Origin of the sequence: Pseudomonas sp. CFBP 8770 (assembly GCF_014841705.1) — a bacterium.
Taxonomy (GTDB): Bacteria; Pseudomonadota; Gammaproteobacteria; order Pseudomonadales; family Pseudomonadaceae; genus Aquipseudomonas.
In genome coordinates, this window is sequence record NZ_JACYUL010000011.1 from 56,310 (window position 1) to 113,980 (window position 57,671).

At 63.6% G+C, this 57,671-nt stretch carries 50 protein-coding genes and 1 riboswitch (1 of these 51 only partly in view); of the genes, 20 read left to right on the top strand and 30 right to left on the bottom strand.

Annotated features, from left to right (window positions below):
• Positions 1-1,209, bottom strand: partial view of a 3-oxo-tetronate kinase gene (gene otnK / locus IFT98_RS20230; RefSeq protein ID WP_192047067.1) — the 5' portion only. Its footprint begins 81 nt before the window's first position; the window shows 1,209 of its 1,290 coding nt (coding positions 1-1,209); it begins with the start codon at positions 1,207-1,209; its stop codon lies off the left edge, out of view.
• A 241-nt stretch (positions 1,210-1,450) separates the two neighbouring features.
• On the opposite strand from otnK, the gene IFT98_RS20235 reads away from it, so the two are divergent.
• The 5 genes from IFT98_RS20235 (at position 1,451) to IFT98_RS20255 (ending at position 7,128) form a co-directional block, all read left to right on the top strand.
• Entirely contained in the window at positions 1,451-2,824 is a 1,374-nt protein-coding gene (locus IFT98_RS20235) for a homoserine dehydrogenase (protein ID WP_192047068.1), read from the top strand.
• Between the two features lie 74 nt (positions 2,825-2,898).
• The gene (locus IFT98_RS20240; RefSeq protein ID WP_185793349.1) at positions 2,899-4,248 is read left to right on the top strand and encodes a GntT/GntP/DsdX family permease; all 1,350 of its coding nucleotides are present in this window, start codon (positions 2,899-2,901) and stop codon (positions 4,246-4,248) included.
• A gap of 41 nt (positions 4,249-4,289) precedes the next feature.
• The gene (locus IFT98_RS20245) at positions 4,290-5,099 is read left to right on the top strand and encodes a DeoR/GlpR family DNA-binding transcription regulator (RefSeq protein ID WP_192047069.1); all 810 of its coding nucleotides are present in this window, start codon (positions 4,290-4,292) and stop codon (positions 5,097-5,099) included.
• 74 nt (positions 5,100-5,173) lie between these two features.
• The gene (locus tag IFT98_RS20250; protein ID WP_192047070.1) at positions 5,174-5,605 is read left to right on the top strand and encodes a DUF1810 domain-containing protein; all 432 of its coding nucleotides are present in this window, start codon (positions 5,174-5,176) and stop codon (positions 5,603-5,605) included.
• 341 nt (positions 5,606-5,946) lie between these two features.
• On the top strand, positions 5,947-7,128 hold the full coding sequence (locus IFT98_RS20255) for an MFS transporter (RefSeq protein WP_192047071.1): 1,182 nt from the start codon (positions 5,947-5,949) through the stop codon (positions 7,126-7,128).
• Here IFT98_RS20255 and IFT98_RS20260 read toward each other — a convergent pair.
• Complete coding sequence (locus tag IFT98_RS20260) at positions 7,122-8,159, bottom strand: alpha/beta hydrolase family protein (RefSeq protein ID WP_192047072.1); 1,038 nt, start codon at positions 8,157-8,159, stop codon at positions 7,122-7,124. The two genes, IFT98_RS20255 and IFT98_RS20260, sit on opposite strands and share 7 nt — an antisense overlap.
• 231 nt (positions 8,160-8,390) lie before the next feature.
• Between IFT98_RS20260 and IFT98_RS20265 the strand changes: the two genes are divergently transcribed.
• Entirely contained in the window at positions 8,391-9,164 is a 774-nt protein-coding gene (locus tag IFT98_RS20265) for an OBAP family protein (RefSeq protein ID WP_192047073.1), read from the top strand.
• A gap of 24 nt (positions 9,165-9,188) precedes the next feature.
• Here the strand turns inward: IFT98_RS20265 and IFT98_RS20270 are convergent, their stop codons facing one another.
• Together IFT98_RS20270 and IFT98_RS20275 are read right to left on the bottom strand one after the other, a co-directional pair.
• Positions 9,189-9,566 (bottom strand): DUF1294 domain-containing protein, encoded by a 378-nt coding sequence (locus IFT98_RS20270; RefSeq protein ID WP_342214193.1) that lies wholly within the window; start codon positions 9,564-9,566, stop codon positions 9,189-9,191.
• A 52-nt stretch (positions 9,567-9,618) separates the two neighbouring features.
• Positions 9,619-10,449 carry an undecaprenyl-diphosphate phosphatase gene (locus IFT98_RS20275; protein ID WP_122478277.1) on the bottom strand — a complete coding sequence of 277 codons (831 nt, stop codon included), beginning with the start codon at positions 10,447-10,449 and terminating at the stop codon, positions 9,619-9,621.
• A gap of 242 nt (positions 10,450-10,691) precedes the next feature.
• On the opposite strand from IFT98_RS20275, the gene pnuC reads away from it, so the two are divergent.
• Both pnuC and IFT98_RS20285 read left to right on the top strand, forming a co-directional pair.
• Positions 10,692-11,255 carry a nicotinamide riboside transporter PnuC gene (pnuC, locus tag IFT98_RS20280; RefSeq protein ID WP_192047074.1) on the top strand — a complete coding sequence of 188 codons (564 nt, stop codon included), beginning with the start codon at positions 10,692-10,694 and terminating at the stop codon, positions 11,253-11,255.
• On the top strand, positions 11,252-11,779 hold the full coding sequence (locus IFT98_RS20285; RefSeq protein WP_192047075.1) for an AAA family ATPase: 528 nt from the start codon (positions 11,252-11,254) through the stop codon (positions 11,777-11,779). Before pnuC ends, IFT98_RS20285 begins: the two co-directional genes overlap by 4 nt.
• Before the next feature lie 7 nt (positions 11,780-11,786).
• On the opposite strand, the gene IFT98_RS20290 is transcribed toward IFT98_RS20285, so the two are convergent.
• The gene (locus IFT98_RS20290; RefSeq protein WP_192047076.1) at positions 11,787-12,716 is read right to left on the bottom strand and encodes a sigma 54-interacting transcriptional regulator; all 930 of its coding nucleotides are present in this window, start codon (positions 12,714-12,716) and stop codon (positions 11,787-11,789) included.
• Positions 12,717-12,928: 212 nt separating this feature from the next.
• Between IFT98_RS20290 and IFT98_RS20295 the strand changes: the two genes are divergently transcribed.
• The gene (locus IFT98_RS20295; RefSeq protein ID WP_122797643.1) at positions 12,929-13,621 is read left to right on the top strand and encodes a DUF421 domain-containing protein; all 693 of its coding nucleotides are present in this window, start codon (positions 12,929-12,931) and stop codon (positions 13,619-13,621) included.
• Positions 13,622-13,623: 2 nt separating this feature from the next.
• Here the strand turns inward: IFT98_RS20295 and IFT98_RS20300 are convergent, their stop codons facing one another.
• From IFT98_RS20300 to IFT98_RS20340, 9 genes are all read right to left on the bottom strand, one after another.
• Positions 13,624-14,355 carry a VWA domain-containing protein gene (locus IFT98_RS20300; RefSeq protein WP_192047077.1) on the bottom strand — a complete coding sequence of 244 codons (732 nt, stop codon included), beginning with the start codon at positions 14,353-14,355 and terminating at the stop codon, positions 13,624-13,626.
• Positions 14,280-15,290 (bottom strand): ATP-binding protein, encoded by a 1,011-nt coding sequence (locus IFT98_RS20305; protein WP_192047541.1) that lies wholly within the window; start codon positions 15,288-15,290, stop codon positions 14,280-14,282. Before IFT98_RS20305 ends, IFT98_RS20300 begins: the two co-directional genes overlap by 76 nt.
• Before the next feature lie 13 nt (positions 15,291-15,303).
• Positions 15,304-19,056 carry a cobaltochelatase subunit CobN gene (gene cobN, locus IFT98_RS20310; RefSeq protein ID WP_192047078.1) on the bottom strand — a complete coding sequence of 1,251 codons (3,753 nt, stop codon included), beginning with the start codon at positions 19,054-19,056 and terminating at the stop codon, positions 15,304-15,306.
• 3 nt (positions 19,057-19,059) lie between these two features.
• The gene (gene cobW / locus IFT98_RS20315; RefSeq protein ID WP_122715810.1) at positions 19,060-20,124 is read right to left on the bottom strand and encodes a cobalamin biosynthesis protein CobW; all 1,065 of its coding nucleotides are present in this window, start codon (positions 20,122-20,124) and stop codon (positions 19,060-19,062) included.
• Between the two features lie 90 nt (positions 20,125-20,214).
• Positions 20,215-20,411, bottom strand: a riboswitch (cobalamin riboswitch).
• Positions 20,412-20,443: 32 nt separating this feature from the next.
• Positions 20,444-21,199 (bottom strand): ABC transporter ATP-binding protein, encoded by a 756-nt coding sequence (locus IFT98_RS20320; RefSeq protein WP_192047079.1) that lies wholly within the window; start codon positions 21,197-21,199, stop codon positions 20,444-20,446.
• Complete coding sequence (locus IFT98_RS20325; protein ID WP_192047080.1) at positions 21,196-22,236, bottom strand: FecCD family ABC transporter permease; 1,041 nt, start codon at positions 22,234-22,236, stop codon at positions 21,196-21,198. The genes IFT98_RS20320 and IFT98_RS20325 overlap by 4 nt, the downstream gene beginning before the upstream one ends.
• A complete protein-coding gene (locus IFT98_RS20330; RefSeq protein ID WP_192047081.1) occupies positions 22,233-23,261 on the bottom strand; it encodes an ABC transporter substrate-binding protein in 1,029 nt (342 codons plus the stop codon). Before IFT98_RS20330 ends, IFT98_RS20325 begins: the two co-directional genes overlap by 4 nt.
• Before the next feature lie 219 nt (positions 23,262-23,480).
• Positions 23,481-24,653, bottom strand: coding sequence for an HlyD family secretion protein (locus tag IFT98_RS20335; protein WP_192047082.1), 1,173 nt, complete (start codon positions 24,651-24,653; stop codon positions 23,481-23,483).
• Positions 24,650-26,311, bottom strand: a complete 1,662-nt coding sequence (locus IFT98_RS20340) for an MFS transporter (RefSeq protein ID WP_192047083.1) — start codon at positions 26,309-26,311, stop codon at positions 24,650-24,652. Before IFT98_RS20340 ends, IFT98_RS20335 begins: the two co-directional genes overlap by 4 nt.
• A 174-nt stretch (positions 26,312-26,485) precedes the next feature.
• Between IFT98_RS20340 and IFT98_RS20345 the strand changes: the two genes are divergently transcribed.
• The 3 genes from IFT98_RS20345 to IFT98_RS20355 all read left to right on the top strand — a co-directional run bounded on the left by IFT98_RS20345 (position 26,486) and on the right by IFT98_RS20355 (position 31,191).
• Positions 26,486-27,541: a tetratricopeptide repeat protein gene (locus IFT98_RS20345; protein WP_192047084.1), complete on the top strand. Its 1,056-nt coding sequence runs from the start codon at positions 26,486-26,488 to the stop codon at positions 27,539-27,541.
• 135 nt (positions 27,542-27,676) lie between these two features.
• Positions 27,677-29,161: an ATPase domain-containing protein gene (locus IFT98_RS20350; protein ID WP_192047085.1), complete on the top strand. Its 1,485-nt coding sequence runs from the start codon at positions 27,677-27,679 to the stop codon at positions 29,159-29,161.
• Between the two features lie 2 nt (positions 29,162-29,163).
• Positions 29,164-31,191, top strand: a complete 2,028-nt coding sequence (locus IFT98_RS20355; RefSeq protein ID WP_192047086.1) for a response regulator — start codon at positions 29,164-29,166, stop codon at positions 31,189-31,191.
• Position 31,192: 1 nt separating this feature from the next.
• Here IFT98_RS20355 and IFT98_RS20360 read toward each other — a convergent pair whose 3' ends face one another.
• From IFT98_RS20360 to IFT98_RS20380, 5 genes are all read right to left on the bottom strand, one after another.
• A complete protein-coding gene (locus IFT98_RS20360) occupies positions 31,193-33,862 on the bottom strand; it encodes a UvrD-helicase domain-containing protein (protein ID WP_244650792.1) in 2,670 nt (889 codons plus the stop codon).
• Positions 33,863-33,890: 28 nt separating this feature from the next.
• A complete protein-coding gene (gene pgm, locus IFT98_RS20365) occupies positions 33,891-35,531 on the bottom strand; it encodes a phosphoglucomutase (alpha-D-glucose-1,6-bisphosphate-dependent) (protein WP_192047087.1) in 1,641 nt (546 codons plus the stop codon).
• 148 nt (positions 35,532-35,679) lie between these two features.
• Positions 35,680-37,233 carry a galactarate dehydratase gene (gene garD, locus IFT98_RS20370; protein WP_192047088.1) on the bottom strand — a complete coding sequence of 518 codons (1,554 nt, stop codon included), beginning with the start codon at positions 37,231-37,233 and terminating at the stop codon, positions 35,680-35,682.
• 87 nt (positions 37,234-37,320) lie between these two features.
• Complete coding sequence (locus IFT98_RS20375) at positions 37,321-38,682, bottom strand: MFS transporter (protein WP_122478149.1); 1,362 nt, start codon at positions 38,680-38,682, stop codon at positions 37,321-37,323.
• 327 nt (positions 38,683-39,009) lie between these two features.
• Positions 39,010-39,750: a FadR/GntR family transcriptional regulator gene (locus IFT98_RS20380; protein ID WP_192047089.1), complete on the bottom strand. Its 741-nt coding sequence runs from the start codon at positions 39,748-39,750 to the stop codon at positions 39,010-39,012.
• Between the two features lie 214 nt (positions 39,751-39,964).
• Between IFT98_RS20380 and IFT98_RS20385 the strand changes: the two genes are divergently transcribed.
• From IFT98_RS20385 to IFT98_RS20415, 7 genes are all read left to right on the top strand, one after another.
• Positions 39,965-40,327, top strand: coding sequence for a YkgJ family cysteine cluster protein (locus IFT98_RS20385; RefSeq protein WP_192047090.1), 363 nt, complete (start codon positions 39,965-39,967; stop codon positions 40,325-40,327).
• A 136-nt stretch (positions 40,328-40,463) separates the two neighbouring features.
• The gene (locus IFT98_RS20390) at positions 40,464-41,315 is read left to right on the top strand and encodes an STAS domain-containing protein (RefSeq protein WP_122797657.1); all 852 of its coding nucleotides are present in this window, start codon (positions 40,464-40,466) and stop codon (positions 41,313-41,315) included.
• A gap of 4 nt (positions 41,316-41,319) precedes the next feature.
• Positions 41,320-41,682 carry an STAS domain-containing protein gene (locus IFT98_RS20395; protein ID WP_122478154.1) on the top strand — a complete coding sequence of 121 codons (363 nt, stop codon included), beginning with the start codon at positions 41,320-41,322 and terminating at the stop codon, positions 41,680-41,682.
• Positions 41,679-42,083 carry an anti-sigma regulatory factor gene (locus tag IFT98_RS20400; RefSeq protein ID WP_122715337.1) on the top strand — a complete coding sequence of 135 codons (405 nt, stop codon included), beginning with the start codon at positions 41,679-41,681 and terminating at the stop codon, positions 42,081-42,083. The genes IFT98_RS20395 and IFT98_RS20400 overlap by 4 nt, the downstream gene beginning before the upstream one ends.
• Entirely contained in the window at positions 42,074-43,090 is a 1,017-nt protein-coding gene (locus tag IFT98_RS20405) for an ATP-binding protein (protein ID WP_192047091.1), read from the top strand. The genes IFT98_RS20400 and IFT98_RS20405 overlap by 10 nt, the downstream gene beginning before the upstream one ends.
• Positions 43,083-43,958, top strand: coding sequence for a sensor histidine kinase (locus IFT98_RS20410; RefSeq protein ID WP_192047092.1), 876 nt, complete (start codon positions 43,083-43,085; stop codon positions 43,956-43,958). The genes IFT98_RS20405 and IFT98_RS20410 overlap by 8 nt, the downstream gene beginning before the upstream one ends.
• Complete coding sequence (locus tag IFT98_RS20415) at positions 43,948-45,927, top strand: response regulator (RefSeq protein ID WP_192047093.1); 1,980 nt, start codon at positions 43,948-43,950, stop codon at positions 45,925-45,927. Before IFT98_RS20410 ends, IFT98_RS20415 begins: the two co-directional genes overlap by 11 nt.
• Before the next feature lie 86 nt (positions 45,928-46,013).
• Here the strand turns inward: IFT98_RS20415 and IFT98_RS20420 are convergent, their stop codons facing one another.
• The 7 genes from IFT98_RS20420 to IFT98_RS20450 all read right to left on the bottom strand — a co-directional run bounded on the left by IFT98_RS20420 (position 46,014) and on the right by IFT98_RS20450 (position 51,528).
• Positions 46,014-46,472 (bottom strand): REP-associated tyrosine transposase, encoded by a 459-nt coding sequence (locus IFT98_RS20420; protein ID WP_192047094.1) that lies wholly within the window; start codon positions 46,470-46,472, stop codon positions 46,014-46,016.
• A gap of 85 nt (positions 46,473-46,557) precedes the next feature.
• Positions 46,558-47,403 (bottom strand): glycosyltransferase family 2 protein, encoded by an 846-nt coding sequence (locus IFT98_RS20425; RefSeq protein ID WP_197976530.1) that lies wholly within the window; start codon positions 47,401-47,403, stop codon positions 46,558-46,560.
• A 15-nt stretch (positions 47,404-47,418) separates the two neighbouring features.
• Complete coding sequence (locus tag IFT98_RS20430; protein ID WP_192047095.1) at positions 47,419-48,069, bottom strand: glycosyltransferase; 651 nt, start codon at positions 48,067-48,069, stop codon at positions 47,419-47,421.
• Between the two features lie 107 nt (positions 48,070-48,176).
• Positions 48,177-49,322 carry a PQQ-dependent sugar dehydrogenase gene (locus IFT98_RS20435; RefSeq protein WP_192047096.1) on the bottom strand — a complete coding sequence of 382 codons (1,146 nt, stop codon included), beginning with the start codon at positions 49,320-49,322 and terminating at the stop codon, positions 48,177-48,179.
• Positions 49,323-49,351: 29 nt separating this feature from the next.
• Positions 49,352-49,684 carry a hypothetical protein gene (locus IFT98_RS20440; RefSeq protein ID WP_446730802.1) on the bottom strand — a complete coding sequence of 111 codons (333 nt, stop codon included), beginning with the start codon at positions 49,682-49,684 and terminating at the stop codon, positions 49,352-49,354.
• A 128-nt stretch (positions 49,685-49,812) separates the two neighbouring features.
• Complete coding sequence (locus IFT98_RS20445) at positions 49,813-50,304, bottom strand: GFA family protein (protein ID WP_192047097.1); 492 nt, start codon at positions 50,302-50,304, stop codon at positions 49,813-49,815.
• 72 nt (positions 50,305-50,376) lie between these two features.
• Positions 50,377-51,528, bottom strand: coding sequence for an MFS transporter (locus tag IFT98_RS20450; protein WP_192047098.1), 1,152 nt, complete (start codon positions 51,526-51,528; stop codon positions 50,377-50,379).
• A 169-nt stretch (positions 51,529-51,697) separates the two neighbouring features.
• Between IFT98_RS20450 and IFT98_RS20455 the strand changes: the two genes are divergently transcribed.
• Positions 51,698-53,737, top strand: coding sequence for a mechanosensitive ion channel family protein (locus tag IFT98_RS20455; protein WP_446730803.1), 2,040 nt, complete (start codon positions 51,698-51,700; stop codon positions 53,735-53,737).
• Between the two features lie 91 nt (positions 53,738-53,828).
• Here IFT98_RS20455 and IFT98_RS20460 read toward each other — a convergent pair whose 3' ends face one another.
• Genes IFT98_RS20460 through IFT98_RS20475 form a run of 4 tightly spaced genes read right to left on the bottom strand, consistent with a single transcriptional unit; the run spans position 53,829 to position 57,528 of the window.
• Positions 53,829-54,830: an ABC transporter substrate-binding protein gene (locus tag IFT98_RS20460; RefSeq protein ID WP_122797667.1), complete on the bottom strand. Its 1,002-nt coding sequence runs from the start codon at positions 54,828-54,830 to the stop codon at positions 53,829-53,831.
• Positions 54,831-54,860: 30 nt separating this feature from the next.
• The gene (locus IFT98_RS20465; protein WP_192047099.1) at positions 54,861-55,727 is read right to left on the bottom strand and encodes an ABC transporter permease; all 867 of its coding nucleotides are present in this window, start codon (positions 55,725-55,727) and stop codon (positions 54,861-54,863) included.
• A gap of 24 nt (positions 55,728-55,751) precedes the next feature.
• Complete coding sequence (locus IFT98_RS20470) at positions 55,752-56,633, bottom strand: ABC transporter ATP-binding protein (protein WP_192047100.1); 882 nt, start codon at positions 56,631-56,633, stop codon at positions 55,752-55,754.
• Between the two features lie 13 nt (positions 56,634-56,646).
• Entirely contained in the window at positions 56,647-57,528 is an 882-nt protein-coding gene (locus tag IFT98_RS20475) for a TauD/TfdA dioxygenase family protein (RefSeq protein WP_192047101.1), read from the bottom strand.
• Positions 57,529-57,671: the final 143 nt, after the last annotated feature.

Here is a 57,671-nt window from a genome sequence, read left to right on the forward strand (position 1 = left end):
CGCAAGCGCATTGGAGCCGCCAAAGGCTACGGTAGCCGGCACGCCAGGATCAATCTGCCGGCCGATACGCAAGCCTTTGACGCGCAACGCCTGCACCACCGAACCGGAAGTTTCCCCGCCCGCGATGACGAAGCGGCGCCAGCCCTTGCCTTGCAGTTGTGTCGCGACCTCGCCCAGCGCCGCCTCGATCATGGCGCCTGCGTGTTCGGCACCCAGCTCCCGTTGCACGGCAGCCACTCGCTCGGGGCTGCTGGTGGCGTAGATCAGCACCGCTTGGTCACGGTCGGCGAACGCTACAGCCTGGGCTACGACCGGTTCGCCTCGTGCGATTGCAAGTGGGTCGATGCGAAACGCCGGGCGACCTGCTTCCAGCCAGGCAGCGACCTGCGCGTTGGTAGCCTTGGAGGTACTGCCTGCCAACACCACGGCACGGCCTTCGATGACCGGCATGGCGGATGCGTCGCCTGTGCGCAACAGGCCCTGGCGGCGGAAGTTCTCCGGCAGGCCCTGAGCGACGCCCGAGCCGCCGGTGATCAACGCCAGCCCGGCGCAGGCACGCCCCAGCGTCTGTAGATCGTCGTCACTCACGGCATCGGCAATGGCCACGCGCACGCCTTCGGCTCGCAGTTCGTCCATACGCATGGCCACCGCAGAGGCGCCCTGCCCGACCACGTCGTAGCGCAGCAGACCCACCGCACCGGTGGTTTGCTCATCCAGCACACGGACCAGGTTGGCATCTTTCATCGGTGTGAGCGGGTGATGCTGCATGCCGCATTCACTGAGCAGGCTGTCCTGAACGAACAGATGACCACGGAACAAGGTGCGGCCGGTCTCCGGGAACGCCGGACAGGCGATGGTGAAATCGCTGCCGAGGGCTTCCAGGAGTGCCTCGGTGACCGGACCAATGTTGCCCTCTGCGGTCGAATCGAACGTCGAGCAGTATTTGAAGAAGACCTGTTGGCAGCCACGCTCGCGCAGCCACGCCAGCGCCTGCAACGATTCGGCTACGGCGCTGGCCGCCGACGTGGTACGGGATTTTAGAGCAATGACGATGGCATCCGCCTCGGCGAATTCCGACAGATCACTGTCTGGAACGCCAATCGATTGCACCGTGCGCATGCCGCCGCGCACCAGGATGTTGGCGAGATCGGTAGCGCCGGTGAAGTCGTCTGCAATGCAGCCGAGCAGCGGGCGATGGACAGCGGTCATGAGTGGCATCTCCTGCACAGGTCACCGTGGCGGGCACGGCGCATGTTAATTATTGGTTCATCTGAGCGATTCAATGACCCAATACTACAAGCGAACGCAACATTAGTGTTAATCCATGTTAAATAAATTGACCTTAATGTGAAAACCGCACTATCGTGCTGTCACTCGGGAGCTACGAATCCATAACAAATATTGTTCATCCGGTGGTCGCTGCCGATTTTCCCTTCACCGAGGACGAACCATGAATTTCGAATTGCTGTTCGCTGCACAAGCCGACCAGGCCGTACGTTACGCCCTCACCGGCGCCAAGGGTGGTTTCTCGCGCACCTTGCTGGCCCAGACCCAGCTGATGCCCAACCTGGTCCCTGCCATTCTGTGCGACCTGGACGTGCCCGGCCTGCATGGGTTGTGCGTCGAACTAGGCTTTGCCGCAGAACAGCTATACATCTGCAAGGATGCCGCTGCGGTTGCCAGTGCACCGGCCGATGCCATTGTGCTGGTCGCCGACGTCGCCCTCCTGCAGGCAGCCCACTACGACATTCTGGTGGAAGCCACCGGCAACCCTGCAATTGGCTATCAGGTCGCCCGGCGCGCCATCGAGGACGGTCGTCACGTCGCCATGGTCAGCAAGGAAGTGGACTCGGTTGCGGGTATCGCCCTGTCCCGCCTTGCCGCACAACACGATGTGGTCTACACCACCGCCGACGGCGATCAGCCGGCCAACCTGATCGGCTGGGTCAGCTGGGCGCGTGTGCTCAAGCTGGACATCGTCGCGGCGGGCAAGTCCAGTGAATACGATCTGGTGTTCAACCCCGAGGACGGCAGCATCACCCAGCTTGATGCCACCATTTCCGCGCCAGCCATGGGCGAATTGCTGCGCCTGGGCGATGACATTCCAGCCACCCTTGCAGCGCGCCGCGCCGCCTTGAATGGCCTGAAGACGTCCGCCACCGCCGACTATTGCGAAATGTCGGTGGTGGCTACAAACACCGGCCTGGTGCCGGACGTGGAACTGCTGCACTACCCGATTGCTCGTACCAGCGAACTGGCCGACATCTACGCCTTGCGTGAAGACGGTGGTGTGCTGGGTCGCAGCGGCGTGATCGAGGTGTTCAACGTGCTGCGTCTACCCGACGAGGCGAGCTTTGCCGGGGGTGTGTTCGTGATCATCCGCACCCACGACAAACCGACCTGGGAATTGCTCGCGCAGAAAGGCCACGTGGTCAGCCGTAACGGACGCTACGCCTGCCTGTACCTGCCCTACCACTTCATGGGTGTGGAGACCCCGATCACCCTGCTCAACGCCGTGCTGCACAAACGTGCGTCGGGCACCGACAAACCGAGCCAGTCAACCATTCTGGCCGGGCGCGCCACGATTGATATCGCTGCAGGCACCGTGCTGAAAATGGGTGGCCACCACCACGACGTCACCGGTGTGCAGGCCGTGCTGATCGGGCGTTCGGATGTCCCCGACGATATCGCTCCGTTGTACCTGGCAGCCCACGCCACCGCCGCGCGGGACATCAAAGCTGGCGAGTTGCTGCTGATGAGTGACATCGGGCAGTACAACGATGAACTGCACCGCGCCTGGCAGACCGGCCTGCAATCGGCCTGATCGCACAGCGGCTTTCAGCCGATACCGGTGCCCGACACGGGCACCGACGTCCACTTCACAGGTTCCATAAAAACATGAATAGCGAACTGCTGATTTTCGCGATGGCCGCCGGCGCCATCGTGGTGTTGATCCTGCTCATCACCAAGCTCAAGCTCAACCCGTTCCTGGCCCTGACCCTCACCGCGATCGGCCTTGGCCTGCTCAGTGGTGCGGGCGCCGGCGAGACCATCGACAGCTTCGCCAAGGGCTTCGGCTCGGCGCTGGCCAAGACCGGCCCGGTGATCGGCCTGGGTACGCTGCTAGGCGGTATCCTGCTGGGCTCCGGCGGCGCCGACCGCATCGCCAACGCCTTCATCGGCCAGCGTCCGGTGCAGTACGCGCCCTGGGCGATCTGCGCCGCCGCGTTGCTGATCGGCATGCCGCACCTGTTCGACGTCAGCTTCATCATGCTGGCCCCGCTGGTTTATACGGTGGCAAAGCGCACCAATAGCCATCTGCTTTACATAGGTCTGCCCCTGGCCGCCGGCCTGTACGTGTCCCACGGCCTGCTGCCGCCGCACCCGGCCCCGACGCTGGCGGTCGCAGCGTTCCATGCCAATACCGGACTGACCATCTTTTATGGCCTACTGATCGCCGTGCCCACGGCGATCATCTGCGGCCCGATCTTTACCCGCCTGATCAGCCCCTGGTTCGGCCCGGCGCCCGACCTCAGCGCAGGCCCAGTGGGCGCGCGGGAAGTCAGCCCGGATCAAAACCAGGTGTCGCTGCTGTCATCGATCATCGCCGTGCTGCTGCCGCCCGGCCTGATGCTGGTCGGCACCCTGGGCTTGGCCTTCAGCGTCAAGGGCTCGATGGCCTACGGGGTATTCAACGCCCTGAACAACCCGATCCTGTCGTTGTTGATCGCGGTCATCTTTGCCTTCTTCGCCTTGGGCCTGCGCGCCGGGTTCAACCTGGGCCAGGTGCAGAAGATGGCCAGCCAAGGCCTGGCACCGCTGGGCGCGATCGTGATGATTCTGGGCGCTGGCGGTGGCTTCAAGGAAATGCTCACTACCATTCACCTGGATGCACTGATCACTCACCATGCTTCTGGCTGGGCGGTCAATCCGCTGATTTTAAGCTGGGGCATTGCGGCGTTACTGCGCATCTGCGTCGGTTCTGCGACAGTCGCCACCGTCGCTGCCACCGGGATCGTCGCGCCCCTGGCACTGGCCTATCCGGGCCTGTCACCGGAGCTGTTGGTACTGGCCACCGCCTCGGGTGCCGTGATGCTCTCCCACGTCAATGACTCGGGTTTCTGGCTGTTCAAGGAGTACTTCCAACTCAGTGTGGCTCAGACCTTCCGCACCTGGACCCTGATGTTGTGCCTGCAATCGGTGATCGGTTTGATCGGCGTTCTATTGATCGAGGCGGTGATTCGCTAAGATGGCCGCCTGACCATCTGCCTGCACGCCACGGAGCCTGAATGCCCACCGACGAGGACCTCGCCATCACTGGCGCCGCACCGATGATTCCGGACCAGCGCCGGGAACAGATCCTGCGCCAGTTGCGCAAGCACCAAGTACTCAGCGTGCACCAACTGACGGAAATGTTCGATTGCTCGCACATGACCGTGCGCCGCGATATCAGTGTGTTGGAGCAGGAAGGCCGCGCCTACTCGGTGCCCGGTGGCGTGCGCATTGCCAGCCAGTTGCACAGCGAACCCAGCCATCAGTCCAAGGCGGTCGCCGAGCAGCCGCAGAAACAGGCGATGGCAAGGCTCGCCGCAGGTTTGTTACACGATGACATGACGGTGTATCTGGATGCTGGCACCAGCACACTGGAGGTTGTTCCGCATATCGCGGCCCTCTCGGGCATGACCGTGGTGACCAACGACTTCGGCATCGTTCATGCTCTGGCCGAAGCGCTGCATGTGGACGTGATTCATACCGGCGGACTGCTCGACCATCCCAACCGCTCGTGCGTAGGTAGTTTGGCAGTGGCCACATTGCGCCAGCTGGCGACCGATATTGCATTCATGTCCACCAGTTCCTGGGACCTGCAACGGGGCATCACCACGCCTTCGGCGCTCAAGGTCGAGGTCAAGCAGGTGGCGATGCAGTCGGCGTCTCAGCGGGTGCTCATCACCAGCAGTTCCAAATACGGTACGTTCGGGATGTACAAGATCGCCGGGCTCGAGCAGTTCGATGTGGTCATCAGCGACAGCGAGTTGACCGACGTGGCCGCCGAGGCGATCCGCAAGCTGGGCGTGGAAGTACTGTTGGCCCAAGAGTGACGATACTGGTAGATGGAACTCCACTGCCTGATAGCGGCCACAACTGCACACAATTCCTGCGGGAAGTACCGGCCATGAACGACACCTTCGATCTGAACCGTTTCATCGACGCACAACGGGTGGTGTACTCCGACGTCCTCGAAGAGCTGCGCAGCGGCCGCAAGCGCACTCACTGGATGTGGTTCATCTTTCCCCAACTGGCCGGCCTGGGTCGGAGCGAAACAGCGCGTTTCTACGCGATCAGCGGCGCCGCCGAAGCAGTGGCCTATCTTCACGATCCGTTACTGGGCGCCCGGCTTCTGGAGTGCACACGGACCGTGCTCGAGCATTCGGGCAAGAGCGTGACAGCCATGTTCGGCAGTCCGGACGACATGAAACTGCGCTCGTGCATGACCTTGTTCGCCAGCGTCGCACCGGAGCAGGTGTGCTTCCAGCAGGTGCTGGACCGATTTTTCGACGGTGAGAAGGATGAGAAAACCGTTGCGTTGCTGGAACAGCCCCTGTAGCGGCGGCGCAAGCCGCGTCATGGCCAATGCGGTGTGCCTGACGCAACGCGGCGAATCCGGACGCGGCTTGCGCCGCCGCTACAGGGATTCGTGCAGGCTGCGCCATCTNCTGCGGCACCGGCGAGGCGGTTTGGCTGACGCAACGCGGCGGACCCGGACGCGGCTTGCGCCGCTGCTACAGGGATTCGTGCAGGCTGCGCCACCGGCGATGACGCGGCTTGCGTTGTGGTTGCAGCAGCGGCGCGTTGTGTAGAAGAGTTGCAAATAATCGATAGCCTGCTTTGCTTTAATCAACGTTCCCTGTCCGAGGGGACCTCAACCGCACGCCTGCGAACGAGCCCATGACCGAGTCTGCCCACCCTACCCCTTCGTCGTCCATCAACCTGCAAATCATCTCCATCGTTTTCTACACCTTCATCGCCTTCATCTCGATCGGGCTGCCGATTGCCGTGCTGCCGGGCTACGTTCACGATCAATTGGGCTTCAGCGCCGTGGCCGCTGGCGTGGTGATCGGCGCGCAATACCTGGCCACCCTACTCAGCCGGCCCAGCGCCGGGCGCATGGCCGATGCATTGGGCACCAAGCGCACCATCGTCTATGGCCTGATCGGCATCGGTATCAGCGGTGCGCTGACCTTCGCCTCGGTGTTCCTGCACAGCGTGCCGCAATGGAGCCTGGGGGTGCTGATTGCCGGGCGCGTGGTGCTCGGCCTGGCCCAGGGCGCCATCGGCGTGGGCACCAGCAGCTGGGGCATCAGCCGGGTCGGCGCCGAGCACATGGCCAAGGTGATTTCCTGGAATGGCATTGCCTCCTATGGCGCAATCGCCATCGGCGCGCCCCTGGGGGTGTTGATGGTGGCGTTCGCCGGCTTCTGGACTTTGGGCATTGCCCTGATGTTGTTGAGCGCGCTGGCGTTGTGGATGATCCACGATACGCCCGCTTCCCCCGTGGTCCGCGGCGAACGCATGCCGTTCTGGGCCGCTTTCGGCCGGGTCGCACCGCACGGCATGAGCCTGATGCTGGCGTCGATCGGCTACGGCACGCTCACCACCTTCATCACGCTTTACTACGTTGAGCGCGGCTGGGAAGGTGCGGCGTGGTGCCTGACCGCCTTTGGCATCAGCTTCATCGTGGCGCGCCTGGTGTTCATCAACAGCATCAATCATCTGGGCGGGTCGACGGTGGCCATGGCCTGTATCGCCACGGAGGTCGTCGGGTTGAGCTTGCTCTGGCTGGCGCCCTCGCCGACCTTCACGCTTGCGGGTGCAGCGCTGGCCGGCTTGGGCCTGTCGCTGGTCTATCCAGCGCTGGGGGTGCTGGCCATCCACAAGGTACCGGGCACCAGCCGCGGCGCAGGCTTGAGTGCCTTCGCGGTGTTCTTCGATCTGGCGCTGGCGATCGCCGGACCGGTGATGGGGGCAGTGGCGGCTGGGTTTGGCTATGGATCGATTTTCGCTCTGGCCGCCGGGCTGTCCCTGGCTGCACTGGGGCTGACCGCGTGGCTGTCGCGCCAGGATCAGTGATCGGCGGTCTGCAGGCCCGCGCGTGAAGGCCGACCCAGGGTGTGACCAAAGAACTTGCCGGCTTCGTGGATCAGATCACGGTGGATGCCTTCACGGTCCACGCCGTCGGCATCGGTGCACAGGGCCGGCGAGGCGTCGCGTTGCTCGTCCGTGCACGGTGCCATGAAAACAAAGTGACCGGCGCCGGGCAGCAGTCGATAGTCCGTGTTGCCCGGCAGCTTGCGCGCCAGCGCCTCGGCATTCTTGTCGATGGCCACCAGTTGGTCGTTATCGCCGCTGTAGATAAGCGTCGGCAGATGGACTTCAGCCAGGGCCTGGCGGCCGAACATCAGGCTCAACGGCGCCATCAGCATGAGCGCACGCACCCGTGGGTCGGCTTCGGGGTTGAGGTCGTCGCGATCGGCTTCCAGTTCTCCGCGGGTCTGGCAGGCATCGGCGTCGTACGGTCGCTCTTCGCAGTATTTGCGCAAGCGCTGAAGGTCGGGGCGCGCGCCGGAGAGAATCAACGCCGTCTCGCCACCCGCGGAATAGCCGATCACCCCGACCGCGTTGGCATTGACGAAAGGCGACAACATCGAATCGCCCAACGCTGCGGTGATGGCCTGGGAGATCTGCAGAGGCCGCCCGTACAGATTGCTGAGCTTGCCCAAACGGCTGTGATCCTGAGCGTTGTCACCCGGATGGACCACTGCCACCACCACGAACCCCTTGCGCGTCAACGCAGTGATCAGGTCGTGCAAGGCCAAGGGGGTGCCGGTGTTGCCGTGGGACAGCATCAACAGCGGAAAGCGGCCGATGGCAATCGGAGCATCCTGCTGCGCGTCGATGCTGTAGCCGCCCAATCGCACGGGATGAGTATGGCCCTGCGTAGGATAGAAGGCATAGGCGTGCATGGGCTGGTCGTCGAGCGGATCGTTGAAGGTCAGCAGGTGATAGCCCACATTCCAGCGGGCATGGGGAAGCGCTTGAGCCTGCACCGAAAACAGGCTCAACAGCAGCAGAAAAACCAATACTGCACAACGACGGACCATCGCGGCGCTCTTCCTTGGCAAAACCTCAGGGGTAGGTTCTGACACAGCATAGGATGGGCCAAGTCACACCTCGGTTCCGTGAAATATTGTACAGGCGGGTTCACGGCCCTTGCCACGCCCGCACCGGCTGAACCCTCGCCGGCTTGACCGCTCTATGAAAATGCCCTGCGCGGCTCTCCCGGTCCGATCCTGGGCCAGCACCGCGCTCACCTCACTGAAAAGGATTCCAGCATGAGCTTCCGCCCTTTCCTTACACCTCGTCACGCTGCGCGCATTCCGCTGCTGTGTCTTGCCGCATTGGCCATCGGCGGATGCGCCGGCAGCAACAGCGCGTCCAAGGTGGACGCGCCCGGCGCGCCGACCACGGCCCTGACCAAGACCCTCGACGCTGGTGCCAACGCGCTGCAGTCGCGTCCACCCATCAATGAGCTGAACGCCTATCTGGACGGCTTTCATTTCTACAATGGACACCCCGGCGCGCAGATGGAAGCCCATCACTATTGCGCCATCCTCAACGAGGAAGTCATCCAGTGCGTCATTTATGACGGCAACGTCAAGGATGCAAAACTGATGGGCGTCGAATACATCATCAGCGCCAACCTCTACAGCACATTGCCCCAGGCCGAGAAGGCGCTGTGGCACAGCCACGTCCATGAGGTGAAGTCGGGGCAGCTAATCGCCCCCGGTATTCCGGCGCCGGCAGAGCATGCCCTGATGGAAAAACTGGTGAATACCTACGGCAAGACCTGGCACACCTGGCACACCGATCTGGACAAGCGGCTGCCCCTGGGCGTACCGCAACTGATGATGGGTTTCACCGCTGATGGGCAGATCGATCCGGCGCTGGTGCGCGAGCGCGACAAACGCTTCGGTGTCGACAGCGAAAGCAGGAAAAAGGCCCGCGCCGATATCCCCGTGCCAGCGATAGACCCGGGCGCCGATGCCTGGAGCAAAGGTCGCGTCATACAGATCCAGGACCCTACCGGTAGCCGTCACGCGCATTGAGCTTGCAAGTGCAGAGCCGTGGTCTCAGAACGTGATACCCAAATGCTGCCCGGCAAATATGACCTGATCGAACCAGAATGCCTGGTGAAGCGCGACGATCGACCAGAACACCAGCTGATAGGACACCTTGCGCGTCTTGTGCCGGAACAGCTGTTGGGCGAGCAACGCACCCGGCCAGCCACCGAGCAGCTCGACCCCGTGCAGGAGCTTTTCCGGAATGCGTTGGCCCTGCAATTTCGCACGCCGCTTGTCATGCCAGTACAGCCCGGCTGCAAGCAGACTCATCAGTGCATAGACCGCCAGTACCGCTGGGTGTCCGGCCATCGCCAGGCGCAATACGCCCAGGAACGGCAACAGGCACAGCAGGATGAAGGCCGTGAGTTTCAGCGCCAGGAATTGCACCGGCCGCTGCTGCCCTCCTCGAGGCGGTGACGGCGCCCGGCCGGGCGCCGTTTCAGCCTTGCGCACTGGACCAGTCGATCCAGCCGAACTGCCAGGTGGCCAGGATGATCAGGCCGAAGGCGATGCGGTACCAGGCGAACACGGCATAGCTGTGGGTGGCGATGAACTTGAGCAGGCCACGCACCGCGATCATCGCGAAAATGAACGAGACCACGAAGCCCAGCGCAAACACCGGGAAATCCGCTGGCTGGAACAGGTGGTGGAACTTGTAGCCCGAGTACACCGCAGCGCCAACCATGGTCGGCATGGCCAGGAAAAACGAGAACTCGGTGGCCGTCTTGCGCGACAGACCGAACAGCAGGCCGCCGATGATGGTCGAGCCCGAGCGCGAGGTGCCGGGGATCATCGCCAGGCATTGGGCAAAGCCGACCTTGAGCGCGTCGCTCCAGTGCATGTCGTCGACATGGTGAACCCGCACGGCGTGCTCGCGCTTTTCGGCCCAGAGCATGACGAAGCCGCCCAGCACCAGCGCCACCGCCACGGTGATGGGGTTGAACAGGTATTCGTGGATCTTGTCGGCGAATATCACACCCAGCACCACCGCAGGCAGGAAGCCGATCAGCAGGTTGATGGTGAAACGCTGTGCGTTGCGCTGGGTCGGCAAGCCGGTGACGACTTCGAGGATCTTGCGGCGGAATTCCCACACCACGGCCAATATCGCACCCAGCTGGATGATGATATTGAAGGCCATCGCCCGCTCGCCTCCGAAGCCGATCAAGTCGGCCACGATGATCTGGTGGCCCGTGCTGGAGATGGGCAGGAACTCGGTCAAGCCTTCCACGATGCCCAGAATCAACGCCTGCATGGCGGTCCAAAAATCCATCATTCCCCCAAGTGGACCCGCACCTGGCGCGGTCCTGTCTGTTTAATAGAACTCATTGCCGTCGGGCCCCGCGATGCTATCAGAGCAGGTCATGCAAATCCGCACGCAGGCACCGGTGAGCGTTGACTGAGTTGAAGTTTCATCTTTGCAGCAGGTCTGCGGCACAGCATGCGCGCCGCAGCGGTGGCGCAGGTTACAATCCCTGCCTTCGATGCATTGCATGCACCTGCCAAGGATTGTCCATGTCGCCTTTGGAATTGTTCGCCGCCACGCTGGGCGTGATCGCGGTGTGGTTGACCGTCAAGCAGAATTGGCTGTGCTGGCCGATCGGCCTGGTCATGGTACTGATCTATTCGTATGTGTTTTATGACTACAAGCTGTACTCCAACATGCTGTTGCAGGTGGTGTACGCGGGCGTGCAGGTGTACGGCTGGTGGCACTGGACCCGTGGTGCGGCGACGTCCAATGGGCGACCGGTCACGCGCCTGGCACCGGCGCCGCTGCTGGGTGGATTGCTCATCGGCCTGGTCACAGGCCTTGCGCTGGGTGCGGCGATGGCCACCTGGAGCGACGCCAGCCAGCCGTGGCTGGACGCCCTGCTGACCGGCTTCAGCCTGGTGGCGCAGTGGTGGATGGCCACCAAGCGCGAGCAGTGCTGGCCGCTGTGGATCGTCCTCGATGCGATTTTCGTCGGCTTGTTCGTGCATCAGGCGCTGTACCTGACGGCTGGGCTGTACGCACTGTTCCTGCTGCTGGCGATTCACGGCTGGCACCAGTGGCGCAAGAGTGCAGCGGTGGCCGCATGAAAGTCGTGGCGCTGTGCGGGCCGGAATCGTCGGGCAAGAGCTGGTTGGCCGAGCGCATGCGTGTGCAACTGGGCGCGTTGGTGGTGGGCGAATACGTGCGCCATTTCATCGACCGCGAGCAGCGCGACACCTGCTATGCCGATATCGACGCCATCGCCCGGGGACAACTGGCCTGGGAAGATGCCGCGCGCCGCGCGCAGCCGACGTTGCTGGTGCTCGACACCCACTTGCTGAGCAACATGCTGTGGAGTCGCACGCTGTTCGGCGACTGCCCCGCGTGGCTGGAGACGGCGCTGCTGCAGCGGCACTACGACGCGCACCTGTTGCTGTCGCCCGAAGGTGTGGAATGGACTGCCGATGGCCAGCGCTGCCAACCCGAGCTGTCCCAGCGCCAGGCCTTCTTTGCCCAAAGCCAGGCCTGGCTGCTGGCCCACGCGCTGCCGTGCACCGTCATCAGCGGTGACTGGCGAGCGCGTGAAACACAGGTACTGGCGAGCATTCGGCATGTTCTGGACCAACCCTAGCGTGCGCTCAGCGCATGTGGTGTTTGTGCAACAGGCGATACAGCGTCGGGCGTGACACGCCAAGCACCCTGGCCGCCGTGCTCAGGTTGCCACCATGGCGCAGCAGCACGTCGCCCAGCGCCTGCCGCTCGGCGCGGTGCTTGTAATCCTGCAGCGTCCCCAGCGGCGCGGCGACCAGGGTCTCGGTGCCCAGCCCCAGGTCTACGGCTTCGATCTGGTTACCGTGGGCCAGTGCCTGGGCCTGGCGAACCCGGTTGGACAACTCGCGGACATTGCCCGGCCAGTCATGCTCGCCCATGGTGATCAGCGCCTCCTGGCTGAACGGGCGATGGCGCCGGCCGTTCTCGCGGCTGTAGCGTTGCGCGAAATGATTGGCCAGCATGGCCAGATCGCCATAGCGTTCGCGCAATGGCACCGCAACGATCTCCAGCACGTTGAGCCGGTAGTAGAGGTCTTCGCGCAACTGACCTTTACGCATGGCGCCTGCCAGGTCGCTGTCACTGGTGGCCACCACGCGCACGTCCACCTCGCCCGACCCCTTGCGTTGCAGAAACCGCAGCAGTTGCTCCTGGATGTCCAGTGGCAAGCCTTGCACCTGCTCGAGCAGCAAGGTGCCCCGGTGGGCAGCTTGCAGCACGCTGCCGGACAACGGGTGCACGTTGGTCTCGCCACAGCCAGGCGCGAACAGCGGCGTCTGCCCTGGGCGGTGGGCGCGGGCCTGGCAGTCGAACACGATGAAGGGCTGCTGGCGGCGCGCCGACTGCTGGTGCAGTGCGCGGGCAATCAACTGCTTGCCGGTACCCGCTTCACCGCGGATCAACACCGGGGAATCGGTGGTCGAAAACTTATTGATGAGCTTGTACAAGTCGCGCATGGGCTGACTATCGCCCAACAGTCCGCAAGGCTCGCAGGGGTAGGCATTCGAATTCACAGGCATGGCCTTTCCTTGCTGGGACGTGATCGGGAAAATACATCAAAAACAGCGGGTTGCAAGTTGTGTTAAAAAGGCAACGGAAATTTGACGTTTAACCTGTCCGGGCTCGTCAGCGATCATCGTCACGCCACATTGACGCGTCAGCGATCCGTCTCGCAGGGCACGCACGGCAGCGGTGTACAATCGTTGCCTTTTTGGCATTCGCAGGGATGAGCATGAACGCATTCGATTGGCACCGTGTGCTGCTGGGTGATGTCGACACGGGGTTTCTGGGCGAGGTGGTGGCCCGTACGCTCATGGCCTACGTGGTGGTCTTCCTGTTTCTGAAGATCGCCGGACGGCGCGGTGTGCGTCAGCTGTCGCTGTTCGAGCTGGTGGTCATCCTGACCCTGGGCTCGGCGGCTGGTGATGTGACCTTCTACGAGGATGTCCCTATATTGCCGGTGTTGGTGGTGTTCATGGCGATGATCATCTTCTATCGCCTGACCACCTTTTTGACCGAACGCAGCGGCCGCTTCGGCGAGTGGCTGGAGGGCAAGCCGTTTCTGATCATTCGCGACGGTGTGTTCGAGCTCAAAGCGCTGCAGAGCGGCAACATCACCCATGCCGAGTTCCTGATGGAACTGCGCCTGCGCGGCGTCGAACATCTGGGTCAAGTGCGGCTGGGCATCCTCGAGGTCAACGGTGACGTGAGCCTGTACTTCCATGAACGCGAAGACGTAAAACCGGGGCTGTCGATCCTGCCGCCCGAGCATCGCGTGTCACTGACCACGGCCGATCGCGAAGACCTGTATGCCTGCGAGTACTGTGGCCACCTGGAAAACCTGGGTCACCAGCAGGCGCTGCCTTGCCCACGCTGCGACAACCCGGTGTGGAGCAAGGCGCTCTGCAATCCACGGGCGGCCTGAGGCTACAGGCGCGGCAAGTCGTCCAGGTGCTGGTACTCGGCGTTCAGCGCCGAGGCCAGGGCGCGGGCGCGACGCAGCCGTATCGGTCCCTTCTCCATGTCCACCAGCAACGCCGGACAGGCCAGAGGCACGACGCCTTCAAGCGATTTCAGGCGTCCGTCGGTGAACACCAGGCAGCGTTGTGCTTCCTGGGGGTGCTGGCGTACGCGCTGCACCAGCCATTCACGAGCCTGGTCCAGTGCGGCCAGCAGTGGCGTGCCGCCGCCTGCGCCCAGTTCGGCAAGCCAGGGCTGCAAGGCCGCCGAAGCCTTCAAACCGTGGCATTGCCAGGCCGGCCCGCTGCCGCGGGCGGTCAGCAGCGCCAGCCGGGCGCGTTGCCGGTAGGCGTCGTCGAAGAGCTGTGCCAATACGCCTTTGGCCTCGGCCAGGGCACCGTGCCGGCGCGTCGAAGCCGATGCATCCACCACCACCAGCCATAGCTGCTGGGCAGCACTGCGGCGCTGTTGCCAGCGCAGGTCGTCACGTTGACGCGGCCGGCCCTGCAGCAGGGTAGCCGGCCAGTCGACCATGCCGGCCGCCGACGTGCGCGCCGCGCCTTGTCGCCCTTGTTCGAGGTTGCCCTTGCCGGGCCGAGCATCCGCCGGGCGCGGACGGATGCTCAGGGCTTTTTTGGCCAGCTCGGCACCGCGCGCCGTTCGCCCACCGGAACGGTCTGCGCAGGCATGTCGCCCCACTGGCCCTGCCCCGGCTCGGAGGGTTGTGCGGCGCTGGCAGCGGGCGGCGGTGGCGGTGGTGTCGCGCCGGATTCTGGCGGCCGGCTCGCCTGGCGGCGATGGCGCAGGGCAAACTCGGCAACCGCGTCGACGTCCTCGTCGAGGATTGCGTCGCCGCCGCGCCAGGCCGCATGGGCGCGCGCCGCGCGCAGCCAGACCAGGTCGGCGCGCAGGCCGTCCACGCCTTCGGCGAAACAGCGTGTGGTGATCGATTCCAGCGCCTGGTCGCCCAGCGGAATCGACTCGAGACGCTCGCGTGCCTGCTGGCAACGCACCCGCAGCGCCGCCTGCGCAGTAGCCCACTGCGCGCAGAACGCCTGGGGATCACTGTCGAATGCCAGGCGGCGGCGAATGATCTGGCTGCGTTCGGCCGGCGCGGGCTGGCCATCCAGGGCAATGTTCAAGCCGAAGCGGTCGAGCAGTTGCGGGCGCAACTCGCCTTCCTCGGGGTTCATGGTACCAATGAGCACGAAGCGCGCCGGATGGGCGTGGGAAATGCCGTCGCGCTCGATGCGGTTGACGCCGCTGGCAGCGACGTCGAGCAGCAGGTCGACCAGGTGATCGGCGAGCAGGTTCACCTCATCCACGTACAACACTCCGCCGTCGGCCTTGGCCAGCACACCGGGCGAGAAGCGTGCCCGCCCCTCGCCCAGCGCCGCTTCCAGATCCAGCGTGCCGACCAGGCGGTCCTCGCTGGCACCCAGCGGCAAGGTCACCAATTGGCCGCCGGCGAGCAGATCGGCAAGCCCGCGCGCCAGGGTGCTCTTTGCCATCCCCCGTGGGCCTTCGATCAACACGCCACCGATGCGCGGGTCGATGGCGGCCAGACACAACGCCAGTTTCAGCGAATCGGCGGCGACCACGGCGGCCAGGGGAAAGTGCGGGGTGTCGGTCATTGCAGGGATCTCTTCAGCCATCTTCTTCGGTATCCAGCAGCAGGTCTTCCACGGCTTGTCGGTAGTCGCCCGGTTCAGCCCACAGGCCCCGTTGCTGAGCCTCGAGCAGGCGTTCGGCCATGTCGCGCAGCGCCGCCGGATTGTGCTCCTGCAGAAAGCTGCGGGTGGAGGGGTCCAGCAGGTAGGCGTCGGTGAGCAACGCGTACTGGTGATCGTCGATCAGGTGCGTGGTCGCATCGAAGGCAAACAGGTTATCGACCGTCGCGGCGAGTTCGAAGGCGCCCTTGTAGCCGTGCCGCTTGACCCCTTCGATCCACTTCGGATTGGCCGCGCGAGCGCGCACCACGCGGTTGAGCTCTTCTTTCAAGGTGCGCACGCGCGGCACGTCCGGCTGGCTGTGGTCGCCGTGGTAACTGGCGGTTTTCTGTCCACTCAAGGTTTCCGCAGCGGCCAGCATGCCGCCCTGGAACTGGTAGTAATCGTTGGAATCGAGCAGGTCGTGCTCGCGGTTGTCCTGGTTCTGCAACACGGCCTGGACCTGGCCCAGGCGCCGGGCGAAGGGCGCGCGTGCGGCGGTACCCTCGTCGTCCGCACCATAGGCATAGGCGCCCCAGTTCAGGTAGGCCTCCGCCAAGTCTTCGCGAGTCTGCCACAGGCGGCCGTCTATGGCCCCCTGCACGCCGGCGCCATAGGCACCGGGCTTGGCGCCGAAGATGCGCCAGCCAGCTTCGCGGGCGGCCTGCTCGGCAGGTACGCCCTCGGCCAGCAGCTGCGCCTGTTCGGCGCGGACCTTGGCCGCCAGCGGGTTGAGATCATCGGGCTCGTCGAGCGCCGCCACGGCCTGCACGGCGGCATCGAACAGGCGCAACAGGTTGGCGAAGGCATCACGGAAGAATCCGGACACCCGCAGGGTCACGTCCACCCGCGGGCGATCGAGCAAGCTCAACGGCAGAATCTCGAAATCGTCCACCCGCTGGCTGCCGGTGGCCCACACCGGGCGCACGCCCATCAGCCCCATTGCCTGAGCGATGTCGTCGCCGCCGGTGCGCATGGTCGCCGTACCCCACACCGACAGGCCCAACTGGCGCAGGTGATCGCCATGGTCCTGCAGGTGTCGCTCGAGAATCAGGTTGGCGGAGGCGAAGCCGATGCGCCAGGCGGTGGTGGTGGGCAGGTTGCGCACGTCCACGGAAAAAAAGTTGCGGCCGGTGGGCAACACGTCGAGGCGCCCGCGGCTGGGCGCCCCGCTTGGCCCGGCGGGTACGAAGCGGCCCGCCAAAGCGGCGAGCAGCCCATGCATTTCGGCCGGTCCGCAGGCGTCCAGTCGGGGCGCCACGGTGTCGCGCAGATGGCCCAGAATGAGTTGCACGTCATCGAAGCCTTCACCCAGCTGCAACGGGCCTTGCAGCGCTTGCTCGATCAGTTGGGCGGCATACAGCTCGAGGCGTTCGCGGCTGTCGCCGGCACTGCGCCAGGGCTCGTCGCTGATCGCAGCCAGGGCCGCCGGCCGTGGCCCGTTCCACGGTGCGCCGAGGTCGCAGTCGAGCGGGTCGAAGCCCAGCTCGAAAGCCTTGGCCAATGCCCGCAGTACACTGGCCTGAGGGCCACGGCCGTCGCCCCGAGGAATGCGCAGCAGTGCCAGCAGCGTATCGGCACGCAGGCGCCCCTGGGGCGACTCGCCGAACACGTGCAGCCCGTCGCGTATCTGCGACTCCTTCAAGTCGCACAGGTAGGTGTCCAGGCGCGGCAGCCACACCGTCGGCTCGGCACCCTCGGCCATCTGCAGTTCGTGGTCGATGCGGGTCTCGCGCACCAGCGCCAGAATGTCCTTTTCCAAGGCCTGGGCACGACGCGGATCGAGCATCTGCGCGTCGTAGTACTCGTCGGCGAGCAACTCCAGGTCGCGCAGCGGCCCGTAGGTTTCGGCGCGGGTCAGCGGCGGCATCAGGTGGTCGATGATCACCGCCTGGGTGCGGCGCTTGGCCTGGGCGCCCTCGCCCGGATCGTTGACAATGAACGGGTAGATATTCGGCATCGGCCCCAGTACCGCATCGGGCCAGCACTGCTCGGACAGCCCGACGCCCTTGCCCGGCAGCCACTCCAGGTTGCCGTGCTTGCCCACGTGGATCAACGCATCGGCGCCGTAGGTGTGGCGCAGCCAGAAATAGAACGCCAGGTAACCATGGGGCGGTACCAGATCCGGGTCGTGGTAGACCGCGCTGACGTCCACCTGATAACCCCGCGCCGGCTGGATGCCGACGAAGGTCAGGCCCATGCGCAGACCGGCGATCATCATGCGGCCGTTGCGGCACATGGGGTCGGCACCTGGCTCGCCCCAACGTTCGCGCACGGCGGCCTGATTGGCCGGGGGCAGCAAGGCAAAAGCGGCGAGGTAATCGTCCATGGCCATGCTCTGGGCACAGGGGCGCAGGTCCAGTTGCTCCAGATCGTTGGTCACGCCGCCGAGCAGGAGATGAATCAGCGCCGTGCCGCTGGCGGGTAGATCGGCCACCGGATACCCCTGCTGCTGCATCGCGCGCAGGATGTTCAGCGCCGCAGCCGGAGTGTCGAGGCCGACGCCGTTGCCGATCCGGCCGTCGCGGGTCGGATAGTTCGCCAGCACCAGGGCGACACGCTTGTCGGCATTGGGCAGGCGCGCCAGAGCGGCCCATTTGCGCGCCAGTTCGGCGACGAAATCCATGCGCTCGACATGCGCCGTGTAGCACACCACGTCGCTCTGGCTGCGCTCGTTGTGCCAGGCCAGGTCCTTGAAGCTGATGGCTCGGCTGATGATGCGCCCGTCCAGTTCCGGCAGGGCAATGTGCATGGCCAGGTCACGAGCACCCAGGCCCTGTTCGCTGGCCTGCCAGAGCGCCTGGTTGTCCTGCGCGCAGATGGCCTGGATGACCGGGATGTCACGGCGAAACGGGCGCAGATGCGGGGCTTCGGGGCTGGACTGGGCAAAGCCGGTGGTGTTCAGAATGATCGCGGCGCCCGCCTCGTCCATCCAGTCCTGCACCTGCGCCAGGCATTCGGCTTCCTTGAGGCTGGCCACGGCGATCGGCAACGGGTTGAGCCCGGCGGCCTGCAGCCTGGTACAGAACGTATCGACGAAGCCGGTGTTGGCCGCCTGCAGGTGCGAGCGATAGAACAGCAACGGCACCACTGGCCATTGCGCTTGCCACTGCGCCTGCCAGTCGGCCAGCTCGGCGGTCGGCCGCGCCGGATGGTAGATGACCGTGCGCGGCAGGGCCTGAGGTGCTTCGCACGGTTCGGTGCGTCCGAACCAGGTATTGCCGAGGTAGCCGAACAGGTTGCGTGCGTTTTCCATACCGCCCTGGCGCAGGTACTGCCACAGGCGGTCGGCTTGCTCGGCAGGCACCGTACAGAGCTCGGCCAGTTCGGGATCGGGGCGATCGCAGCCTGGCACCAGGATGACCTGCACGCCCCGCTCGGCCAGTTGCATCAACTGCTCGACGCCGTAGCGCCAGTAGCCGATGCCGCCGTGCAGGGAAATCAGGATGACCTTGGCGTGGCGCAGCACCTGGTCCACGTAGAGGTCCACCGAAGAGTGGTTCTGCACCTGCATGGGGTTGGCCAGGCGCAGGCTCGGGTAGTCGGCCGGCAGATGCCCGCAGGCTTCGGCGAGCAATGCCAGATGCGAATCGCCGCTGCAGAGGATGACCAGTTCGGCGGGCGTCTGCCCGAGGTCGGCGATGCTGTCGTCCGGTACGAAACCGCCGGGCTGGGTCCTCAGCAGGTGCATCGGTCAGGCTTCCAGCGCGGCGCGCAGTTGCGCTTGCAGCGACGCTGCATCCAGTTCCTGACCGATCAGCACCAAGCGCGTGCTGCGCGCTTCGTCTGCGCCCCAGGCGCGATCGAAGTGCTTGTCGAAGCGCGTGCCGACGCCCTGGATCAGCAGGCGCATCGGCTTGCCCGGAATGGCCGCAAAGCCTTTGACACGCAGGATGCCGTGCTGGACCACTGCGGCGTTGAGCGCCTGCAGCAGCTTGGCTTCTTCGGCCTGCGGCAGCTCGATGGAGATCGAATCGAAGGCATCGTGATCGTGATCGTCGTGGTCGTCGCCCTCGTGGTGGTCGTGATGGGTCTTGCGGCCGTCGATGTGCTGCTCGGACTCGGCGCCCAGGCCCAGCAACACCGCCAGCGGCAAACGGCCACTGCTGGCCTCGACCACCTTGACCGCCGCCGGCAGCTCTTCGGCGACCTCGGCGCGCACCGCGGCCAAGGCGTCTGCATCGATCAGGTCGGCCTTGTTCAGAATGACCAGGTCGGCGCTGGCCAACTGGTCGGCGAACAGCTCGTGCAGTGGCGATTCATGGTCCAGGTTGGGGTCGAGCTTGCGCTGGGCGTCAACTTGATCAGGGAACGCCGCGAAAGTACCGGCCGCCACGGCCGGGCTGTCGACCACGGTGATGACCGCATCGACCGTGCAGGCGCTGCGGATTTCCGGCCATTGGAAGGCCTGGACCAGCGGTTTGGGCAAGGCCAGGCCGCTGGTTTCGATGAGGATGTGATCGAGGTCGGCGCGCCGTGCCACCAGCTCGCGCATGACCGGGAAGAACTCTTCCTGCACGGTGCAGCACAGGCAGCCATTGGCCAGCTCGTAGACGCGGCCATTGGCTTCTTCTTCGGTACAGCCGATGGTGCACTGCTTGAGGATCTCGCCGTCGATGCCCAGTTCGCCGAATTCATTGACGATCACGGCGATGCGCCGGCCCTGCGCATTGTCGAGCATGTGACGCAGCAAGGTGGTCTTGCCCGAGCCCAGAAAGCCGGTGACGATGGTGACGGGTAGTTTGGACAGCGTTTTCATCGGGTCGCCCTGATTGCGCGGCAGGGCACGAGACGAGCGCCGCAACGGCAGGCGCCAGCATTCGCCACCGGATCACCCCGCCCGGTTGAATAGGAAATAACGGCCGAGGCAGGTCTCCTGGCTCGTGATGCCGGCCATGCTGGCCCAGGGCTGCGGCACCTTCCCGCGAGTATCCGCAGTGGCCTTGGCGCAGCCTTCATCACTTACAGTTGCGGGGGCAGCCGCGGCTTGGACCGCGTTCCCGTCTTAGCTCTGCAGGGCAGAGAACCTCGAACGCGCAAGGCTACCACAGGGCACGGGACGTGTCAGTGACACGGGCTCAGAGCTGGTAGCGCACATGGGGACGGCCGCCGGCCAGGCTGACTTCGGCGTGGACCCCATAGACTTCGGCAATCATGCGCTCGGTGAGGACCACTGCCGGCGCGCCGCTGGCCACCAGGCGGCCGTCCTTCAATACTACCAACACGTCGCAGAACATCGCCGCCAGGTTCAGGTCGTGAATCGCCATCACGCAGGTCAACGGCAGGTCCTGAATCAGTTGCAGCAGTTCCAGCTGGTGCTGGATGTCGAGGTGGTTGGTGGGCTCGTCGAGCAGCAGCTCGCTTGGCTGCTGGGCCAGGGCACGAGCGATCTGCACCCGTTGCCGCTCGCCGCCGGACAAGGTGTGCCAGCGCCGCTGCGCATGGCCGCTCAGGTTGACCTGGGCCAGGGCCTGGGCAATCGCCAGGTCGTCTTCGCGCAGCCACGGCGCGAACGGTGAACGATGCGGCGTGCGTCCCAGGCGCACCACCTCCTGCACGCGAATGTCCACCTCGGTGCTGGCGTGTTGCTCGACCATCGCCACCTGCCGTGCAACCGCTCGCCGTGCCAGATCCATCATGGGCTGATCGTCGAGGGTGACCTGCCCCTGGCTGGGACGATCCAGCCCGGCCAGCAGGCGCAGCAGCGAGGACTTGCCCGAGCCGTTGGGGCCGATCAGTCCGACCATGCTGCCGGGCGTGATCGCCAGGCTTACGTCGTCGAGAATCAGTTGCCCACCGGCTTTCCAGCTGACCTTGTGCAGTTGCAGGCTCATGCTCGACGCCTCGCGCGGTAGAGGATCAAGGCAAATGCCGGGGCGCCGACCAGGGCCGTGACCACGCCGATGGGCAGGACCTGGCCGGGCACGATGATGCGCGCGACAATGTCGGCCAGCACCATGAAATTGGCGCCGATCAGCACCGAAGCGAGTAACAGCCGGACGTGATTGGGGCCGACCAGGAAGCGCGCAATATGGGGCACCACCAGGCCGACGAAGCCCACTGCGCCAACGATGCTGACCATGGTGGCGGTGATCAGCGCGGTGGTGGCGAACAACACCAGTCGCACCGTGACCACCGGCACGCCAAGCGTGGCCGCAGCGTCTTCGCCGAACACGAAGGCATCCAGCGCTCGTGCGAAGTACAGGCACAGCAGCAGGCCTGCGCCGACCACTGCCGCCGCCAGGCCCACGTCGGGCCAGCGTACCCCGCCCAGGCTGCCGAGCAGCCAGAACATCACGCTCCGTGCCTGCTCGGCATTGGCCGAGGTCGAAACGATATAGGCTGTCAGCGCGTTGAACAGTTGCGATCCGGCGACCCCGGCGAGGATCACCTGCGCCGGGCCGCTGCGGCTGCCCGCAGCCAGCAATAGCACCAGGCCGAACGCCAGGGCCGCGCCGAGAAACGCGCCCATGGAAATGCCGATCACGCCGCCGCCCAACCCAAGCAGCATCACTACCACCGCACCGGTCGACGCCCCGGCCGAGATACCCAGCACGTAGGGTTCGGCCAGCACGTTGCGCAACAGCGCCTGCAGCACCGCACCGCAGATCGCCAGGCCGGCGCCACAGCAGGCGGCGACCAGCGCGCGACTCAGGCGGTACTCCCAGATGATGCCCTGGATGATCCGCGGCACCGGGTAGTCGGCCAGGCCGAGGCCGTTGAGCAGCGCCTGGCCGACCGTGGTCAGGGCAATGCCCATCTCCCCCACCGACACTGCCAGGGCGATCGACACGCTCAAGGTGGCCAGGGCGAGCAGCGCCAACAGCCCGCGCCAGACCCAGCCGTCTTCCCGCGCCAGGCGCTGGATCAAGGTTTGACCCGTGTACGCTCGAGGCCTGCGGCGATGTCTTCCACCGCGCGCACGACATCCATGGATGGGTTCAACGACTGGGCATCGACCACAATGATGCGGCCATTGCGCACGGCATCCAGCTCACGGGTCACCGGGTCACTGCGCAGGAACGCCAGTTTTTTCTCGACATCGTCGGCCGGGTACAGACGGCGCTGCATGCGCGCGACGACGATGACATCGGGATTGCTCGCAGCGATGCTTTCCCAGCTCACCCCAGGCCATTCCTCGTCACTGTCGACGATGTTGCGCAGGCCCAGCAGGCGGTTGATATAGCCGGGTGCGCCGCTTTTACCGGCCACCCAAGGGTCACCTTCCAGGCGCGTGCTGGAAAACCAGTACACCACCGACAGCGGTGCGTGCCCGGCACTGCCAGCGCGCTCGCTGGCCTTCTGGATGCGCGCGTGCAACTGGGCGGTCAGGCGCTCCCCGGCCGGCTCGACATCGAAGATGCTCGCCAGCTCGCGGATTTCCTTGTCCACCAGTGCCATGGAAAACACCTGGCTGCGGCTGCCGTCGGCGTTGGAGGTGGCGGTGACTTCCTTGCCGTCGCAGTCACTGGGCGACACATAGGAAGGGATGCCAAGGCTGGCCAGTTGTTCGGGCTTGGCGACTTCGCCGTTGGGGCCGACGTGGTAGGTGTACTGCGCCACCACGATGTCGGGCGCGGTCTTGGCCACCGCCTCGAAGCTGGGCGCGTTGTCGGCCAGCCGTGGCACGTCGGCATTGGCCGCGCGCAGCGGTTCAGGCAGCGGCCCGAACCAGACCCCGGTGCCCACCATGCGTGGCGCCAGGCCAAGCGACAGGAGAATCTCGGTGCTGGCCTGGCCCAGGCTGACGGCACGCTGCGGCGCGGCCTGGATGGTCAAGGGCGCGCCGCAGTTGGGCAGCGTCAGTGGATAGTGGGTGGCGGCGTGACTAGTGACGGCAGCGAAGAGACCGACGGCAGCGACGCTGGCGCGGACGAATACGGCAGGAAGACTCATTGCAACTCCTTGGATGGCGCGTCCAACAGATCGAAGAAATCCCCAAGCAAGGTCTGGCTGACGACATGCAACATGTCGATCACAGTGGCGCGACCGCGCCGGATTCGAACCGGCTTCCTGCTCTGGGCGAAGACAAGCGGCGCAGACGGTAGGCGACCCGTCGGCAAAGATCAAATGGTTTAGCCAGGGCCTTGGGCTGCGGGCACCCTGACTACCCGCCTAGGGCGCGCTGTCGCGGGGCCGGTCGGTACGGTCCTGCTCGACCACATAGCCCGTGTCTATGCTGACCACCACCGACATGCCGGGGCGCAGCCGATGCGCCCCATCCTGATCCGGGTCCACGGTGATGCGCACCGGAATGCGTTGCGCGATCTTGACGAAGTTGCCGGTGGCATTGTCGGCCTGCAACAGGCTGAATTCCGAGCCGGTGGCAGGCGAGATGCGCTGTACGTGCCCGCGCAGGCGCAGGTGATCGAGCGCATCGACGGTAAAGCTCACCGGTTGGCCGATGCGCACATCGGCCATCTGGGTTTCCTTCATGTTGGCCATGACCCAGAGCGTGTCGGGCACCAGCGCCATCAGTTGCGCACCGGAATTCACATAGGCACCCAGGCGCACACCGACCTGCCCCAGCTGGCCGTCGCGCGGCGCCAGGATGCGCGTGTTGTCCAGATCGATGCGTGCCAGTTCCACCGCGGCTTCGGCGTTGGCGACGTTGGCAGCCAGCGAGTCGCGATTGACGATGACCGTCTGCAGGTCTTCGCGGGCAATCGCCAGCGCCGCCTTGGCCTGTGCTACCGAGGCCAGCGCCTGGGCGTTGGCGGCGCGGGTCACATCGAGCTCGCGGCGCGACACCGAGCCGTCGCTGATCAGGTTCTGGTTGCGCCCCAGATCGGCGGCGCCCTTGCGCGCCTGCGCTTCGCTGTCCGCCACCGCCGCCTGGCGCTGGGTAATGGTCGCCTCGGCACTGCGGCGCTGTTGCAGATTGTTGGCCAGGGCGGTTTTCTGCACCTGGACCTGCGCCAGCGCCTGGTTCAGGCGTTGGCGGTAGATACGGTCGTCCAGGCGTACCAGCAGGTCGCCCGCCTTGACGAACTGGAAGTCCTGTACCGGCACTTCGAACACATAGCCTGCCAGTTGCGGCCCGATGATCGTCACCTGGCCCCGCACCAGGGCATTTTCGGTGCTTTCGATGTGGCTGCTGAACGGGGGCAATTGCCAGGCGTACAGCACGATCGCTACCCCCACCAAGGCGATGCTGGCGAAGATCAGGCTGGACAGTACCCGCACCCGCCGCGAGCGCGGTTCGGTGGCCGCAGGATTGGGCGGTGGGGTCTGGCCCTCTGGGGTGGCGGCAATGGCATTGGTGGTCGTGGACGTCGGTTCGGTCATGAAGTGCTGGCGCCGCTGGTGGATACGGTAGGTGTCGCGGCGGTGGTCACCGCCCGGGTGGTGCTCATCAGCCACAGGCTGCGGACGAAGATCCACAGCATGGTCAACACGGCAATGATGCAGATCAGCATGAAGACATCGTTGTAGGCCATGACGTTCGCCTCGCGCGTGGCGGCGGTAGCCAGCGCACGGGTACCCAGGGTGGCCCGCAGGGCCGGGTCGGCGATGTGGGCCAGGTAGCTGGCGGCGGCATTGCTGACCCGCGCCTGGACCAGTGGGTCCATGAGGGCCAGATGCTCGACGATCATGCTCGAATGATACTTCTCGCGGACGATCTGGAACGTGCCCAGCAACGCCGCGCCGATCAGCCCGCCGAGGTTGTTGCAGATGCCGAACAGCACCGAGAAGCTGACCAGGTTGCGCGGGTTGGTCAGCACATGGCGCATGCCCAGCACCATGGTCGGGCCGAGGAAAAACGTGCCACCGAAGCCCAGCAGGAACTGGCTCAGGTACATATTGGCCGGACGAGTCAGGTTGCTGGAGAAGCTGTCCATGGCCGAACCCACCGCCATCAGCGCCAAGGCAATGATCAGCGGCATGAACAGATGCTCGGGGTTGATTGTACAGGCACTCACCACCAGCCCCGCCACCGCGCCAAAGAGCATCACGCAATAGAGGGTGCGCATCTGCTCCTGGCCCATGTTCAACGCTTGCAACAGACCGACCGCGCCGGTGGACTGCTCCGACAGCACCATGCGCGTCAGGATCACTGCCAGGGCCAGGCGGATGGCGACACCGCTGCCCAGCCAGCGGGTCATCAACATCGGGTTGCTGCGATTGTGTTCCACGGCCAGCCCACCGAGGATCAGCACGATGGCCCCTGCCGAGGCCCAGCCTATCCAGGGGGCTTCCAGCCACCAGTCGATCCGGCCCAGGGACAGCACCGCGCAGAGCAGCGCAATGCCGGAGGCAAGAATCGCAAAAATGAGGAAATCCAGCGGTTCGAAGGTCTTGAAGCGGTCGCCCGGTGGCAGTTTGAGCAAGAACACGCAACCCAGGGTCAGCAGTGCCATGCCCAACTCGAACAGGTACAGGCCACGCCATTCGGCGATCTGCAGCAGGTCTTCGGAAAACACCCGCGCCAGGGGCAAGGCCAGCTGCGAAGTGCCCAGGCCCAGCACCAGGGCCTTGAGGCGCCACTTGGCGGGAAACGCCTGGATCATGTAGTACAGGCCCAGGGAACTCAGCGCTGCGCCGACCATGCCGTGGGCGGCGCGCACGGCAATGGCCGAGCCCAGGTCATTGACGAACAGATGGCCGAAGGTGACCAGCGCATACAGCATCAGAAACAGTTCGGTGAACGTGCGCAGACCGAACTGCTGGCGAAACTTCACCAGCAGCAGGTTCATCGACACATTGGTCATCACGTAGGCCGCAGGCAGCCAGGCCATCTCCGCCGCCGTAGCGCCAAGCGCGCCCTGCAGGAATTGCAGATTCGCCACCACCAGCGAGTTGCCGAGGCCGCCGGTCAGTGCCACCAGCAGGCCGACGATACCGAATGCCAGGCGCTTGCGTGTCGAATGCAGAGGCGTCGAGGGAGAGCCCGGCAAGTTCGGCTTTTCATGGGGCAGCCAATCGCGGCTCGTGTAGCGGGACATGCGGTGGCCTTGGCGGGGAGCGTTGAAACGACGAAGAAACGACGAAGATTGGGCGCTAGTAAACCTCACCGGCGGGGGGCTTGCCAATGCTCGTCGCTGCCTTGATTTGACTGCATCCCGGCAGTGACCCAAGCTGAATGCCCCGGCCAAGCCTGCGCCCTTTCGGATACCCGCATGTTCAAACGCGTTCGCCTTCCGCTGACCCTGCTCCTGGTGGCACTGCTGCTGATAGCGCTCTGGTATGCCTGGCGCCCGGCCGCCCATACAGTTCCGGCAGCGCCGCAGCAGGGCTACAGCAAAGCCCTGAGCCAGGCTCGCCATGGTCAGCCGGGCGCCGCACGGGTGCTCTATCAGCAGTTGGCGCGCACCGACCTCAGCGCCGAGCGGCGCGCTGCGCTGTACGCCGAACTGCCCAACTACCCCAGTCCACAGGCCCTCAAACTCGCCACTGCCGATTTGCAGAGCGACCTTGCCGACGTGCGCCACGCGGCAATCGATGCCGTCATCGGCCTGGTCCCCGAGAACCAGCGCAGCGTGCTGCTGGGGCCTCTGCTGGAAGACCGCGACGAGGCAATCCGCTTTCACGCCGCGCGGGGGTTGCTCGGCTTGCCAGCCGACGAGCTGGGCCTTTATTTCGCCCATCTGGACAAGGTGGTGAACGCCTGCGTCGCTGCCCTGCAGGGCCAGACCGACAGCGCCGCCGCTCAGTTGGCGCTGGCCCGGCTGTACCTTCACGACGGCGACCACGTCCAGGCCGAGCAGGCGCTGACCCGCTATCGCCTGCTCCAGCCCGATGATCTGGAAGCCATTGCCGTGCAAGTCGAGGTGTTCGAGCGCCAAGGCAAAAGCGACCAGGCGCGCCGCCTGCTGGCCGAACAGTTGCTGGTCCATCCTCAATCGGCCCTGTTGCAGCAGCAATTGGGCTTGTGGCTGATGGCCCATGACGAGGATGAATACGCCCTGCTCGCCCTCGCCCGTGCGGTGGAACTGGCGCCGGACAACAATGACTACCGCTATGTACTGGCCACCAACCTGCACGACCTGCAGCAGGTGGAAGCGGCGCAGAAGCAGCTCGAAGAGATCCTGCGTCGTGACCCGGCCAACCGCCGCGCACGGGTGTTGCTGATCCAGTATTGGAAAGAAACCGGTCAGCTGCAGAACGTGCAGGTACTGCTGGCCGAACTCGAGCAGCAGAATGCCGACGACCCCAGCCTGCAGCAGGGACTGTGAAGTCGCGGCTTTTCCAGCGCCGCTTTGGCCCGTTTTGCCCAGATTAACTCGGAACCCCGGCAACCGCCCGTTGTCCAGTATCATGCTGCGTCGCGCTCTGCACTGCAGCCCCTTCCGCTACCCGAGGACACCTTTTTGACGACGGCCAAAGCAGCCACCGGTATCGCCGGGCTGGACGACATTCTTGGTGGAGGTCTGACCCGCAGCCATATCTTTCTGCTCGAGGGTCAACCGGGTGCGGGCAAGACGACGGTAGCCCTGCAGTTCCTGCTCGAAGGCGTTGCGCAGAACGAAACCTGCCTTTACATCACCTTGTCCGAAACCACTAAGGAACTGCGCGAAGGCGCTCGCTCCCACGGCTGGGAGCTGGACGAACGGGTCACCGTGTTCGAGCTGACGCCGCCGGAATTGGTGCTCGACCTGCAACAGCAGCAAAGCCTGCTCTATAGCAGCGATCTTGAACTGGGCGAAGCGACCCGGCAGATCTTCGATGAAGTCGAACGGGTAAAACCTTCCCGGGTGGTGCTGGACAGCTTGTCCGAGGTGCGGCTGCTGGCCCAGGGGTCACTGCGCTATCGGCGGCAGATTCTCGCCATCAAACATTATTTTGCGCGCTTCAATGCGACCGTCCTGCTGCTCGACGACATGACCAGCGAGCCGCTGGACAAGACCCTGCACAGCATCGCCCACGGTGTCATTCGCTTGGAAGAAACCGCGCCCGACTACGGCGCCGAGCGGCGTCGCTTGCGCGTCATGAAGTACCGCGGGCAGAAGTACCGCGGCGGCTATCACGACTTCACCATCCAGGCCGACGGCATTCACGTCTATCCGCGCCTGGTGGCGGCGGAGCACCGTGCCCGCTACGAACGTACCCAACTGACCTCGGGTATCCCGGAGTTGGATGCGCTGCTGGGCGGCGGCGTCGAGAACGGTTCCAGCACGTTGATCATCGGCCCCGCCGGTACCGGCAAATCGCTGATTTCCATGGTCTTCGCCGCTGCAGCTGTGGCCCGCGGCGAAAAAGTCGCGCTGTTCATCTTCGACGAAGAACTCAGCTTGCTGTTCGAGCGCATGAAAAATCTGGGCATCGATCTGGAAGCGTACCAGCGCAGTGGAACGATGGTCATCCAGCAGGTGGACGCGGCTGAACAATCGCCGGGCGAATTCGCCCACATGGTCCGCACCAGCGTCGTCCTGCACGACATCAAAACGGTAGTGATCGACAGCATCAACGGTTACCACGCCGCGATGATGGGTGAAAGCACACCGGTGCTGCACATTCATGAGCTGCTGCTGTACCTCAACCGCCTGGGTGCCTCGACCTTCATGACCGTGGCCCAACAGGGGCTGGTCGGCGACATGAAGGCGCCAGTGGACATCACCTACCTGGCCGATACCGTCATCCTCTTGCGCTACTTCGAGGCGCTGGGCAACGTGCGACGCGCGGTGTCGGTGATCAAGAAACGCTTTGGCGGCCACGAAAACACCATTCGCGAATACAAGATCAGCAGCCAGGGCATGAAAGTCGGCGAGCCACTGAGCGCCTTCCAGGGGGTATTGCGCGGTGTGCCGACCTATGTCGGTGAAGCCCGTCCCCTGCTCGAAGCAGATGATCAGTGAAGATGTCGATACCCACATCGGAGCGAGTACTGGTCCTTGCCCCTTTGGGTCGCGACAGCCAAGTGGCCTTGCAGATCCTGTCACAGGCAGGTATTCCGGGCACGGCAGTGAGCGACGTCGACGATCTCTGTGCACAGCTGCAGCGTGAAGGCGCCGGCATGTGCATCGTCGCCAACGAAGCGCTGTCCGAAGCCAGAATGCAGCCGCTGCTGGTGTACCTCAGCCAGCAACCGGCCTGGTCCGATCTGCCGATCGTGCTGATGACCCATCAACGGGCGGCAGATCAGGCGCAGTCCATGCTGCTTGCAGCGCGCCTGGGCAACGTCACTTTCGTTGAGCGCCCGTTCCACCCACTGACGTTGATCAGCTTGGCCAAGACGGCCATTCGGGGTCGGCGCCGTCAATACGAAGCCCGCGACCGCCTGCTCGACCTCAGCGAAAGCGAACAGCGTTTGCAGCACGCCATGAGTGCCGGGCGCCTGGGTGCCTGGGAGCTGACTTGCAACCCGTTGCAGTTGAACTGCTCGGACAGGACGCGCACCCACTATGGCATCGAGGCCAGCACTCGTTTCGAGTACTCCGACTGGCTGCTGTGCGTGCATCCGAGCGATCAGGCCATGATGCAGGAGGCGCTGATCAACAGCCTGCAATTGGGCGCTGATTTCGCCCTGCAGTTCCGCAACATCTGGCCCGACGGCTCGGTGCATTGGATCGACATGCGCGCCCGCGCCATTCCCGATAAACAGGGACGGATCCAGGCGATGGTCGGCGTCACCACCGACATCACCGAACAGAAAGCTGCCGAGCAACAGTTGCGTGAACTCAACGGCAACCTCGAACAGCAGGTCGAGGAACGCACGGCCCAGGTACGGATCAACGAAGAGGCCCTGCGCCAGGCGCAGAAAATGGAAGCGGTCGGCCAGTTGACCGGCGGTATCGCTCATGATTTCAACAACATGCTCACCGGCATCATCGGCAGTCTGGAGCTCATGCGTCGCCGCCTGAGCCGCAGTCAGCTCGACGATCTGCCCAAGCTGATCGACTTGGGTATCAGTTCGGCCAACCGCGCTGCATCGCTCACTCACCGCTTGCTGGCCTTTTCCCGCCGCCAATCATTGGACTCCAAGCCGGTTCAGGTGAATGGGCTGGTGCACTCGATGGAAGAGCTGCTGCACCGCAGCCTCAACGAGAGCATCGCGCTGCACCTGCGCCTGGATCCGCAACTGTGGATCGCCGAGGCCGATCCGCATCAGCTGGAAAGCGCCTTGCTCAACCTGGTCATCAACGCCCGCGACGCCATGCCCGGGGTTGGCGAAGTGATCGTCGAAACGGCCAATCGGCACCTCGATGAAAGCTTCACCAGCGCCCAGCAGAATCTGGAACCGGGCGACTACATCATGCTCAGTGTCAGCGACACCGGGTTGGGGATGGATCAGGCCGTGATCAATCGCGCGTTCGACCCTTTCTTCACCACCAAGCCCATTGGCCAGGGCACTGGTCTCGGCTTGTCGATGATCTACGGCTTCAGCAAGCAGTCGCGAGGCCATGTTGCGATCCAGAGCACGCCTGGCCTGGGCACCACGGTGCAGCTCTATCTGCCGCGCTGCTATGCCTCGCAGCTGCCACAGGCCAATGTGCCGGTGATCGAATCGCCCATGGCCACCAATGGCGAGACGGTTCTGATCGTCGAGGATGACCATGCCGTGCGCAGCCTGGTGTGCGAAGTGCTGCGCGAACTGGGTTACTGCTACCTCGAAGCGGCCGATGCCAACGCCGCGCAGCCGATCCTGGCATCGGGCCAGCGCATCGACCTGTTGATCAGCGACGTTGGCCTGCCCGGCATGAACGGTCGGCAACTGGCCGAAGTCGCACGCCATCTGCGGCCGGGACTCAAGGTGCTGTTCATCACCGGCTATGCCCAGCACGCCGAAGTGCGCGCCGGTTTCCTGGACGACGGCATGCAGATGATCACCAAGCCGTTCGCCTTTGACGTGCTCACGGCCAAGGTGCGGGAGATGTCCCAGGCCTGAATCAGCGCTTGGGCTTGACCCGCACGTCGCTGAAGCACGGCATCCTGGCGTCCACTCGATCCGATGCGCGGGCACCTGGTTTGGTAGTGGTTTCCACATACCAGTAACAGCTGTGGATGGCGCGGGTTATCCCGACATAGGCCAGGCGCAGCGCTTCCTCGTGCTGGGCACTGTCGTAACCATCCACCTGCCCCGCCTGCGCCAGGCCCGCCAGGGTATAGACCTGGTTCTTGTAGGGCGAGCGACTGGCGTACTGGCAGTCACCCAACAGGAAGACCGCGTCGGCCTGCAGACCCTTGGCGCTGTGGAACGTGAGCTGGCGCAAACGGCGCTGCTCGGGTGGCAACGCTTGATCTGCCTGCAACAGGCCCTGGATATGCTCGGCCAAGGCCTGGCGGTCACTGTTGCGACGATAGAGCACCAGAATCGAGTCGCCTGCGGCGTGATGTTCGGCGGCGCGCCGCGCCAGATCGGCAAGGTCTCGACTCAAGAGGGTCACAGGTAATGGCTCACGGTCGAATGCGCTGCGGGCCAGGGCTTTCTTGCCGGGTATGGCCGGTGCCGACGCCACGATATGCTCGGCGGCGTCGATGATCGCTTGAAGGCTGCGGTAGTTGTCGATCAGCAGTACACGCGTGTGCTTGTGAGCGCTGAAGGTACGGTTGAACTGCATGAAGTAGCTCGGGTTACTGCCACGCCATCCATATATCGACTGCCAGTCGTCGCCGACGCACATGATCGAGCTGTGCTGCGCGCCTCGTTCACCGGCCAACGCAGGACCCCGGCGCAGGATTTCGGCGAGGCTTGCCCTCAACCAGCCGACGATCTGCGCGGAGATGTCCTGAAATTCATCGACGAGCAGATGGGACATGGGGCGCAGTGCGTCGTCAGGCAGTTCGCTGACCCGCGAGCCCGGGCCTTCTCCAAGCATCGCGAACATGCGGTTGAACAGCATGACGGGCGGTGCCTGGTTTTGCAGGTGGGCTTCGAGTGCGGGCCAGAACAGCCGCAAGGCCGCGAAAAAGTCCCCTTCGGAATCTTCGGCGTTCCAGGTCATCCGGTCGATGGCGTCCACGACCTGCAGTCCAAGGTTCTCGATGAAGGTGGCCGCGGCTACGAAGCAGTCGAGCAGCGGCGCGGGGGCGAGTTCGCCGGGCAACTGGTATTCGAAACCGGGCCCGGTCAATGCCTTGCTGTTCAACGCCGCCAGCACTTTCTTGACATCGGATGGATTATCGAGCCATATCAATGGCTTATCACAGAAAGCTTGAAACAGGGTGCGCTTTACTGCCCATTCTCCCCAAACCGGGATCTTGCCCGTGGGCCGAGTCAACTGGGCATCGGTACCGGGATCGAACCCGAGCACGACCCAAGTATTCAACTTTGCAATATAGCCATGGGCATAAAATGTAAAACCTTTAATATCAATGGCTTGTCGATGTATTTTGATCCCTTTTATAGGCCAGGCATCCTGTGCGCGCCAGTGTTCTTCGATCAGATCACACAGTTCGGTGTCGCGAGCGCTGGCCAAGCTCAGCGCCTTCAGGCGCTTCTGCACGTCGGGGTCCTGCGGGTCCAATTTGCGCAGCTGTGCGGCGTTCCTGCGCAAGGCGCCGATGCGTTCCCCGAACGACGGATCGCTGCTCATCAGGCTGCGATAGCACTCGTTCATCAATTGACGCTGGGTGTCGTTGAGTCGCAGCTGAAAGGGATTGGCTTCTTCGCTACCAGCGGTGGCCGCGCCCAGGTTTTCGAAGGCGCGCACTTCACTCAGGTCAGGCAGCGCGTGGATCAACGGCAGAACCAGCGAATGGTAGGTTCTGACTACTTCGCGTAAATTCTCGAATACGTAGTTTACTTCCCATAGATCAAAGACTTGGCACAACTTATTAATAAAGTCTCGACGTGATTCCCGGGTGAAGGTCACCACGCTCAGGCTGTCGAGTTCAAAGCCCATGTAGTGGTGCAGCACCAGTACGCGCAGTACAAGCGATGTAGATTTGCCTGCACCTGCGCCAGCCACCACGCACGTGGCGGGTGTGGTGCTGAAGATCATTTTCCACTGAGCCGGGCTAGGTTGTGCGTGTTCGGGCAGGCGCGCAGCGACGTCGGCTTTGATGGATTTCTTCAACGCGGGCGTGAGTTCGAGCTGCCAGGGTGCGAACAGCAACGGCTGCGGCGCTTGCGGCGTGACGGGTTTTTTCGGCGCGCGGGGTAGCCGTTTCGGCTGTGACTCGGGAGGTGGTTCGCAAGGCGGGGTCGGCGCAGTGGCTTCTGTGAGCGGCGTGTGAAACCAGGCGTCACGCTGCTGCGAACGCAGCCAACGCCAGCCCCGGGCGATCAAGCCCTGGGCTTGACGGTCTTTGTCGGTAGGTTGCGATGACACGAAAACTCCTGGGCATATCGCGAGGACCGCAATATACCAAAGATCCAACCTTCGAACGCTGCACACCCTCTGTAGCAGCGGCGCAAGCCGCGTCAACGGCCATGCGGTGTACCCGATCCACCGCAGCGCCCCCTTCGCGGCCAATGACCGCTCCCACAGGATACCGGATTTCCCGTGGAATACCGGATTTCCTGTGGATACCGGGTTTCCTATGGGAGCGGTCCGTGGCCGCGAAACGGGCGACGCGGTATGGCAGATATTCCGCAGCGCCTTCTTCGCGGCCAATGACCGCTCCCACGGGACAGGTTTGGGATCAACCGATGGCGGAATCCACCAGCACCTGCGCTTCGGCTACCAGACGCTGCAGATGCGCTTCGTCGATGAAGCTTTCGGCGTAGATCTTGTAGATGTCTTCGGTGCCCGAGGGACGCGCGGCGAACCAGCCGTTGGCCGTGATGACTTTCAAGCCACCGATGGCCTGCCCATTGCCCGGCGCATGGCTGAGGATCTGCTCGATCGGCTCACCGGCCAATTCGGTCGACTTCACCTGCTCGGGCGACAGCTTGCTCAAGGCCGCTTTCTGCTGCGGATTGGCCTTGGCCTCGACGCGCGTGGAGAACGGCTCGCCCAGGCTCTGCGTCAGTGCCTCATACGCCTGGCTCGGGTCGCGCCCCGTGCGCGCGGTCATTTCAGCGGCCAACAGGGCCGGAATCAACCCGTCCTTGTCGGTGGTCCAGACACTGCCATCCATGCGCAGGAACGACGCACCGGCGCTCTCCTCACCGCCAAACCCCAGCGAGCCATCGAACAGGCCATCGGCGAAATACTTGAAGCCCACCGGCACTTCATGCAGACGACGCCCCAGGCGCGCGGTGACGCGGTCGATCATGCCGCTGCTGACCACCGTCTTGCCCACGGCCGCGTCGGTGCGCCACTGCGGACGGTTCTGAAACAGATAGTCGATGGCCACTGCCAGGTAGTTGTTGGGTGCCAGCAACCCGCCCGTTGGGGTAACGATGCCATGACGGTCATGGTCGGGGTCACAGGCAAAGGCCACGTCGAAGCGATCCTTCAGGCCGATCAGCCCCTGCATGGCGTAGCTGGACGACGGGTCCATGCGGATCTGGCCGTCCCAGTCCACGCACATGAAGCGGAAGGTGGCATCGACTTCGGTGTTCACCACCTGCAGGTCGAGCTGATAGTGCTCGGCAATGGCCGACCAGTAGCGCACACCTGCCCCGCCCAGCGGATCCACACCCAGGCGCAGGCCGGCTTTGCGGATGACGTCGAAGTCGATCACATTGACCAGGTCGGCCACATAGTGACCGATGTAGTCGTGCCGGTGAGTGGTGGCGGCCTTCAGCGCCTGCTCGTGAGGCATGCGCTTGACGCCGCTCAGGTCAGCGGCAAGCAGCTCGTTGGCCTTGGCCTCGATCCACTTGGTCACGTCACCGTCGGCCGGACCGCCATTGGGTGGGTTGTACTTGAAACCACCGCTTTGCGGCGGGTTGTGCGATGGCGTGATGACCACACCGTCCGCCAGGCCGCTGCTGCGTCCACGGTTGTAGCAGATGATCGCGTGGGAAACCGCCGGTGTCGGGGTGTACTCGTCGTCCTTGGACAACATCACCTGCACGCCGTTGGCGGCGAACACTTCCAGGGCGCTGGCGCCTGCCGGGGTCGACAGCGCGTGGGTGTCGATACCGACGAACAGCGGCCCGTCGATCCCCTTGCTGCTACGGTAGAGGCAGATCGCCTGGCTGATTGCCAGAACATGAGCCTCATTGAAGCTCAAGTCGAACGAGCTGCCACGGTGCCCCGAGGTCCCGAATGCCACACGCTGAGTGGGTTCGCTTGCATCAGGCTGGCCGGTGTAATAGGCCGTGACCAGACGCGGGATGTCGATCAGCAATTGGGCTGGAGCAGGTTTGCCCGCAAACGGACTGAGCTTCATGCAAAAACCTCTAGTGTAGGTACCGAAACGAAGAATGACAGTTTAGTGGCACTTCGACACTGGAGGTAGCTATTTGATTCCCTTTTTTGACGCTTCTTTTGTCGAACCGACCGGCAGCAGGTTGCCAGCTGCCGGTCGGAACGCCGGATCAGGTGATCGGCGCGGGATTGAACAAGGTGATGTCGTTGTGCAAGCGATAGCGCTCGGCCCACGTCTGTTTTTCACCACTGGCCACGGCCAGGTAGTAGTGGAACAGCTCCCAGCCCAGCTCCTCGATAGTCGCCCGGCCAGTCGCGATGCGCCCGGCATCGATATCGATCAGGTCAGGCCAGCGCTCGGCCAGTTCGGTGCGAGTGGACACCTTCACCACCGGCGTCATCGCCAGGCCGTACGGGGTGCCGCGACCCGTGGTGAACACGTGCAGGTTCATCCCGGCCGCCAGCTGCAGCGTGCCGCAAACGAAGTCGCTGGCCGGCGTGGCGCAGTAGATCAGGCCCTTGCGGTTGACCCGCTCGCCCGGGCCAAGGACACCGTTGATGGCGCTGCTGCCCGATTTGACGATCGAGCCCAGCGACTTCTCGACGATGTTGGACAACCCACCTTTCTTGTTGCCAGGCGTGGTGTTGGCACTGCGATCGGCTGCGCCGCGTTCCAGGTAATTGTCGTACCAGTCCATCTCGCGCACGAGCTGGGTGGCCACTTCGTGGGTTTCGGCTCGCGAAGTCAGCATATAGATGGCATCGCGGACTTCGGTGACCTCGGAGAACATCACCGTGGCCCCGGCGCGAACCAGCAGGTCAGAGGCGAAGCCCAGAGCCGGGTTGGCGGTGATCCCGGAGAACGCATCGCTACCGCCGCACTGCATGCCCAGGATCAGCTCGCTGGCGGGCACCGTTTCGCGACGCCGACGATCCAGCTTGGCCAGCCGCGTCTCGGCCAGCGCCATGATCTGTTCGACCATTTCACCAAAGCCATGCCCGGAATCCTGCAGGCGGTACAACCATGGCTCGCTCAGGTCTACCGAGGGATCGTCCTCGTGCATCACCTGCCCGGCCTGCAACTTCTCGCAACCCAGGCCGATCACCAGGGCTTCGCCGCCCAGGTTCGGGTTGCGTGCCAGGTTGCGCACGGTGCGAATCGGAATGTAGGCATCACGGGCATTGATGGCCACGCCGCAGCCGTAGCTATGGGTCAAAGCCACCACGTCGTCGACGTGGGGATACTTGGGCAGCAGCTCTTCGCGAATGCGCTTCACCGCATGGTCCAGCACTCCGGTCACGCACTGCACCGTGGTGGTGATGCCCAGAATATTGCGGGTACCCACGGTACCGTCGGCATTGCGGTAGCCCTGGAAGGTGAAGCCCTCCAGCGGCGGCAGCGCCGGGGGTACCGCGTCGGACATCGGCAGGCTGTCCAGAGGCGGCGCCGAGGGCATCGCCAACTGGCTTTCCTTGACCCAGCTGCCTTGATGGATCGGCTCCAGTGCGTAGCCGATGATCTGACCGTAACGCACCACAGCACCGCCCTCGGCGATGTTGACGGTGGCGACCTTGTGGCTCTGCGGCACACCTTCGATGACCGTCAGGCCATCGGGGAAACGGCTGCCTTCGGCCACGCCCTGATCGTTGACCACGACCACGACGTTATCGTCTGCGTGCAGGCGCACGTAGCGGGGAGAATCGGAATGTTCGATCAATTGCATGGCTTGGCCCTTCCAATCAACTCAGGCTGAATCGAGAGCCGCGTACCGGCACTGCCGGCCGCGGTCTTGTCGTTGGCTGCAGACGCTTCAGGGACGAGCGGCGTTCAGCTGCGGTGCATCGTCGACGACCGGGTCGCCGTTCTCTTCGCGCAGTACCACGCGCTTGATCGGCCCGACGATCACCAGGTAGCTGAACACGGCTACCAGGGCGTTGGCGCCCACATAGACCAGCGCGTACTTGAACGAGCCGGTGGCACTGATGATGTAGCCGATCACGATCGGCGTGGTGATGGAGGCCACGTTACCGAACATGTTGAACAACCCGCCGCTGATCCCGGCGATCTGCTTGGGCGAGGTGTCGGACACCACGGCCCAGCCCAGCGCACCCACGCCCTTGCCGAAGAACGCCAGGGCCATGAACGCCACCACCATCCATTCGGCCTGCACATAGTTGCAGATCACCATGGTGGTCGACAGCATCAAGCCGCAGACGATCGGCGTCTTGCGCGCGAAGGTCAGCGAGTGGCCGCGACGCAGCAGGCTGTCCGAGATGACCCCGCCCAACACGCCACCGATGAATCCGCAGATCGCTGGCAGCGAGGCGATGAAGCCCGCCTTGAGGATGGTCATGCCGCGTTCCTGGACCAGGTACACCGGAAACCAGGTGAGGAAGAAGTAGGTGATGCCGTTGATGCAGAACTGCCCCAGGTACACACCAAGCATCATGCGCGTGGTCAGCAGTTGGCGAATGTAGTTCCACTTCGGCTTGGACTTGCCGCCCTTGGCCTGGTCCATGTCCACCAGCCCGCCGTTCTGCTCGATGAACTCCAGCTCTTCGGCACTGACGCTTGGGTGTTCCTTGGGATTGTGGATGTACTTGAGCCAGACGCCCGAGAACAGGATACCCAGGCCGCCCATGACCACGAAGACATGCTCCCAGCCCCAGGAATGCACGATCCAGCCCATCAGCGGAGCGAACAGCACCGTGGCGAAATACTGCGCCGAGTTGAAGATCGCCGACGCCGTGCCGCGCTCGGCAGTCGGAAACCAGGCCGCAACGATGCGTGCGTTACCGGGAAACGACGGGGCTTCGGCTGCGCCGACCAGAAAGCGCAGCATGAACAGCGCGATCACCGCGTTGGCCATCGGCAGGTAGCCGACAAAACCCTGCATCACGGTGAACAGCGACCAGAGGAAAATGCTCCAGGCATACACCTTCTTCGAGCCGAAGCGGTCGAGCAACCAGCCACCGGGGATCTGCAGCAGGACGTATGCCCAACCGAAAGCGGAGAAGATATAGCCGAGGGTAACGGCGTCGATGCCCAGGTCTTTCTGCAGACTGGCACCGGCGATGGAAATGGTGGCGCGATCCGCGTAGTTCAGGGTTGTCACCACGAACAACAGGAACAGGATCATGTAACGCACATGCGTCTTCTTCGTCGCTGGCATGCGAAGGTACTCCCACGAGTTATTTTTATGCGGGTAGAGGGTAGGTAGCCGGGTGTTTCAGGTGTCGCTCATTCAGCCGGGCTGCGAGCCGTGACTCTGCGGGACGGAGGAAGTCGGACAACAGCGGGAAGATATCGCGTGGATAATCATGGTTGCAGCACCCTGGACGTTGGAATTATTAGGGGACACCGGTCTGTGCCGGTACTGCAGTTACGTTATCGTACAACGCTGATTATATCCAGACCTCGGAGATGAATTATTTCCAAAGATGTAGCGATGTGGGTAGGAAGTCATCGTACTACGTTGTCGGGGCCGTAATTGCAGAGGTCAGATGGACAGTTCTTCATGCGCCTTGACCACGCGCGCCCGGCTGTTGGACAAGTGGATGCGCATGGCTGCGCGGGCGGCATCATAGTCGCAGCGGGCGACCGCTTCGAAGATGTGAGCATGTTCGCGGACCAGCCGCTCGTGCTTCTGCTGCCGATCCAGCCGTGCGATGGCCACGGTGTCCAAGCGTGCACGGGGGAACATGCTGGTGCCGAAATGCGTAATGATGTCGGCGAAATAGCGGTTGTTGGAGGCCTGAGCGATCTGCAGGTGGAACTGGAAATCGGAAACGATCGATCCGCTGGTATCGGATGCCTGCTCGAAGCGCTTGAGCGCATCTTCGATACTCGCCAGTTGCTCGTCGCTGCGACGCAATGCCGCCAGCCCCGCCGCTTCGATCTCGAAGCTGATGCGTACATCGAGAATGGCGATGACGTCCTGCAGGGTGACGATGGTAGCCGGGTCCAGGCGCGATACGGTCGAACCCGGGACGTTGAGGACGAAAGTGCCGATGCCGCGACGGGTCTCGACGATGCCCGACACCTGCAGGCGGGACAGCGCCTCGCGCACGGTGGCCCGGCTGACACCGCCCACCGCCATCAATTCGAGTTCGGTGGGCAGCTTGTCTCCGGGCTTGACCACACCCTGACTGATCATCCTGCAGACATCGTCCACCAGGCTCTGGGCCAGGTTGCCCGGCCTGCGACGCGTGATGTCGGCGGTGACGATGTCGTTGCTCATGGCGGCGCGATCATGGCTGGAAAAGGAAAACCGATCATATATCAGCAAGTTGTGTGATGACAGCGCGAACATGTCACCTTTTCAGGTGTTCGCGGGCGGCTCGGCGCCTTTGAAATATACCTTGAGCGCCCCCTTCCCAACCGCCACGGCAGGCCTAGAATGGCGGCGTGGTCGCGGTCCCCAATAACGCTGTTGCCCCCCCTCCCGAGCCAACATGTCCAAAGCCAATCCCTGCCTTGAGTGCGGCGCCTGCTGCGCGCATTTCCGTGTGTCCTTCTATTGGGGCGAATGCCAGTCTGCGGGCGGCCTGGTGCCTGACGAGCAAGTTATTCAAGTCACCCACAATCGGGTGGCGATGCTGGGCACCGACGCCAAGCCCACGCGCTGCATCGCCCTCGCCGGCGAGGTGGGCAAGGTCGGAATCGTTTGTACGATGTATGCCCAGCGCTCCAGTACCTGCCGCGAATTCGATGCCTCCTGGGAACACGGCGAACATAACCCGGCGTGCGACAAGGCGCGTGCGGCCCATGGATTGCCGCCGCTGCCGGAACCGGTCATGACCCTGCTCGCGAGCTAGCCGATTCAAGCGCCGCGTGCCGGGTCGATGGCGGCCGGATGCCGTGCGCTTTTGGCCATCGACGGGATTCGGCGTTTAGCAGATAATCGGCCATCATTACGCTATCTCGCCCCATCTCTGTACCAGGAGTTCTTGCATGGCCGCGCTGAACACGCAAACCGTTGACGCTTTCAAATCCCAGCAAAATGCCATCGTCGAGCAATGGCTCGCAGGCCTTGAAGCCAGCGGAGCGACGCGCAACATCAAGGAAGCTGACCTCCAGCAGCAGAGCAGCGAGCTGCTCAGTCAGTTGATCGGCGCCCTGGAAACCAGTCAGACCCACAACGTTGCCGGCAGCCAATGGGCCGATGTCCGTCAGGTACTGGAGAAACTGTCCCACAGCCGTGCGCTGCTGGGCCACGACTCGCACCAGACCGCGCACTTCATCTTCGCCCTCAAGCGCCCGCTGTTCGCCGTGCTGCAGGCGGCGTATGCCAGCCATCCAGCCGAGCTAGCCGAGCAGGTGCTACTGGTTTCGGACCTGCTGGACGGGCTGGGCATGCACACCATCCGCACTTTCCAGAAGTCCCGCGAGATGGTCATCAAGCGGCAGCAGGAAGAACTGCTCGAACTCTCCACCCCTGTCGTCAAGCTGTGGGAAGGCGTACTGGCACTGCCAATGATCGGCACGCTGGACTCGCAGCGTACCCAAGTGGTGATGGAATCGCTGTTGCAGCGCATCGTCGACACCGGCTCTGAAATTGCCATCATTGATATCACCGGGGTGCCGACGGTCGACACCCTGGTCGCCCAGCATCTGCTCAAGACGGTCACCGCCATCCGCCTGATGGGTGCCGATTGCATCATCAGTGGCGTGCGCCCGCAGATCGCGCAGACCATCGTGCACCTAGGCCTGGACCTGCAAGGCGTGGTCACCAAGGCCAATCTGGCCGATGCCCTGGCCCTGGCCCTGCGCCGTTTGAACCTGACCGTCAGCAAGGCGGTTTGAGCCCATGGAACGCATCCCTATATTGCAGATGGGCGCGTACCTGCTGGTGACCATCCAGGTCGACATGCACGATCAGCTGGCGCTGGCGCTGCAGGATGACCTGTCGGAAAAGATCAGCAAGACTTCGGCTCGGGGCGTATTGATCGACATTTCCGCACTGGACATGGTCGATTCGTTCATCGGCCGGATGATTGGCACCATCTCCGGCCTGTCGCGGATCATGGACGCCGAAACCGTGCTGGTCGGCATGCAGCCCGCCGTGGCGATCACGCTGGTCGAGCTGGGCATGAACCTGCCGGGCGTGAGCACCGCGCTGAACGTGGAGCGCGGCATGCGCCTGCTGCAGGCACGGGTGAACGGCTCATGAACATCGAGAGCAGCGGCAGTCAACCGGTGCGCCTCGAACAGGACGTGGTGCTGGCCCGCCAGACCGCGCGCAAGCTGGCCCAGGACTGCGGCATGCGCCTGATCGACCTGACCAAGCTGGTGACGGCGGTCAGCGAGCTGGCGCGCAACACCGTGGTCTATGGCGGTGGCGGCGACATGGACTGGCAAATTCTCGATGACGGCGTGCGCAAAGGCCTGCGCCTGACGTTTCGCGACGAAGGCCCAGGCATTCCCGATCTGAAGCTGGCGCTGACCGACGGCTGGACCTCGGGCAACGGCCTTGGCCTGGGCCTGACCGGTGCACGTCGCCTGGTCGAGGAGTTCGAACTGGACACCGCGCCTGGCCAGGGCACCCGCGTGACGATCACTCGATGGACCTGACTTTCCGCAGTGTCATCACCCAGGTGATCGCACTGCAGGACCCCAGCCAGGTAGGCGAAGCCCGCCGTGCCGCGCAGAAGATGGCGCAGGCGCAGGGCCTGGACGAAACCGACTGCGGCCGCGTGGCGCTGCTGGCCACCGAGCTGGCCAGCAATATCCTCAAGCATGCCGGCCACGGCGAGCTGCACCTGCGTGCCCTGCCCCATCCAACTTCACCGGGTGTGGAACTGCTGGCACTGGATCGCGGCACCGGTTTCGAGCTGCACGAGTGCATGGCCGACGGCTATTCCACCCGCGGCACTCAGGGCATCGGCCTCGGCGCGCTGGCGCGGCAATCGGAAGTGTTCGATGCGTACAGCGACGCCCGCGGTTCAGTGGTGCTGGCACGCCTCTACCGCAAGCGCCACAAGCTCGCCGACCTGCGCCTGGGTGTGACCCAGCGCTCGCTGCACGACGACCCGGCCTGCGGCGATGCCTGGCAGGTGACGTTCGCCGGCGAGGGCATCAGCGCCGTGGTGGTCGATGGTCTCGGCCATGGCGAAGAGGCCGAAAAGGCCGCGCGTGCAGGTTGCCAGGCGTTCGCTCAGGCGCCGTTCGCACGGCCCGAGCATGTGCTCGACGACATGCACCAGGCCATGAACGGCACCCGCGGTGGTGCAGTGGCCGTTGCCCAGTTCGAATACGACGCCGGGCAACTGCGTTTCGCCGGCATCGGCAACATCGGCGCCACCCTGATATCGCCGGGCAAGAGCCGCGGACTGGCCTCCCATCCGGGGATCGTCGGCGGACAGTTCCGTCGCACGCAAGCCTTCACGTTCGATGAGGCGAACGAGCAGTTGCTCGTTCTGTACAGCGATGGCCTGCAGTCACGCTGGAACATGGCCGACTATCCGGGCCTGGTCCATCTTCATCCCGCCATCATTGCGTCGGTGCTGTACCGCGACTTCTGTCGCGGTCGCGACGACATCACCGTATTGGTCATCGCTCTGGAGCCACCTCATGTCTGAACCCCTCGATCTGGATACCGAGGCCAGTGCGGCATTGATCGCCCAACTGCGTGCCGAGGCCCAGGCCTTGCGTGACGAACTGGATGAAACCAACCAGGGCGTGCTGGCACTGTATGGCGAACTTGACGGCCAGGCTGAGGAACTGCGCCAGGCTTCGGACCTCAAGAGCCGCTTCCTGTCCTACATGAGCCATGAATTCCGCACCCCGCTGGGCTCGATCCTGAGCATTACCGGCCTGCTTGCCGATGAACTGGACGGCCCCTTGGCACCGGAGCAGCAGAAGCAGGTGAGTTTCATCACCCATGCCGCCCAGGAACTCAGTGACATGGTCGACGACCTGCTCGACCTGGCCAAGATCGAGGCGGGACGGATCAGCATTTCACCGGCGTGGTTCGACATGTTCGATCTGTTCTCGGCGTTGCGCGGCATGTTTCGGCCGATCGTCAATGCCAGCGCGGTGGACCTCATTTTCGAAGAGCCTGTTGGTTTGCCCCGCCTCTATACCGATGACAAGAAGCTCGCGCAGATCCTGCGCAACTTCATCTCCAATTCGTTGAAGTTCACCCTGGCAGGTGAGGTGCGGGTGTCGGCCAGGCTGGAATCGCCATCGCAGATCCGCTTCGCCGTGAGCGATACCGGTATCGGCATTCCTGCCGAGCTGCACGGTACGTTGTTCGAGGACTTTGCCCAGATCGATTCGCCGGTGCAGAAACGCCTGCGCGGCACCGGCCTGGGCCTGTCGCTGTGCAAGCGTTTCGCCGAGTTGCTGGGCGGTACGGTTGGCGTGCAAAGCAGCCCGGGGGTGGGTTCGACATTCTTTGTGATCATTCCGTTGGCCATTGCGCCGGAGCCTGGCCATGACACCTGAAGTGCGGGTACTCATCGTCGATGACAACAGCGCCACTCGCTATGCGCTGCGGCGGCGATTGGAACGCCACGGCATCGTCATACTGGAAGCCGGCACTGGCGGCGATGGCCTGGCGCTGATTGCCAGCGAGCAACTGGACGCGTTGATTCTCGACGTCAACCTGCCGGACATGAGCGGTTTCGACATCGTCCGACTGCTGCGCGCCAAACCGGCCACCGCCTTGCTGCCGATCATCCATGTGTCGGCGGCTTCCATTCAGACCGGCGACATCATCACTGGCCTGGAAGCCGGGGCGGATGCTTACCTGATCCATCCGGTAGACGCCGACGTGCTCCTGGCAACCCTGCGCACCCTGCTGCGCGTGCGCGATACCGAGAACGCGCTGCGCGAGAGCGAGGCACGCTTTCGCGAGATTTTCGCCAACATCGCCGCGCCCATCGCGGTGATCGACGAGCAGCTGCAGGTGATCGAGTGCAATCATGCGTTCTCGCAACTGTTGCCTACCCCGGTATCCCTGACCAGCCTGCAAGCGCAACTGGCGGCCGGGCAGGACACCGTGTTGGACGACCTGCAGGTGCGCTTGAGCAAGGGCGAACGCTGGCGCGGCAACCTGACCATCAAGGTCGGTGATCAACTGCGCGAAACCGAGTGGCAGGTCTCGCCCTATCGCGCGCCCGGGCACAGCCTGGTGTTCATCGAGGATGTGACCGAGCACCGTCAGCGCGAGCGTCAGCAGCAGATCCAGTTGGCTGACGCGCAGACATTGCTGGCGCAGGAAGTGGCCGAGCGAGCGCGCACCGAGACGCAATTGCTGCAGGTGCAGAAGATGGACGCGCTGGGCAAGCTCACCGGGGGTATCGCGCACGACTTCAACAATCTGCTGACCGGCATCATCACGGCGCTGGAGCTGATCAAGAAGCGGGTCGAGCCCGTCGGTGTGCAAGGTGCCACCGGCAACGTCGACAAAGCCGTGTCACGCTATGCCGACGCGGCGCTGCAATCGGCCACCAACGCGGCCGCCCTCACCCATCGAATGCTGGCCTTCGCCCGTCAGCAGCCGCTCGACACGCGGCCGATCGCGATCAACCAGCATGTGCATTCGCTGGAAGACCTGCTGCGCCGCACCATCGGTGAACGGATCACCCTGAGCCTGGACCTGACCGACAGCGCGGCCATCGCCATGGTCGATCCGATTCAATTCGAAAATGCAGTGCTCAACCTGGTGATCAATGCCCGCGATGCGCTGCCCGAGGGCGGCAACATTCGCCTGTCGACTTTCGCCGCCTATTCGCGGGGCGACACGCGCCTGGCCGATGGCGACTACGTGGTGCTGTCGGTGCGTGACGACGGTACCGGGATCGATCACAGCATCATCGACAAGGTCTTCGACCCGTTCTTCACCACCAAGGCCGTCGGCAAAGGTACGGGGTTGGGTCTGTCGACGATCTACGGATTTGCCCGGCAGTCCGGTGGCGATGTACGGATCCGCAGCCTGCTCGGCCACGGCACCGAGGTGACCCTGATGCTGCCGGCTGGCCTGGCGCTGCTGCCGCAGCCCAGCGAGCCGGTACAGCTGGAAAACCGCGGTAATGGTGAGCATCTGCTGGTGGTGGAAGACATGGCGTCGGTACGGATGTTCGTGGTCGAAGCGCTGATCGACGCAGGGTACCGCTGCACCGAGGTGGACAGTGCACTGGATGCATTGGACCTATTGCGCGATGACCCGTCGATCCAGTTGCTGCTGACCGATGTAGGCCTGCCGCAAATGAACGGCCGCGTGCTCGCCGACGGCGCCCGCGCCTTGCGCCCCGAGCTGCCGGTGTTGTTCATGACCGGCTATGCGGAAAACGCCTTGGACTTGCAGACTTTTCTTGCCGAAGGCATGGACATGGTCATCAAGCCCTTCCGCATGGGCGACCTGGTCGGCCGCATCACCCACCTCCTCGACCCCGGCCCGACCCCCCAGTAGCAGCGGCGCGAGCCGCGTCGGCGGTGTATGCGTTGCGCCTGACTCACCACGACGCAAGCCACATCGGCGGTGCACGCGATCGCTGATCACAGCCAGATCGCGTCCCACAATGGATAATCGCCGACCTTCTTAACCAGCCCGGCGCGGACCGGGTTCATGATGATGTAGCGCGCTGCGCTTCTGAGATCATCTTCGCGGCGCAAGGCACGGCCGTAATACCCCTTTTGCCAGAGTCGGCCACAGGTCCCGTTTCGTCGATTGATGGCCAGGCTGCTGCGCGCTTTCATCCGGCCAACGATCGTAGCCAGGTCGCCCCTGCGCAATTGAAACAACCAGTGCAGATGATCCGGCATCACCACCCAGGCCAATGACTCTACATCCCCTGCGTCATGCAATGCGCGCAACTGAGCAACCAGCGACCGGGCGCTCTGCAAGCAGGAAAAAACCTGAGCTCGACCAACCGTCACACAGGTGATGGAGTAAACCTGGCCTACCTCGCTGCAGCGCCCCTTGCGCAATACATAGGCTTTCCTGCACGCCGACATTCCCTGTCCACCGAAAAAGCCATCAACCTAGAAAACAGACGGCCTCAGGGCAAGCGCACAATCATTGCCGGATCTGACGGCGTTTTCAGAACCCCGAGCCGGCCTGGTCGAGGCAGGCGTCGACTTCAGCATCAGTGGGATGACGCAGGATCTCCAGCGAGTCAGACGTCCAACTCACCAGGCCCAGTTCGGCAAACTCGCCAAGCCAGCCCTCCATAGGCCATTGCGCCCAGCGCTGGTGGAAGCGTTGCGCATTGGCCACGATCGCCGAGAAATGGTTGAGCGGCGGACGCCAGGTAGGGTGGTATTGATGGAAGGCCAAGGCCGCTGCCGTTCGTAGCTCAACGCCATGGTGACGCGCGCTGAACGCAAAATCCGTGTCTTCGGCGCCGTAGCCCAGGTACCCCTCGTCGAATCCACCGATGCGTTCGAATACCTCACGGGTGCAAGCGAAATTCAGCGACCAGAACAGGTGATGCGCAAGCAGCGAACCCGGCTTTCCGCGGTATTGGCTGAGCGGATGGGCAACGCCGTCGCGTATCAGCGTGGCTTGAGTCCAGTCTTCCATCCGCGCGCTACTGGGCAGGTAACGGACCTCGCCCAGGTGCAGGGCTTCAGGTCTTTCGCGCAGCGCCGCCGTGTAATCGGACAGCAGGCTTTGGCTCGGAATGCAGTCCACGTCGAGGAATACCCACTGCTCACCCTCACAGTGGCGTACGGCATTGCGCGCCCTCGCCAGCGGCAAGCCATGGGACGCGTCATCGACCACAAAGCAGTGGATGGGAAAGCGGTCGCTGTGCAACTCACGCGCCGGCTGGTTCATGAACACCACCCAGAACGCTTCGGGCATCAGGCTGCCCTGCTCCAGCCCCCGGATGACATTGGCCAGCTGTCGCTCGCGGCCATGCACCAGCGTGATCACATTCACCATGTCACATTTACCCTGTCAGAACCCACTCACCTTGCACAACCCCGGCAACCGCGCCGGCTCGCCGTACCCGCCGCCTGCCGGTGCACATCGGCTGACGCGCACAGAGCCACTCCAGGCAATGCGCCGGCCGCGGGCTTCCACCTGCTCGATCAGATGCCGCTCGTCATGCCCCAGCGTGGCATTCAGCCCCCCTGCGTCGATGTAGGCCAAGGTACTGATCCCCAGATTCGCCACATGGACGTTCGAGCGCCGCTCGTCCATAGCCACCGACCGCCGCCGCCGACCGTGCACCAAGGGACTGGTCCCCGGCTCGGCATCCACCCGCCCACACACTGCATCGACGCCATAGGCCAGTTGCGCCGCCAGCCAATCATCAGGCACCTGAACATCAGCTTCGGTGCAAGCCAGCCATCGTGCGCCAGCCTGCACCAGATGGGCAGCGCCGGCGGCCCGGGAGGCCACTTTGTCCGCGACATTGATGTCGATCAACCTCACCGGATAGCGCTGGGCGATATCACGCGACCTGTCACTGCAGCCATCCAGCACCACAACGATCCGCACCAGTTCGGTACACAAGGTACCGTGCTCGGCAGCCAGCATGACCGACTGCAGGCATCGGTCGAGGCTGGCCTGCTCGTTTTGCACAGGAATGATGACGCCAATCATGCTGAACCTCTTGAGGACACGAAATCGTCGAGGCCATGCTGGCCATTGACCAGCAATCGACTCGGAGATGAACGAGAGGTTTCAGATAAACGATGAAACGTTGGGATTCATTCAAGACCGATCTTGAGCAATTCCCCGTCGTCGTCGTCGGTCAACACATACAGATAGCCATCCGGACCTTGGCGCACGTCGCGGATTCGCTCGCCGCGCTCGCCCAGCAGACGTTCCTCATGAACCACTTTGTCGCCCTCGAACTGCAGGCGGATCAGGTCTTCGGAGGCCAGTGCACCGATGAACAGATTGTGGTTCCAGCGCTTGAACTTGTCGTTGTCATAGAACGCCATGCCACTGATGGCAGGTGACTTTTCCCACACATGGTACGGATCGGTGATGCCCGGCCCGGTCTTGCCACGGGCCTCGGGAATCGGCTCCCCGGAGTAGTTGATTCCGTGGGTGTAGAGCGGCCAGCCGTAGTTGGCGCCGCGCTCGATGATGTTCAGCTCGTCGCCGCCACGGGCGCCGTGCTCATGGGTCCACAGGGTGCCGGTCCATGGGTTCAACGCGGCGCCTTGCTGGTTGCGGTGCCCGAACGACCAGATTTCCGGACGCACACCCTTCTGCCCGACGAACGGGTTGTCGTTGGGCACCTTGCCGTCGGCGAAGATGCGCACGACCTTGCCCTGCAGCTTGTCCAGGTCCTGAGAAGTGGCACGCTGGTTGTTCTCGCCCAGGGCGATGAACAGGTACCCGTCGCGGTCGAACACCAGACGGGAACCGAAGTGATTGCCGACCGACAGCTTCGGTTCCTGGCGAAAAATCGTGGTGAAGTTTTCCAGGTGGGTCAGGTCTTCGGACAACCGCCCACGACCGACAGCCGTGCCGCCTTTGCCATCCGTGCCCTGTTCGGCATACGACAGGTAAACCATGCGGTCGGCCTTGAAGTCGGGCGACAGCACGACGTCAAGCAAGCCACCCTGGTTCTTCGCCCATACCTGCGGTACCCCGCTGATGGGTGAAGAGATTTTGCCCTCGGCGCTGACCACGCGCAGATCACCCGGTTTTTCCGTGACCAGCATGCCCTTGTTGTCCGGCAGGAACGCCAGGCCCCAAGGGTATTTGAGGCCTTCGGCTACGGTCGTCACGGTGATCTGGCCCAGTTCGCTCGGGTAGGTGGTCACCGTTGCCGCCGAAGCGGCCAGTCCGTACAGCGCAAGGCCGGCGCAAGCCGAGGCCAAAAGGGTTTTTTGCAACATGGGCTTATCCTTCAGCAAGAATGGAGTGATCAACGCGTGCCAGGGGCGGTGCGGGGTTGTTGGGTGCCGTTGGCCGGACGGCGCAGGTTTTCACCGTTGCCGATGCCGCGGTTTTCGAGCGTCGGCGGCCGCGGATTGTCGGTGCGCGGCGTCGGCTGGCGAAGTTGCGGATTGGGCGCAGTAGTACCCTGCCGGCTGTTCGGATTGATCCGCCGAGTAGGGCTGTTGTAGGGGTTGGACGTATCGTTGGCGGCCAGGGTGACTGGCTCACGCGGTTGCTCGGTGGCCCTCGGCGCTTGGGCCATCGCCGAGTGAGACAGCAGCGCGCCAAACACCAGGGACGCCAGTAGGGACAACTTCATGGATATCTCGCCCTCGATCACGGTGGATTCAAGGGTTTGAGGATGAATTACCCCCGACGTTCGCTGCGGCATGGCCCGACGACCTCATCGAGGTGATTCACCATGTTTCGAGCCCCCCCCCGCAACACTCAAGGCTGGGTCAGGCCAAGCCGCTCGTGCCACTGCGCAAGCGACTCGTCCGGGTACTGCTGGAACTGCCGGTCGTGCTTGCCGGTCTCCACCTCGACCCAGCTTGCCTTGGAATCGAGCAGCAGGTGGGTGTGTTCAGGTGGCACTGGCAACTCGCTGTCAATGGCACTGGCGAATGGATGCACCAGCTCCGGCCAGGCCGGATCGAACAACCACAGCGCGCTGCCGCACAGATGGCAGAAATGCCGCTCGGCGGTGCTGGGGTGAGTGCCACTGCCGCTCTCGTTTGGCAGCCTGGCATGGTAGACGGTGATATGACTGCGACCCTGCACATTGAGACTGGCCGCCTCGCCGCCCAGGTTGATGGCATAACCGCCGCCGCCCTGGGTCTTGCGGCAGATCGAACAGTAGCACCGCTGATAGGGGTAAGGATGGGCGCTGTGCAGGCTGAAAGTGACAGCACCGCAGTGACAGGATCCGTGCAGTTGCATGGCTGAACTCCGTATCGAGTGGCGATCAATGAGCGGTTGATGAACGTTCAGCGTAGACCCTGCACGACCCGTTCAGTTTCGCAGGTGTCGCCCGCTGGCCGCGACGAACAGGAGCAGCACGATCAACACGCCCAGGGCAATCGACAGGCTGCTGGCGTGGGCCACGAAGCCGATGAAGGCCGGACCGACCAGGATGCCCGCATACCCAAGGGAGGTCATGGCAGGAATGGCGGCGCTCTGCGGCATGGTGGTCTGGCGCCCGACCGCGGTGAACAGCACCGGGACGATGTTCGAGCAGCCTGCACCGATCAAGGCATAGCCCAGCAATGCCGCCGGCCAAGCCGGAATGGCAAGCGACAAGGCCAGCCCGATCGCCGCGCAGAGCCCCCCGTACAACGTGACACGGGCGCCACCGAAGCGCGAGACGATGGCATCGCCGGTCAGCCGGCCGATGGTCATGGTCGTGGCGAAGGCAGCATAGCCAAGCCCTGCATAGGCAGGTTGCATGTCGCGCTCGGAAACCAGGAATACAGCACTCCAGTCGAGCATGGCCCCCTCGGTGAGAAAGACGATGAAGCACAGCGCCCCGAGAAACAGCACGACCCCACGTGGCATGGCGAACAGCGGTCCGTCGCTTTCATTGCCATAGGGCAGCAGATGCGGCGCCGCCTTGAACACCGCGACAAGGGTCAGCAATACCACGCAGGCCACCGCCAGCAGCGGCGACAGGCCCAGCGCAAGCAAAGCGGTCATGCCGCCCGCTCCGAGGATGCCACCCACGCTGAACAGACCGTGAAAGCCGGACATCATCGGCCGGCCACTGGCCTTCTCGACCAGCACCGCCTGGATGTTCATGGCGCAGTCGATGGCGCCCATTCCCGCGCCGAACACCAGGATTGCGGCGATCAACAGCGGCAGGGTTGCCACGCTGGCCAGCAGCGGCAGCGTCAGACAGATGAGCAAGGCTGCACCGACGATGACGCGCCGGCAGCCCCAGCGCGCGCAGAAATAACCCGCCAATGGCATGGCCAGGATGGAACCTGCGCCCAGCCCAAGCAACAGCAGGCCCAAACTGCCATCGCTGAGCTGCGCCCGCGCCTTGGCCAGCGGCACCAAAGGCGCCCAGGCCGCCATGGCGAAGCCGGCGATGAAGAAAGCGACACGGGTGGAAAACTGCTCTTGCCGACCCGGCGCGGCGGTGGCGAAGGTGCTGTTCGACGACATGATCAAAGCCTTGGATAAAGAGTTTCATGCAGCCGCGCGCACCGCTCGAGCGGAACGCGGCGACCTTGAATGCAAGATGAACAATCGCGACAAATGCCGTGGATCGGCGAACTTGCCAGTAAAAATTCACTCAACGACTGGTGTACCGATCAATAGAGCGACCCGCATTGTGTTCAGTTCCCCGGCGAAAATCCTCCTCCCCCTGCTGTTCCTGCTGCTGACTTCCACCCTGCAAGCCGCTGAAGCACCGGCGGCCGATGCGCCGGTCGAAGCACCAGCGCCGCTGGTGCAAGGCGGTCTGCTGGGTGCCATCAGCACTGGCATCGACGACGTGCAGAAGAAGCTCGATCTCGACGAACATGTGCTCGATACCTGGCGCCTGCGCACCGACCGCGCCGCCAGCGAGGTCGACACCCTGATCAACAAACACTCCCACTCGGCACTCGACCTGGCAACGGATTTCATTCTGCTGTCGCTGTGCTGGATGGCAGCGTTTCTGCTCGCGCATTTTCTCGGGCGCTTCATCGTTGCCCGCAGCGACCGCCGCCGTTTCATCCGCGAGCGGCCGCGCCTGCACAACCTGTTGGGCTACATCCTGCCGTTCACTTTGCCGGCAATCATTGCCCTGCCGGTGACGCTGTATGCCAGTCACTCGCTCGACGCTTCCATCGCCAGAGCCATCGGCATGTCACTGACCTACGCCACCAGCAGCGGCATTTTCTCCACTTCGGTGATCATGTGCGTGATCACCCTGTTCGACAGCGGTCACAAGCGGGCAGCGGTGACGGCACTGCGTCGCTATGCGCCGCGCCCGCTGTTCATGATCGGCTTTCTGGCGGCCCTGAGCGACGCCCTCACCAGCCCGCAGATCGCCCGTCAGTTGGGCACCAATTTCACCGCCAGCCTGGCGGTGGTCGCGGGCCTGTTCGCCACGCTGTCCTTCGCGGTGCTGGTGGTGCGCATGCGCCGGCCGGTGGCGCATCTGATCCGCAATCGGCCACTGGCGCAGCGCCTGCAGCACCGCGGGGTGCAAGAGTCGCTGCGGCTGTTTTCGTCGCTGTGGTACCTGCCCATCCTGCTGATGATTCTGGTCTCGGCGGTGCATCTGATCGGCGCGGGCGAGGAAAGCCAGAAAGCCTTGCAGAACGCCCTGCTCACCACCGTGCTGCTGATCGCCACGGTGTTCCTCAGCACTGTCATGCAACACCTGTTCAAACCCGCCGCTGCCGCCAGCGCAGCACCGCGCCTGCGGCCCTATAAAGAGTTGCTGCGCAACTTGGGCCACGCCGTCGTGCGCATCGTCATGGCCATTGCCTTCATCGAATTGCTGGGACGCATCTGGGGCGTGTCGATGCTCGAATTTGCCGCCAGCAACAGCATGGGCCGAGCGATCAGCGATTCGCTGAGCAGCATCGGCTTGATCCTGCTGGTGACCTGGCTGTTGTGGGTCGTGCTGGACACGGCCATCCAGGAAGCGCTCAAGCCCTCGGTCGGCAAGCGCGCCTCGCGCCAGCCGAGCACGCGGGTGCTGACCATCCTGCCAATGCTGCGCAACGCCATCAAGATCATCCTGCTGGTGATCTGCACCATCACCACCATGGCCAACCTGGGCATCAACGTCGCGCCGCTTCTGGCCGGTGCCGGGGTAGTCGGCCTGGCCATCGGCTTTGGTTCGCAGCAGCTGGTGCAGGATGTGATCACCGGCCTGTTCATCCTCATCGAAGACACCATCGCCATCGGTGACTGGGTGGTACTCGACTCCGGCCACGCCGGCACGGTTGAAAGCCTGACGATCCGCACTCTGCGCCTGCGCGATGGCAAGGGCTTCGTGCATTCGGTGCCCTTCGGCCAGATCAAGGCGGTGACCAACCAGTCCCGGCAGTTCGCCTACGCGTTCTTCTCGGTGCAGTTCACCTACGACAGCGACATCGACACGGCCCTGGACCTGATCAGGCAGGCCGGTCAATCCATCGTCGACGACGTGATGCTCAAGCACAACCTGCAAGGCCCGCTGCAGGTGTTCGGGGTGGACAAGATGGACCTCAATGGCATCGTGCTGACCTCGCAGTTCCGCACCGTGTCCGGTGGTCAGTACGGCGTGGGCCGGGCATTCAACGAGCGCCTGAAGAAGCTGGTCGACCAGCATGACAACGTGCGTTTCGCCCAGTACTACCCTGCCCTGGGCCTGCCCGCTCCGGCCCCGGCCTGAAGCACCCGCGGTAAAAACCTCGGCGCCGAGGTTCACAGGGTGCGTGAACGTCGGCGCCGAGGTTTCCGTCGATGTTCAAGGCGCGGACGGATCAGCTGCCATCGCCGCCGTGGGCTTCTTCGAAGAAGTAGTCTTTCCAGCTGTCAGCCTTGTTCTTCAATACACCCAGCTCATGCAGGCGCTGGGCGTAAATGAAGGTACGTTGCGGCACCACCGTGAAGTCGATCTCCGGGTCCTGGACGATCTTTTCCACGAACGCCTCGCTCAAGGTCGATTTCTCTACGCGGATATAGGTCTTGGCGGCGGCCACTTTGTCGGCCTTGACGATCTGCGCGGCTTCCACCAATGCGTCGTAGAACGCCTTGTAGGTCTTTGGGTTGTCGTCGTGAAATTTCTGCGTGGTGTACAGCACATTGAAGGTGGCCGGACCGCCGAGGATGTCGTAGCTGCTGAGCACCTTGTGCACCTTGGGGTTTTCCAGGGCCTGGTACTGGAACGGCGGGCTGGAGAAATGCGCGCTGATTTCCGAACCGCCGGCCATCAACGCCGAGGTGGCGTCCGGATGGGGGATGCTCACCGAAATGTTGTCGAATTTCTTGAATTCCTTGTCGCCATAAAGTTTGGCCGTCTCTAATTGCAGCGTGCGCGACTGGAAGCCGACCCCTGCGGCCGGCACCGCGATGCGGTCCTTGTCGGTGAAGTCCTGGAGGGTCTTGACGTCGGGATTGTTACTGAGCAAGTAGTTGGGCATCGAGCCCAGCGACGCGATCGCCTTGACGTTCTGCCGACCCTTGGTGCGGTCCCAGACGGTGAGCATCGGCGGCACGCCGGCCGAAACCACATCCAGCGCACCGGCGAGCAACGCCTCGTTCATCGCGGTGGCTCCGGAAATGCTGTTCCAGTCCACCTCGATGTCCACGCCCTGCTGCTTGCCGTGTTTCTCGATCAGTTGCTGGTCACGCACGACATCGAGGATCAGGTAGCCGATGCCGAACTGCTGGGCGATGCTGATCTTGCCTTCGGCGCTGGCGCCGCTGGCCAGCAGTGCGCCGGCCAGGCCGCAGGCCAGGGATAGCTTGCTTGCAAATACCATGATGAAGTCTCTGGACTAAAGGAAATGGACTCAGCGCTGCATGCCCCAGCGCTTGATGGTGAGGCGTTCGAACGTGTTGAACAGCAGGTTTTCCACCAGCAGGCCGATCAGAATCACCGCAGCCAGGCCGGCGAACACCTTGTCGGTGTACAGCTCGTTGCGATTCTGGAAGATGTACCAGCCCAGGCCGCCCTTGCCTGACGAGGCGCCGAACACCAGTTCAGCAGCGATCAACGTGCGCCAGGCGAACGCCCAGCCGATCTTCAAGCCTGCCAGGATCGACGGCAGTGCCGCCGGAATGAGGATGTACCAGACGAATCGCAGGCCACGCAGGCCGTAGTTGCGACCCGCCATGCGCTGGGTTTCCGAGACGCCGAGAAAGCCGGCGTAGGTGTTCAGCGCCAGCGCCCACAGCACTGAATGCACCAGCACGAAAATCAGGCTGTTTTCGCCCAGGCCGAACCACAGCAGTGACAACGGCAGCAAGGCAATGGCCGGCAGCGGGTTGAACATTGCCGTCAAGGTGCTGAGCAGGTCGCGCCCCAGCTGGGTCGACACTGCCAGTGTGGTCAAGCCAAAGGCCAGGACAATGCCGATCAGGTAGCCCTTGATCAGTACCGTCAGCGAAATCCATACCTTGCTCAACAGTTCGCCACTGGCCACTCCATCGATGAAGGCATGCGCGGTCTGCATGAAGCTGGGCAGCAACAAGTCGTTGTTCTGCCAACGGGCGGCCAGCTCCCAGATTACCGCAAGGGCCAGCAGGATCACGCCCTTGCGCACCCAGGCCTGCTGCCAGATACGCTGCGGCCAGGAAATATCACGCACCAGTTCGGCTTGGGTGAACGGCTCCAGAGTGACTTCATACTCCTGGCGCACGGGTGGGGAAAGGCTCATGTCGTTGCTCCGAATTCGGCGAGATCAGTAGGCGATGCGCAGGCGCTGGAAATCCACCGGCCGGTCCAGCTCAGGCGCTTCGCCCTCGTCGAACAGCAGGCGATGGATGCGTTGCGCGCTGGCCTGGAAATCGACCCCGCCCAGGCTGCTCAGGTCGAACTGATGGCTGTTGATTTCCGCCCGCACCCGCCCTGGGTGTGGCGACAGCAGCAAAATGCGGTTGCCCACCACCAACGCTTCCTCGATGGAGTGGGTAACGAAGAGCAAGGTGAAGCGCACTTCCTGCCACAGTTCCAGCAGCTCTTCCTGCATCTTGCGTCGCGTCAGTGCGTCGAGCGCGGCGAACGGTTCGTCCATCAGCAGGATCTTCGGCTGCATGGCCAGCGCACGAGCGATGGCCACCCGCGCCTTCATGCCGCCAGACAGCGTGTGCGGATAGGCATCGGCAAAGGCGCTGAGGCCGACCTTTTCCAGGTAATGGCGGGCGCGCTCGTTGGCTTCGGCGCGCTTCAAGGTGCGTGACGCCAGCAGCGGGAACATCACGTTCTCGATCACGGTTTTCCAGGCCGGCAGTTGGTCGAACTCCTGGAACACCACGATACGGTCAGGGCCTGGCTCTTCTATGCGCTGCCCGGCGAGGCGAATCTGCCCTTCGCTGGGCTTGATGAAGCCCGCCACTGCCTTGAGCAGGGTAGATTTCCCGCACCCGGAGGGACCCAACAGGACGAAGCGATCGGCACGGTCCACTTCGAAGCTGACCTGGTGCGTCGCGCGTACCACCCGTTCGGAGGTGCGGTATTCGAGGCTGACGTTGTCCACCTGCAACAGGGGCTCGGGAGTCGTCAGTGGCGTGGGGTTACCTTCGAGATCAGCGCTGGCCGTGTGGCCTGGCAGTGCAGCGTTCATGCAAGACTCCCTATCAAAACGGCGCATCGCCCTGGATGGTGGTGCGGTACAGCTTGCGCCGCAGGTGGTCCGGGCAGCCGGCTGCGAGGTGTATCAACGAACGGTTGTCCCAGAACACCATGTCGTGGGGCTGCCACTGATGCCGATACACATGCTCGTCGCGCACGCTGTGGGCATAGAGCTGCTGCAGCAGGTCGCGGCTTTCGTCCTGTGGCAGGCCCACGATGTGCGTGGTGAAACCTTCACTGACGAACAACGCCTTGCGCCCGTTTTCCGGGTGGGTGCGTACCACCGGATGGGTCACGGTGACCACCTGGGCCAGCTGTTCAGCGCTCAGGGTCGGTCGCCAGTTGGCGGCGTTCTTGCCCTCGCTGTAGCGCGCGGTATAGGAATGCACGGCGTGCTTGCCCTCAACCGCCTGGCGCAGCACTGCTGGCAGGGTGTCCCAAGCCCTGTGCATGTCGGCAAACAGGGTGTCACCGCCTTCACTGGGCAGTTCCTGCGCATGCAGCATGGAGCCCAGGCTCGGCAGTTCTTTATAGGAGAGGTCCGAATGCCAATATTTGCCGGCGTCGCCCAGCCCGACTGGCTGGCTATTTTCGACAATGTTGGAAACGATGAGAATTTCCGGGTGCCCTGCCAGCAGGAACTGCTTGAGCACGTGAATCTGCAGCACGCCAAAACGGCGACTGAAGTCGATTTGCTGCTGGGGGGTGATGCGCTGATCGCGAAATACCACGATGTGATGGTCGAGGTGTGCGCGGTGGATGCGCGCGAAGTCCTCGTCGCTCAAAGCAAGACGCAGGTCCAGGCCGATGATTTCAGCACCGACATGGCCGGCCAGCGGGCGAACTTCGAACGATTGACGGGAGATTTCAGGAAGGACGGCGGCCATGTTGTGCTCCGACTCTGGCTATTGAGTACGAGGGGATAGCCAGACTGTAGAGCTATAAGAAAATAAATTTAAATACCCTTATCGAATAACGATATCACTGGGAGGACTTTCATCTGGCGGGTCTCCTACGGATGTGTTTGATC

Coding starts and splice junctions, on each gene's coding strand:
- IFT98_RS20235 (WP_192047068.1), top strand. CDS start 1,451: ATGAATTTCGAATTGCTGTTCGCTGCACAAGCCGACCAGGCCGTACGT.
- IFT98_RS20240 (WP_185793349.1), top strand. CDS start 2,899: ATGAATAGCGAACTGCTGATTTTCGCGATGGCCGCCGGCGCCATCGTG.
- IFT98_RS20245 (WP_192047069.1), top strand. CDS start 4,290: ATGCCCACCGACGAGGACCTCGCCATCACTGGCGCCGCACCGATGATT.
- IFT98_RS20250 (WP_192047070.1), top strand. CDS start 5,174: ATGAACGACACCTTCGATCTGAACCGTTTCATCGACGCACAACGGGTG.
- IFT98_RS20255 (WP_192047071.1), top strand. CDS start 5,947: ATGACCGAGTCTGCCCACCCTACCCCTTCGTCGTCCATCAACCTGCAA.
- IFT98_RS20260 (WP_192047072.1), bottom strand. CDS start 8,159: ATGGTCCGTCGTTGTGCAGTATTGGTTTTTCTGCTGCTGTTGAGCCTG.
- IFT98_RS20265 (WP_192047073.1), top strand. CDS start 8,391: ATGAGCTTCCGCCCTTTCCTTACACCTCGTCACGCTGCGCGCATTCCG.
- IFT98_RS20275 (WP_122478277.1), bottom strand. CDS start 10,449: ATGGATTTTTGGACCGCCATGCAGGCGTTGATTCTGGGCATCGTGGAA.
- pnuC (WP_192047074.1), top strand. CDS start 10,692: ATGTCGCCTTTGGAATTGTTCGCCGCCACGCTGGGCGTGATCGCGGTG.
- IFT98_RS20285 (WP_192047075.1), top strand. CDS start 11,252: ATGAAAGTCGTGGCGCTGTGCGGGCCGGAATCGTCGGGCAAGAGCTGG.
- IFT98_RS20290 (WP_192047076.1), bottom strand. CDS start 12,716: ATGCCTGTGAATTCGAATGCCTACCCCTGCGAGCCTTGCGGACTGTTG.
- IFT98_RS20295 (WP_122797643.1), top strand. CDS start 12,929: ATGAACGCATTCGATTGGCACCGTGTGCTGCTGGGTGATGTCGACACG.
- IFT98_RS20305 (WP_192047541.1), bottom strand. CDS start 15,290: ATGACCGACACCCCGCACTTTCCCCTGGCCGCCGTGGTCGCCGCCGAT.
- cobN (WP_192047078.1), bottom strand. CDS start 19,056: ATGCACCTGCTGAGGACCCAGCCCGGCGGTTTCGTACCGGACGACAGC.
- cobW (WP_122715810.1), bottom strand. CDS start 20,124: ATGAAAACGCTGTCCAAACTACCCGTCACCATCGTCACCGGCTTTCTG.
- IFT98_RS20320 (WP_192047079.1), bottom strand. CDS start 21,199: ATGAGCCTGCAACTGCACAAGGTCAGCTGGAAAGCCGGTGGGCAACTG.
- IFT98_RS20330 (WP_192047081.1), bottom strand. CDS start 23,261: ATGAGTCTTCCTGCCGTATTCGTCCGCGCCAGCGTCGCTGCCGTCGGT.
- IFT98_RS20335 (WP_192047082.1), bottom strand. CDS start 24,653: ATGACCGAACCGACGTCCACGACCACCAATGCCATTGCCGCCACCCCA.
- IFT98_RS20340 (WP_192047083.1), bottom strand. CDS start 26,311: ATGTCCCGCTACACGAGCCGCGATTGGCTGCCCCATGAAAAGCCGAAC.
- IFT98_RS20345 (WP_192047084.1), top strand. CDS start 26,486: ATGTTCAAACGCGTTCGCCTTCCGCTGACCCTGCTCCTGGTGGCACTG.
- IFT98_RS20355 (WP_192047086.1), top strand. CDS start 29,164: ATGTCGATACCCACATCGGAGCGAGTACTGGTCCTTGCCCCTTTGGGT.
- pgm (WP_192047087.1), bottom strand. CDS start 35,531: ATGAAGCTCAGTCCGTTTGCGGGCAAACCTGCTCCAGCCCAATTGCTG.
- garD (WP_192047088.1), bottom strand. CDS start 37,233: ATGCAATTGATCGAACATTCCGATTCTCCCCGCTACGTGCGCCTGCAC.
- IFT98_RS20375 (WP_122478149.1), bottom strand. CDS start 38,682: ATGCCAGCGACGAAGAAGACGCATGTGCGTTACATGATCCTGTTCCTG.
- IFT98_RS20380 (WP_192047089.1), bottom strand. CDS start 39,750: ATGAGCAACGACATCGTCACCGCCGACATCACGCGTCGCAGGCCGGGC.
- IFT98_RS20385 (WP_192047090.1), top strand. CDS start 39,965: ATGTCCAAAGCCAATCCCTGCCTTGAGTGCGGCGCCTGCTGCGCGCAT.
- IFT98_RS20390 (WP_122797657.1), top strand. CDS start 40,464: ATGGCCGCGCTGAACACGCAAACCGTTGACGCTTTCAAATCCCAGCAA.
- IFT98_RS20395 (WP_122478154.1), top strand. CDS start 41,320: ATGGAACGCATCCCTATATTGCAGATGGGCGCGTACCTGCTGGTGACC.
- IFT98_RS20400 (WP_122715337.1), top strand. CDS start 41,679: ATGAACATCGAGAGCAGCGGCAGTCAACCGGTGCGCCTCGAACAGGAC.
- IFT98_RS20405 (WP_192047091.1), top strand. CDS start 42,074: ATGGACCTGACTTTCCGCAGTGTCATCACCCAGGTGATCGCACTGCAG.
- IFT98_RS20410 (WP_192047092.1), top strand. CDS start 43,083: ATGTCTGAACCCCTCGATCTGGATACCGAGGCCAGTGCGGCATTGATC.
- IFT98_RS20415 (WP_192047093.1), top strand. CDS start 43,948: ATGACACCTGAAGTGCGGGTACTCATCGTCGATGACAACAGCGCCACT.
- IFT98_RS20420 (WP_192047094.1), bottom strand. CDS start 46,472: ATGTCGGCGTGCAGGAAAGCCTATGTATTGCGCAAGGGGCGCTGCAGC.
- IFT98_RS20425 (WP_197976530.1), bottom strand. CDS start 47,403: ATGGTGAATGTGATCACGCTGGTGCATGGCCGCGAGCGACAGCTGGCC.
- IFT98_RS20430 (WP_192047095.1), bottom strand. CDS start 48,069: ATGATTGGCGTCATCATTCCTGTGCAAAACGAGCAGGCCAGCCTCGAC.
- IFT98_RS20435 (WP_192047096.1), bottom strand. CDS start 49,322: ATGTTGCAAAAAACCCTTTTGGCCTCGGCTTGCGCCGGCCTTGCGCTG.
- IFT98_RS20440 (WP_446730802.1), bottom strand. CDS start 49,684: ATGAAGTTGTCCCTACTGGCGTCCCTGGTGTTTGGCGCGCTGCTGTCT.
- IFT98_RS20445 (WP_192047097.1), bottom strand. CDS start 50,304: ATGCAACTGCACGGATCCTGTCACTGCGGTGCTGTCACTTTCAGCCTG.
- IFT98_RS20450 (WP_192047098.1), bottom strand. CDS start 51,528: ATGTCGTCGAACAGCACCTTCGCCACCGCCGCGCCGGGTCGGCAAGAG.
- IFT98_RS20460 (WP_122797667.1), bottom strand. CDS start 54,830: ATGGTATTTGCAAGCAAGCTATCCCTGGCCTGCGGCCTGGCCGGCGCA.
- IFT98_RS20465 (WP_192047099.1), bottom strand. CDS start 55,727: ATGAGCCTTTCCCCACCCGTGCGCCAGGAGTATGAAGTCACTCTGGAG.
- IFT98_RS20470 (WP_192047100.1), bottom strand. CDS start 56,633: ATGAACGCTGCACTGCCAGGCCACACGGCCAGCGCTGATCTCGAAGGT.
- IFT98_RS20475 (WP_192047101.1), bottom strand. CDS start 57,528: ATGGCCGCCGTCCTTCCTGAAATCTCCCGTCAATCGTTCGAAGTTCGC.